48 protein-coding genes, 1 tRNA gene and 1 riboswitch (2 of these 50 cut by a window edge) are annotated in these 57671 nt (G+C 63.8%); of the genes, 20 read left to right on the top strand and 29 right to left on the bottom strand.

What is annotated here, in order from left to right; genetic code table 11:
• Positions 1 to 4419, bottom strand: the start of a protein-coding gene (locus AC3G7M_RS08450; RefSeq protein WP_489215596.1) for a beta strand repeat-containing protein. The gene continues 7779 nt to the left of window position 1, outside the view; 4419 of the gene's 12198 nt are visible here — the first part of the coding sequence; the start codon lies at positions 4417 to 4419; its stop codon lies beyond the left edge, outside the window.
• 589 nt (positions 4420 to 5008) lie between these two features.
• Here AC3G7M_RS08450 and AC3G7M_RS08445 point away from each other — a divergent pair.
• The 3 genes from AC3G7M_RS08445 (at position 5009) to AC3G7M_RS08435 (ending at position 7682) form a co-directional block, all read left to right on the top strand.
• On the top strand, positions 5009 to 5362 hold the full coding sequence (locus AC3G7M_RS08445) for an MGMT family protein (RefSeq protein WP_489215594.1): 354 nt from the start codon (positions 5009 to 5011) through the stop codon (positions 5360 to 5362).
• 308 nt (positions 5363 to 5670) lie between these two features.
• Positions 5671 to 6519, top strand: coding sequence for a hypothetical protein (locus tag AC3G7M_RS08440; RefSeq protein ID WP_489215592.1), 849 nt, complete (start codon positions 5671 to 5673; stop codon positions 6517 to 6519).
• A 134-nt stretch (positions 6520 to 6653) separates the two neighbouring features.
• Positions 6654 to 7682 carry a LacI family DNA-binding transcriptional regulator gene (locus tag AC3G7M_RS08435; RefSeq protein WP_489215590.1) on the top strand — a complete coding sequence of 343 codons (1029 nt, stop codon included), beginning with the start codon at positions 6654 to 6656 and terminating at the stop codon, positions 7680 to 7682.
• 13 nt (positions 7683 to 7695) lie between these two features.
• Here the strand turns inward: AC3G7M_RS08435 and AC3G7M_RS08430 are convergent, their stop codons facing one another.
• On the bottom strand, positions 7696 to 8166 hold the full coding sequence (locus tag AC3G7M_RS08430; RefSeq protein ID WP_489215588.1) for a hypothetical protein: 471 nt from the start codon (positions 8164 to 8166) through the stop codon (positions 7696 to 7698).
• A gap of 5 nt (positions 8167 to 8171) precedes the next feature.
• The gene (locus AC3G7M_RS08425; RefSeq protein ID WP_489215586.1) at positions 8172 to 9893 is read right to left on the bottom strand and encodes a SulP family inorganic anion transporter; all 1722 of its coding nucleotides are present in this window, start codon (positions 9891 to 9893) and stop codon (positions 8172 to 8174) included.
• Between the two features lie 175 nt (positions 9894 to 10068).
• Between AC3G7M_RS08425 and AC3G7M_RS08420 the strand changes: the two genes are divergently transcribed.
• Both AC3G7M_RS08420 and AC3G7M_RS08415 read left to right on the top strand, forming a co-directional pair.
• Entirely contained in the window at positions 10069 to 10899 is an 831-nt protein-coding gene (locus tag AC3G7M_RS08420) for a universal stress protein (protein WP_489215584.1), read from the top strand.
• Between the two features lie 19 nt (positions 10900 to 10918).
• On the top strand, positions 10919 to 12646 hold the full coding sequence (locus tag AC3G7M_RS08415; RefSeq protein WP_489215582.1) for an HAD-IIB family hydrolase: 1728 nt from the start codon (positions 10919 to 10921) through the stop codon (positions 12644 to 12646).
• A gap of 46 nt (positions 12647 to 12692) precedes the next feature.
• Here AC3G7M_RS08415 and AC3G7M_RS08410 read toward each other — a convergent pair whose 3' ends face one another.
• Positions 12693 to 13163, bottom strand: a complete 471-nt coding sequence (locus tag AC3G7M_RS08410; RefSeq protein ID WP_489215580.1) for a CBS domain-containing protein — start codon at positions 13161 to 13163, stop codon at positions 12693 to 12695.
• An 88-nt stretch (positions 13164 to 13251) separates the two neighbouring features.
• Positions 13252 to 15018, bottom strand: a complete 1767-nt coding sequence (locus AC3G7M_RS08405; protein WP_489215578.1) for a bifunctional aminoglycoside phosphotransferase/ATP-binding protein — start codon at positions 15016 to 15018, stop codon at positions 13252 to 13254.
• Here AC3G7M_RS08405 and AC3G7M_RS08400 point away from each other — a divergent pair.
• Positions 15017 to 15814, top strand: a complete 798-nt coding sequence (locus tag AC3G7M_RS08400) for a sulfite exporter TauE/SafE family protein (protein ID WP_489215576.1) — start codon at positions 15017 to 15019, stop codon at positions 15812 to 15814. The two genes, AC3G7M_RS08405 and AC3G7M_RS08400, sit on opposite strands and share 2 nt — an antisense overlap.
• A gap of 170 nt (positions 15815 to 15984) precedes the next feature.
• A complete protein-coding gene (locus AC3G7M_RS08395; RefSeq protein WP_489216015.1) occupies positions 15985 to 17304 on the top strand; it encodes an autotransporter strand-loop-strand O-heptosyltransferase in 1320 nt (439 codons plus the stop codon).
• A 5-nt stretch (positions 17305 to 17309) separates the two neighbouring features.
• Here AC3G7M_RS08395 and serS read toward each other — a convergent pair whose 3' ends face one another.
• From serS to scpB, 4 genes are read right to left on the bottom strand one after another with little or no spacing between them, the layout of a single operon-like run.
• Positions 17310 to 18584, bottom strand: coding sequence for a serine--tRNA ligase (gene serS / locus AC3G7M_RS08390; RefSeq protein WP_489215574.1), 1275 nt, complete (start codon positions 18582 to 18584; stop codon positions 17310 to 17312).
• Positions 18585 to 18629: 45 nt separating this feature from the next.
• Complete coding sequence (tatC, locus tag AC3G7M_RS08385) at positions 18630 to 19433, bottom strand: twin-arginine translocase subunit TatC (RefSeq protein WP_489215572.1); 804 nt, start codon at positions 19431 to 19433, stop codon at positions 18630 to 18632.
• 21 nt (positions 19434 to 19454) lie between these two features.
• The gene (locus AC3G7M_RS08380) at positions 19455 to 19970 is read right to left on the bottom strand and encodes a twin-arginine translocase TatA/TatE family subunit (RefSeq protein WP_489215570.1); all 516 of its coding nucleotides are present in this window, start codon (positions 19968 to 19970) and stop codon (positions 19455 to 19457) included.
• A gap of 59 nt (positions 19971 to 20029) precedes the next feature.
• Positions 20030 to 20731, bottom strand: a complete 702-nt coding sequence (gene scpB / locus AC3G7M_RS08375; protein WP_489215568.1) for an SMC-Scp complex subunit ScpB — start codon at positions 20729 to 20731, stop codon at positions 20030 to 20032.
• Between the two features lie 200 nt (positions 20732 to 20931).
• Here scpB and AC3G7M_RS08370 point away from each other — a divergent pair, with 200 nt between their 5' ends.
• The 5 genes from AC3G7M_RS08370 (at position 20932) to rodA (ending at position 26639) form a co-directional block, all read left to right on the top strand.
• Entirely contained in the window at positions 20932 to 21975 is a 1044-nt protein-coding gene (locus AC3G7M_RS08370; RefSeq protein WP_489215566.1) for a rod shape-determining protein, read from the top strand.
• Between the two features lie 138 nt (positions 21976 to 22113).
• On the top strand, positions 22114 to 23016 hold the full coding sequence (gene mreC / locus AC3G7M_RS08365; RefSeq protein WP_489215564.1) for a rod shape-determining protein MreC: 903 nt from the start codon (positions 22114 to 22116) through the stop codon (positions 23014 to 23016).
• 3 nt (positions 23017 to 23019) lie between these two features.
• Positions 23020 to 23565, top strand: a complete 546-nt coding sequence (locus AC3G7M_RS08360; RefSeq protein WP_489215562.1) for a rod shape-determining protein MreD — start codon at positions 23020 to 23022, stop codon at positions 23563 to 23565.
• A 55-nt stretch (positions 23566 to 23620) separates the two neighbouring features.
• Positions 23621 to 25489 (top strand): penicillin-binding protein 2, encoded by a 1869-nt coding sequence (mrdA, locus tag AC3G7M_RS08355; RefSeq protein ID WP_489215560.1) that lies wholly within the window; start codon positions 23621 to 23623, stop codon positions 25487 to 25489.
• A 10-nt stretch (positions 25490 to 25499) separates the two neighbouring features.
• Entirely contained in the window at positions 25500 to 26639 is a 1140-nt protein-coding gene (gene rodA / locus AC3G7M_RS08350) for a rod shape-determining protein RodA (protein ID WP_489215558.1), read from the top strand.
• 16 nt (positions 26640 to 26655) lie between these two features.
• On the opposite strand, the gene AC3G7M_RS08345 is transcribed toward rodA, so the two are convergent.
• On the bottom strand, positions 26656 to 27366 hold the full coding sequence (locus AC3G7M_RS08345) for a Stf0 family sulfotransferase (protein WP_489215556.1): 711 nt from the start codon (positions 27364 to 27366) through the stop codon (positions 26656 to 26658).
• Positions 27367 to 27579: 213 nt separating this feature from the next.
• Here AC3G7M_RS08345 and AC3G7M_RS08340 point away from each other — a divergent pair, with 213 nt between their 5' ends.
• Positions 27580 to 28218, top strand: coding sequence for an HD domain-containing protein (locus tag AC3G7M_RS08340; RefSeq protein WP_489215554.1), 639 nt, complete (start codon positions 27580 to 27582; stop codon positions 28216 to 28218).
• Here AC3G7M_RS08340 and AC3G7M_RS08335 read toward each other — a convergent pair.
• On the bottom strand, positions 28215 to 28709 hold the full coding sequence (locus AC3G7M_RS08335; RefSeq protein WP_489215552.1) for a GNAT family N-acetyltransferase: 495 nt from the start codon (positions 28707 to 28709) through the stop codon (positions 28215 to 28217). The two genes, AC3G7M_RS08340 and AC3G7M_RS08335, sit on opposite strands and share 4 nt — an antisense overlap.
• Positions 28710 to 29900, bottom strand: coding sequence for an O-succinylhomoserine sulfhydrylase (metZ, locus tag AC3G7M_RS08330; protein WP_489215550.1), 1191 nt, complete (start codon positions 29898 to 29900; stop codon positions 28710 to 28712).
• 47 nt (positions 29901 to 29947) lie between these two features.
• Positions 29948 to 30027: riboswitch (SAM riboswitch) on the bottom strand.
• Positions 30028 to 30140: 113 nt separating this feature from the next.
• On the opposite strand from metZ, the gene AC3G7M_RS08325 reads away from it, so the two are divergent.
• Positions 30141 to 30214: transfer RNA gene (locus AC3G7M_RS08325), tRNA-Gly, on the top strand.
• 5 nt (positions 30215 to 30219) lie between these two features.
• On the opposite strand, the gene AC3G7M_RS08320 is transcribed toward AC3G7M_RS08325, so the two are convergent.
• From AC3G7M_RS08320 to AC3G7M_RS08310, 3 genes are all read right to left on the bottom strand, one after another.
• Positions 30220 to 31398, bottom strand: a complete 1179-nt coding sequence (locus tag AC3G7M_RS08320; RefSeq protein WP_489215548.1) for an autotransporter strand-loop-strand O-heptosyltransferase — start codon at positions 31396 to 31398, stop codon at positions 30220 to 30222.
• Positions 31399 to 31417: 19 nt separating this feature from the next.
• Positions 31418 to 32779 (bottom strand): autotransporter strand-loop-strand O-heptosyltransferase, encoded by a 1362-nt coding sequence (locus AC3G7M_RS08315; RefSeq protein WP_489215546.1) that lies wholly within the window; start codon positions 32777 to 32779, stop codon positions 31418 to 31420.
• Positions 32780 to 32980: 201 nt separating this feature from the next.
• Complete coding sequence (locus tag AC3G7M_RS08310; protein ID WP_489215544.1) at positions 32981 to 34567, bottom strand: glycosyltransferase family 39 protein; 1587 nt, start codon at positions 34565 to 34567, stop codon at positions 32981 to 32983.
• 224 nt (positions 34568 to 34791) lie between these two features.
• On the opposite strand from AC3G7M_RS08310, the gene AC3G7M_RS08305 reads away from it, so the two are divergent.
• The 3 genes from AC3G7M_RS08305 (at position 34792) to AC3G7M_RS08295 (ending at position 38012) form a co-directional block, all read left to right on the top strand.
• Complete coding sequence (locus tag AC3G7M_RS08305; protein WP_489215542.1) at positions 34792 to 35694, top strand: hypothetical protein; 903 nt, start codon at positions 34792 to 34794, stop codon at positions 35692 to 35694.
• Between the two features lie 216 nt (positions 35695 to 35910).
• Positions 35911 to 37455 carry a glycerol-3-phosphate dehydrogenase gene (gene glpD / locus AC3G7M_RS08300; protein ID WP_489215540.1) on the top strand — a complete coding sequence of 515 codons (1545 nt, stop codon included), beginning with the start codon at positions 35911 to 35913 and terminating at the stop codon, positions 37453 to 37455.
• A gap of 92 nt (positions 37456 to 37547) precedes the next feature.
• Positions 37548 to 38012, top strand: coding sequence for a DUF2147 domain-containing protein (locus AC3G7M_RS08295; RefSeq protein WP_489215538.1), 465 nt, complete (start codon positions 37548 to 37550; stop codon positions 38010 to 38012).
• A gap of 11 nt (positions 38013 to 38023) precedes the next feature.
• Here AC3G7M_RS08295 and AC3G7M_RS08290 read toward each other — a convergent pair whose 3' ends face one another.
• Complete coding sequence (locus AC3G7M_RS08290) at positions 38024 to 40153, bottom strand: protein-disulfide reductase DsbD family protein (RefSeq protein WP_489215536.1); 2130 nt, start codon at positions 40151 to 40153, stop codon at positions 38024 to 38026.
• Between the two features lie 19 nt (positions 40154 to 40172).
• Here AC3G7M_RS08290 and hrpB point away from each other — a divergent pair, with 19 nt between their 5' ends.
• Both hrpB and AC3G7M_RS08280 read left to right on the top strand, forming a co-directional pair.
• Positions 40173 to 42677 (top strand): ATP-dependent helicase HrpB, encoded by a 2505-nt coding sequence (gene hrpB, locus AC3G7M_RS08285; protein WP_489216013.1) that lies wholly within the window; start codon positions 40173 to 40175, stop codon positions 42675 to 42677.
• 36 nt (positions 42678 to 42713) lie between these two features.
• On the top strand, positions 42714 to 43103 hold the full coding sequence (locus AC3G7M_RS08280; protein WP_489215534.1) for a RidA family protein: 390 nt from the start codon (positions 42714 to 42716) through the stop codon (positions 43101 to 43103).
• A gap of 4 nt (positions 43104 to 43107) precedes the next feature.
• Here the strand turns inward: AC3G7M_RS08280 and AC3G7M_RS08275 are convergent, their stop codons facing one another.
• The 7 genes from AC3G7M_RS08275 to lepB form a co-directional block, all read right to left on the bottom strand.
• Positions 43108 to 43542: a DUF1810 domain-containing protein gene (locus tag AC3G7M_RS08275; protein WP_489215532.1), complete on the bottom strand. Its 435-nt coding sequence runs from the start codon at positions 43540 to 43542 to the stop codon at positions 43108 to 43110.
• 76 nt (positions 43543 to 43618) lie between these two features.
• Positions 43619 to 44335, bottom strand: coding sequence for a ribose-5-phosphate isomerase RpiA (gene rpiA / locus AC3G7M_RS08270; protein ID WP_489215530.1), 717 nt, complete (start codon positions 44333 to 44335; stop codon positions 43619 to 43621).
• Positions 44336 to 44338: 3 nt separating this feature from the next.
• Complete coding sequence (locus tag AC3G7M_RS08265; RefSeq protein ID WP_489215528.1) at positions 44339 to 45361, bottom strand: NADP-dependent oxidoreductase; 1023 nt, start codon at positions 45359 to 45361, stop codon at positions 44339 to 44341.
• Between the two features lie 88 nt (positions 45362 to 45449).
• Complete coding sequence (locus AC3G7M_RS08260) at positions 45450 to 46322, bottom strand: D-amino-acid transaminase (RefSeq protein WP_489215527.1); 873 nt, start codon at positions 46320 to 46322, stop codon at positions 45450 to 45452.
• 43 nt (positions 46323 to 46365) lie between these two features.
• Positions 46366 to 47271 (bottom strand): GTPase Era, encoded by a 906-nt coding sequence (era, locus tag AC3G7M_RS08255; protein WP_489215525.1) that lies wholly within the window; start codon positions 47269 to 47271, stop codon positions 46366 to 46368.
• Positions 47268 to 47948 (bottom strand): ribonuclease III, encoded by a 681-nt coding sequence (gene rnc, locus AC3G7M_RS08250; RefSeq protein WP_489216011.1) that lies wholly within the window; start codon positions 47946 to 47948, stop codon positions 47268 to 47270. The genes era and rnc overlap by 4 nt, the downstream gene beginning before the upstream one ends.
• A gap of 80 nt (positions 47949 to 48028) precedes the next feature.
• On the bottom strand, positions 48029 to 48772 hold the full coding sequence (gene lepB / locus AC3G7M_RS08245; protein WP_489215523.1) for a signal peptidase I: 744 nt from the start codon (positions 48770 to 48772) through the stop codon (positions 48029 to 48031).
• Positions 48773 to 48955: 183 nt separating this feature from the next.
• On the opposite strand from lepB, the gene AC3G7M_RS08240 reads away from it, so the two are divergent.
• Complete coding sequence (locus AC3G7M_RS08240; RefSeq protein ID WP_489216009.1) at positions 48956 to 50761, top strand: ATP-binding cassette domain-containing protein; 1806 nt, start codon at positions 48956 to 48958, stop codon at positions 50759 to 50761.
• On the opposite strand, the gene AC3G7M_RS08235 is transcribed toward AC3G7M_RS08240, so the two are convergent.
• From AC3G7M_RS08235 to radA, 6 genes are all read right to left on the bottom strand, one after another.
• Positions 50758 to 52764, bottom strand: a complete 2007-nt coding sequence (locus tag AC3G7M_RS08235) for an FUSC family protein (RefSeq protein ID WP_489215521.1) — start codon at positions 52762 to 52764, stop codon at positions 50758 to 50760. The genes AC3G7M_RS08240 and AC3G7M_RS08235 overlap by 4 nt on opposite strands.
• 201 nt (positions 52765 to 52965) lie before the next feature.
• Positions 52966 to 53493, bottom strand: a complete 528-nt coding sequence (locus AC3G7M_RS08230; protein ID WP_489215519.1) for a CHAP domain-containing protein — start codon at positions 53491 to 53493, stop codon at positions 52966 to 52968.
• Between the two features lie 513 nt (positions 53494 to 54006).
• The gene (locus tag AC3G7M_RS08225) at positions 54007 to 54936 is read right to left on the bottom strand and encodes a GGDEF domain-containing protein (RefSeq protein WP_489215517.1); all 930 of its coding nucleotides are present in this window, start codon (positions 54934 to 54936) and stop codon (positions 54007 to 54009) included.
• 197 nt (positions 54937 to 55133) lie between these two features.
• A complete protein-coding gene (purF, locus tag AC3G7M_RS08220) occupies positions 55134 to 56609 on the bottom strand; it encodes an amidophosphoribosyltransferase (RefSeq protein WP_489215515.1) in 1476 nt (491 codons plus the stop codon).
• Between the two features lie 46 nt (positions 56610 to 56655).
• The gene (locus AC3G7M_RS08215) at positions 56656 to 57249 is read right to left on the bottom strand and encodes a CvpA family protein (RefSeq protein WP_489215513.1); all 594 of its coding nucleotides are present in this window, start codon (positions 57247 to 57249) and stop codon (positions 56656 to 56658) included.
• Positions 57246 to 57671, bottom strand: partial view of a DNA repair protein RadA gene (radA, locus tag AC3G7M_RS08210; protein WP_489215511.1) — the end only. The gene runs 1035 nt beyond the window's last position; only the last 426 of its 1461 coding nucleotides appear in the window; its start codon lies off the right edge, out of view — the gene reads right to left on this strand; it ends in the stop codon at positions 57246 to 57248. Before radA ends, AC3G7M_RS08215 begins: the two co-directional genes overlap by 4 nt.

Here is a 57671-nt window from a genome sequence, read left to right as displayed (position 1 = left end):
CCTGCCGTTGGCATTGACATGATCATACAAAGCTGTTCCGGCATAAGAGACAAGGATCGTGCCGCCGCTGCTGACATGGTCGAGATAGCCCGTGCCGCTGGCAGAGACGATTTCGGTGCCGCCGGTGCTGATAACGGTGCCGCTTGTGAGGCCACTCATGCGGATATCGACGACACCGCCGCTGCTGACGGTCGTGCTGATCGCAGTTCCGCCGGCAACGTCTTCGGTACCGCCACTGAGCACAGTGGTACTGACCGTGGTGCCGGAATAGGCTTGCTGCAGGCCGCCGCTGCTGACGACCGTGCCACTGGCAATGCCGCCGATATCGACATATTGAGCGCCCCCGGCGCTCGTCACCGTGCCGCTGGCCACGGCGCCTGAGAAGACATATTCGGCGCCGCCTGAACCCGTCACCACCGTACTGATTGCGCTCGCGCCAGAAAAAAGGGACTGATCACCGCCAGCGCTAATCGTGGTGCCGATCGCAGTGCCGGCGGAGACGGACTCGTAGCCACCCGTGCTGATGATCGTGCCGCTGGTCAGACCGCCAGAATACACCGTCTCATAGCCGCTGCTGAGAGTTGTAAGGCTGGCCGCACCACCGGCGAAAATATAGGCATTCCCGCCGCCGAGTACAGTTGTGCTGACCGCAGTGCCCAAAACGACCTCGAAACCCGCGCTGCTGATCACCGCACCGCTGTCGATACCGCCAGAATAAATTGATTCGTTGCCACCCACATTGATCGTGCCGCGTGCCACGCCACCAGCGGAGACACTTTCCACCCCGCCGATATTGGTCGTGCCGCTTGCCACACCGCCGGACAGGATGACTTCGCTACCGCCACTGAGAACGGTGGCGCTGGCAAGGCCATTGGATAGAATCTGAGTGCCGCCGCTGTTGACCACCGTGCCGCTAGCCTGGGCAAAGGTGTAATAGACGCCGCTCACGAGCTGCGTTCCGCCACTCTGCAACACCGTACCTGAGGCAGTGCCCTGAGAAATGACTTCCGTCCCGCCCGCACTCACCACCGTGCCGCTGGCATTGCCGATGAAGATCAGCTCGGTGCCACCATTGCTGACGACATCGCCGCGCGCTGTCCCATAGACGAGGTCGAGACCGGCGCTGAGCGTGGTGGTGCCGCTTTGCACGCCGTCGACAGTCGCGGTGCCGCCGCTGCCGATGACCGCGCCAATGATGCTGCCCTGAGGACCGACATTGAGCAGAGCACTGCCGATGGTCGTGCTAATCGCGGTGCCGGAATTGAGGACGTTTTCCAGGCCACCATTGCTGACGATGGTGCCGCTGGTCACGCCACCTGCCGACACAAGCTCCAGAGCCCCCCTGCTGACAATGGTGCCGCTCGCCGTGCCGCCCGAAAAGACGGTCTGCTGACCGCCGCTGTTGACGAAACTACCGCTCGCGGTGCCGCTCGCGGCGACGATTTCGATGCCGCCGCTTGAGATGAGTGTGCCGGACGCCGTGCCCCCGGAGAGCAGTTCGATGCCGCCTGAGGAGAGGGTCGAGGCGCTTGTCAGACCGCCGGAGGAGACAAGAAGCGTGCCGCCGCTATCGACATAGTCACTAGCTGTACCGCCTGCGGAGACAATGATTGTGCCGCCGGGGCCGGCATAGTCGTTGTGGCTGGTGCCACCAGACGACACGATCACAATTCCACCCTGCAAGGCGAAGTCGTAACTGTCTGACCCGGCGGCGGAGAGGATCAGCGTGCCACCGCTGTCGATCGGCTCCTCCATCACAAAGCCGCCAGAGGACACCAGAACCGTGCCACCGCTGAGGACCGTGTCGCCAAAGCCCGTACCGCCGGAGAAGACGATCTCGGTTCCACCGCTGCCGACGGTGGTGTAGCTGGCAACGCCATCAACGACCAAAGTCACGCCATTGCTCGCCGCCAGGCCGCTGGAGGTGATACCCCGGGCAATCACCTCCGTTCCGCCGGATAGGATCGTCAATCCGCTGGCTACACCACCCGCGAGAACGATAGTGCCGCCGCTGCCGACGATGGTACCGCTTGCGCTGCCGGTCGACGAAACGATTTCAGTGCCGCCGCTGCTGACCACGGCCCCACTGGTAACGCCGCCCATGCGGATATCGACGATACCGCCGCGGCTGATGGTCGTCCCGATCGCGGTGCCGCCAGCCACATCTTCGGTGCCGCCACTGAGGACAATCGTACTGATCGTGGTGCCAGAAAAAGCTTCCTGCACGCCGTTGCTGACGACCGTGCCACTGGCAGTGCCAGCAGAATCGACATACTGGCCGCCGCGGGAAACAATCACGGTGCTGCTGGCAATGGCGCCCGAAAAGACATACTCCGCTGCGGCAGAACCCGCCACCACCGTATTGATGGCGGTAGCACCAGAGAAGAGAGACTGCTCGCTGGCGAGGATCGTCGTGCCGATGGCCGTGCCGGCGGAGACGGCCTCGTAACCGCCGCTGATGATTGTGCCGCTGGTCAGACCGGCCGAAAAGACGGACTCATCACCGCCGCTGCCAAGGGTTGCAAAACTCGCCACACCAGCGGACTCGATAGAGAGACTCCCGCCACTGAGCACAGTCGTGCTGATTGCGTTACCGGAGACATCCTCAAAGCCCGCGCTGCTGATGACCGCGCCGCTATCCACAGCGCCTGATTCGACAGTCTCGTTACCACCACTATTGATTGTGTCGCGGGCCACAGCACCGGATGTGACGTTCTCGATTCCCCCGATGTTAGTGGTGCCGCTGGCCACGCCGCCCGAGAGTACGATTTCGATTCCACCGATATTAATCGTGCCGCTCGCCACGCCGCCGGAGGAGATAATCTGAATGCCGTTCCTACTCACCACCGCACTGATGGCGGTGCCACCGGGATCGATAATTTCAGAGCCGCCCGAATTGACCACCGTGCCGCTGGTGATGCCAAAATCAACGAACTCGCCACCGCCGGCATTGACCGTGGTGCTGACCGCGGTGCCGGCCAAAACTTCGCCACCGCCGGCATTGACCACGGTGCCGAAAGTGGTGCCACCGGAGAACATCAGCTCGAAGCCGGAATTGATCACCGTGCCGCTGGCGATGGAGCCCGACTCGACGTCGAGGTAGCTACCGGAAAGGAGCGTGGTGCTGATGGCGGTGCCGCCCGAGACATATTCCGAACCGGCGCTGAGCACCGTGCTGATCGTCTCACCACCGGCATAGACATATTCTGAACCGCCGGAATAGGCGATGGTATGGACCGCCGTGCCGCCGGAGGAGACGATTTCGCTGCCGCCATGCAGCAGCGTGCCGCTGGCCGTGCCACCCGCATAAACGATATCGCTGCCGGCGGATGAGGTGTTGGCGACGCCGCTCAGGATGGCGCCCTGCAGCAGGCCGCCGGAGGAGACGATGGCCGAGCCAAAATTGCTCAAGACCGTGGCGCTGGCCACGCCGCCCGCGAGAATGTCCAGCTGACCGCCGGAACTGACCACGGTGCTGTTGTCCGCACCGCCGGCGACAAGTTCCGTGCCGCCGCTATAGACGATATTGGCTGCACCAGTGCCGCCGGAGGAGATGATCAGGCTGCCGCCACTGACCCAGATGGTAGTGCCAGTGCCGCCCGAAAGGACGAGGATCGTGCCGCCGCTGCTGACATTGTCCTCGCTTGTGCCACCAGAGGAGACAATGACGGTGCCGCCGCTGACAGCGAAACCGCCGCCCTGGCCAAAGCCGCCAGCGGAGATGATTTCGACGCCGCCGGAACTGAAGGTCGCACTGCCTTGCGTGCCCGCGGAGGAGAGGATGAGCGTGGCGCCGCTGCCGACGAGGGCACCCCAGCTGTAGCCTCGGGCGGAGACGATGACGGTGCCGCCACTGAGTACCCTGTCATAGTAATCCGTGCCGCCGGATGACGCGATAATAGTGCCGCCGCTGCTGACGGTGGCGGTGTAATCGAGACCGCCTGAGGAGATCACCTCCGTCCCGCCGCTGAGCAAGGTAGTGCTGACGATACCACCCTTCGAGACCGTGATGAGGCCATCGCTGGTGACGCGGTCGCCGGTTGCAGTGCCGGCCGAAGAAACGATCACCCCGCCACCATTGCTGATGATCGTGCCGCGATCGCTACCACCGGAGGAGATGACCTCCGTGCCGCCTGCGCTGACCACGGCACCGCTCACCACGCCTAAACTGGAGACAGTGATCAGCCCCCCGCTAAGGATGGTATCGCCCGATGCGCTGCCCGCAGCGGAAACGATCAGGTGTCCGCCATTGCTGATGGTGGCGCTGTAATCCTTGCCGCCGGCGGAGACGATTTCCGTGCTGCCGCTGAGCAGCATGGTGCTGACCGCACTGCCACCGGACAAGACGATCAATGCATCGCCGGAATTGATCGTTAGACCGCTACTGGTGACGCCACCGGAGACAAAGACATTAGTCATGAGACAGGTCCATCGCTTCTAGCCGCCGGTTCGACGCATCGTCCCACGAAGCGATGGAATCAGCCGATACACGGGCGCCTGCTCGCCGCGGCTGCGAGCAGCAGCGCGGAGGCTAAGATAACCCATTGTGCCGGCTGCCTGACCCTTCGATCTCGGACGTTCTTACTTTGCCGTAATAACTAGGACCATTCATTGTTTCAAGTCAGTTAAGGTGTCTAGAACCGCCCACGATGTCAGATTTTTCAGCTGATGACGGATCATAGAAAGGCGGAAGGATCAGCCAGTATCGTTTTTTGTGCGTCGCAAAAAACAATCCTGGCGCAAACGTCATGTGCCACCTGTTAAGAAATCTATAAATGATCGTTGATGGAGAAAATTAGCGTCATAGCGAACCGCAGCGGCCCATGTGGCCGCGCCAAGCTGACACACCTGGGAGAATAGCGCACACCCGGCGGATCAAGGCAGCCGCCCGTCATTGACCCTGTTCCTTGCCCGCGGTCAGGCCGCCGCCTGTGCGGGAGGGTCGTCGCGCCAAGAGCTGGGATACGGTGTGAAGCGCTCCATATCCGCCATCCCATGAAAGACAACGATGCCGCTCAAACGCAAACAGGTACCGCTAGCCCTTCTGCAAAGCGATGACGCCGTCACCGCCATTTGCGCTGTCATACGCCGGATTCCCGCAGGCTGGGTCGCCACCTACGGCCAGGTGGCTGCAATGGCCGGACTGCCACGACGCGCGCGTCTTGTCGGCCACGTGCTGCAGAATATGGAGACCGGCGCAGACCTTCCGTGGCACCGTGTCGTCAATGCAAAGGGAGAAGTATCCTACAGCTCATCACGCAGTGGCAGCGATGCAGATCAACGACGGCTGCTGGAACAGGAAGGCGTGGCATTCGACAAGAACGGCCGCTTCAATTTGGAGCGATTTCGGTGGCGGGAGTGAGCGTCTGCTTCATTCGTCATGAAAGGATCACCGATGTCCCTGCAGTCTGTCCTCGCTAGTTCTGCTCTGCCAAGAGTGATAGGCTGGACAGGGATTGATGATTTGAGGTGACTTTGTCCGTGCCGTCCCGTTCGCTGTCTGATACGCCACCGCCTGACTTGTCCGCCGCACCTTTGCCGCATGGTGCAAACGCGCAGCACCCGTCAGTGAGCTGGCTTTTGGCGGGCGGAGGTGAGAACGCGCCGTGGCGTGAGTCCCTGACGGATCGGGAACCCATAGGCTCTGAGCGCCGGGCCGATGGGCCGCGTTTGTATCGGGTGGCTCTGGCCGGGTTTCTGGTGGTCGCCCTGGGTGGGATTGCCCTCCTGACACTGCCTTCCCTGCGGATGAGCCTGTTTTCCGCGCCACCCCAGAAGCACCATGCCGCCGACAAGACCTTGGCGGCCTCCACTGCGCCGGCCGTGAGGAGCACGGCACCGCCCTTCCCTGCCCCTGGACCGAAGGTCATTCTCGTCGGCCCGGCCGAGAAGGCGATTTCTTCGACGCCGCCCGTGATTGCAAGCTTACCGCCACCAGAGCAGACGCCGCGCTCACCTGCGCCACAGACCATGCGGACGCAAACACCCCAGGGCGGGGCGCCCAAAGCCGCCACCATCCCGATACGCACGATGCCGGAGCCCGCGCTCGCGCGGCCGGCAGCCACAATCAGCCCCGTCCGCGTGCCCGCGCCGGCCACCCCAACAGTCGCAGCCGCCGCGGGCGCGCCAATTGCTTCAGCCCAGCCCGTTGCCGGCAATACAAGCACGGTCGTGGCGGCCGCGGCGGAACCGTTCAAAGTGCGACTGACCTATACCGCGGACGAGACGCAGAAGGCCGAAGCCTTGGCGCATCAGCTCCAGCGGCAAGGGCTGGAGATCACCAGCATCCTCATACCCCCAACCACCGGCCGCTGGCCCGGTGTCGCCTTTTTCTTCCCAAGTGACCGGGACGAAGCCACGGCAATCGCGCGGCAACTGACAGACATCACCGGGCGGCACGAGCATGCGCGCCTCAGCGACCGCCATCCTTATCCGAAAGCGGGGACCATCGAAGTCTCTCTGCTCAAATCCGAAAAGCCCAAGACCCGGGCGGAGCGAAAACGGATTCATGCCGATTGAGCGGCATGCTGAGGTCTTGTTAAGCCGCTGCCGAGACAGAGCCCTGCTTGCGCAGTGCCGGGTGGCGCTGCTTTAAGGGTTTGCGTGCCCCTGGCTGCTAGGTTCAGGGACGCGGGGTGGACAGGAATAAGACCATGGCACGGAAGGCAACGATCCGAGATGTTGCCGTAGCGGCAGAGGTTTCCGTCACCACCGTGTCGCGCTACCTGAACGGCGCGATGCGCCTGCCCGCCGAGACGATGCGCCGCATCGACGATGCCGTCGCAGTGCTGCGCTATACGCCCAATCCGCTTGCCCGCTCGCTCAGCCGCGGCAAATCTGAAACGATCGGGCTGGTTATTCCAGACATCGCCAATCCCTTCTTTGCCCGGCTGGCGGCGGCCGTCGAAGCGACCGCCGCGGCGCGCGGCTATGGCGTGCTGCTGTGCGTGACGCTGAACGATATCGACCGTGAAATCGACTATATCCGCCGGATCGAAAGCAAATATGTCGATGGCATTCTGTTCTGTACCAACCATCCTGACGATGGCCGGCTGCTGAAGGCGTTGCAGGACGTGCCATGTTTCGTCCTGGTCGACGAAGACATCACAGGCGCCGATGTTCCAGGCGTCTTCGCTGAAAATCGGCAAGGCGCACGGGAAGCGACCACGCATCTGATCGCGGCGGGCCATCGGAAGATCGCCATGCTCTCTGGCCCGAAGAATTTGCTGAGTGCCGAGGAGCGCAGGCTTGGCTTCCTGGACGCCATCCGGGAGGCGGGGCCAGGTCATGATGCGGTCGCCGTCTTCGACTGCGCCTATACCGTGGAAGCGGGCGAGGCGGCGGCCGAGGAACTGCTGCGGCGGCACCCGGAGACGACCGCTGTCTTCACCGGCAGCGATGAACTTTTCCTTGGTCTGCTCAAGATATTTCGCCGTCAAGGCATCCGCATCGGAGACGAAATCTCCGTCGTCACCTGCGACGACGTCGAGCCCTTGGCGCTGTTCCAACCGGCGATCACCGCCTTGCGTCAGGACGTGACGCTGATGGGCCAGCACGCCTTGGACCTACTGATTGCAGCGATCATGCGGATGCCGATGCCCGCCCGGCAGATCCGGGTTCCCATGGAGCTGGTCCGCCGCGATTCAGTGCGCCCACCTCGGCAACAGGCACTGCTGCGATAGGCTGGGTTTGGCGTCAGGACACGACGCTGGCGCAGGCCGAGGGCTGCGCCGGCGTCGTTTGACGCACCAGGGCGAAGGTGGAGCACCCAGGTCCGTCAATTGTGCCGATGAGGCGATTGGCGTCGATCTCCTGCCCCGTCAGGCCGACCGTCACATAGCCTGCAGGCTGGCGTCGCCAAAGACCGGCCGTAAGCGTCACGCGATGCTCTGGATCGATCACGCCCGCCATCTCGAAGCAGCCTTGCGATACCGCGGGATTGGCGGCGACGGGGTAAAATTCAAACAGGCCCTGAAGCCTGCCGCCTGGCTGCACGAGCAGCGTCAGCGTGACACCCGTCATCCCCTGCGCGCAGCGATAGGCGCCGCGCCAGACTTCCGTACGGGTCAAGGCAGCCTTGGCGGCCGGAGCAACGCTGATCAGGGCGAAAAGGGCGAGACAGCCCAACCGCAATGCCAGAGACGATAGCTTTCGTTGTGTTACCATATTCACTAACTCATTCCTCGCTCATCAGCCACTTGCGGGGCATGGCGCACGGCATCATCGACGGTGTGAAACACGTTTGCCGCGCCGATGCGGGCGATCAGGCCGGTGCGCTGGGCTGCATCCTGCGCCTTGCCCGCGGCGAGCCGGGCCAGGGTCACGGTGATCCCTCTCCGCTGCAGGCTTTGGACCGTCGTGGCCAGAATTTGCGCGCCGGTATAGTCAATCTCAACCACGCCGCTCGCCTCCAGCACCACAAGCCGGAGCGGCTGCGGGGCTTTCCCAATCATGGCGTCGAGCTGCCGGCAGATATAGAGCGCATTGGTGAAATTGACCGGGGCGCCGATGGCGAAGACCAGAACGCCGGGAATGGTCTCCGCCTGTTCCCCCGGGCTTGGCGGCCACCAGACCGTGGTGCCCGGCAGATGCGCGAGCTGGACAGATCGCGGACGTGCGACGCCATAAATGCTTTGGAGGAGCGACAGCGCGATGCTGGCCAGCATGCCGATTTCGATCGGCAAAAGGATGACGAGCACGGCGCTGAAGCCGACAAGATAGATCTCAGCGCCACCCTGGCGCGCGATGGCCAGGATCTGCCGCAACCGGAACAGGCGGATCGCAATGGCGATCAGAATGCCGGCCAGGGCCGATTGCGGCACCAGCCGGAAGAGCGTGCCGCCCGCGAACAGCAGCATGAGGACCAGTGCCGCGGAGGTGAGCGAGGCCGCCTGAGAGCGGCCACCACCCGCGACAATAGCTGCTGTTCGCGGCGGGCTGGCATTGACCGGGAAGGCACCCGCGAGACCGGCCAGGATGGAGCCGAGACCGATACCCACGAAATTCGGCGCAACCGACGAGAGCGGGTCCTCGTCCTGGGTAAAGCTGCGCAGTACGGTGGCCGTCTGCATCATACAAATAACCGCGATGATCAGCGCCAAAGGCAGGAGACGCAGAATATTGGCGGGGGACAGAGCGGCGAAAGCGGGTGCCTTCAGCACCAGACCGGGCAGCGCCTCCATCATCACGACGCCGCTGGCCTGCAGATGGAACAGATGGACGGCCGCGACACAGAGCAGGACCGCCAAAAGCGCCCCCGGCAGACGGGGTGCCAGCCGCTCGGTCAAAAGCGTCGCGGCACAGGAGCCAAGTCCCAGCGCCACAGTATAAGGATTGATGGCGCCGAACTGGTGCAGCAGCGCGCCGAGATTGTGCGGGGTGGCGCTGCCCAGGTCCGTCACACCCAGAAGCGGCGGTAACTCAGCGATGACGATATGGACGGCAATGCCGGCCAGGAATCCGGTGGTGACGGGGATGGAGAGAAGATCCGCAATCCAGCCTGCGCGAAACAAAGCGGCAAGCAGAAGGATGACGCCGACCATGACGGCAAGGGCTGCAGCCAGCGCCTGATAATTCACCGAGCCCACAGCCGCCAAAGCCACCAGACTACCCGCGATGATCGGCGCGATGGTGGAATCGGCGCCTACCGACAAAAAGCGGTTCGCGCCGACGACCGCGAAAGCGACCGTCGCTGCGATAAAGGCGATCAGCCCGGTTTCCGGCGGCATCCCGGCCAGGCGGGCTGTCGCGATCTGCTCCGGCACGGCAATCGCGGTGAGCAAGATGCCGGCCGCGAGGTCATGCGGCAGCCAGGACAGACGGATGCCGCGCAGACCTGCAAAAGCCCAAGGATAGCGGGGCTTTCCAGGCCCCTCGGCGACATCCACAGTCACGCCTACCTCCCGCCCGTCACGTCCGCCGCTGATACAGGATGTGACCGCGGGACGAGCGCGATGCGTGACAGACTCCCCCGCCATGAGCAATCGCCCCTGGCTGTTTGACCCCGGTCAATGCAGGGCGCAGCGTCAAGGTCGAGAAGCAGGATCGCCGCGACAGGGGACAAGATCCATGACCATCACCTCCATGCTTGTCAGTCTTCAGCTGGGCCGGAGCAACGACGCCCCGCTGAGGGTGGCCGCCGGGCTGGCCGCCCGCTTTGGCGCCCATGCCGAGGGCATCGCACTGTGCCAGCCGATCCATATCTCCGCGAGCGACGCCTATCTCGTCTCCGACCTCGCGGTGGAAGATCGGGAAGAACGGCTGCAGCAAATGGCGGTGGCGGAAGCCGCTTTCCGACAGGCACTGACGGGGCGAGCCCGATCAACCGCTTGGCATGCCGAGATCATCCTCTCCAACCTATCCGCCGCAGTCGCGACGGAGGCGCGCGGCCATGACCTGATCGTCGTTGGCGCCGAGATATCGCATCCCTTTTCCGACCCGGTGCCACCGGTGCATCTCGGCGATCTTGTTCTGCAAGCCGGACGTCCGATTCTGGTTGTGCCGGCGGCGGTTGAAACCCTCGCGCTGGACCATGTCCTGCTCGCCTGGAAGGACGGCTGCCCCGCTCGCCGGGCCGCGGCGGATAGTCTGCCCCTGCTCAGGAGTGCCAAGCGTGTCACGGTCGCCGAGGTGGTGCCGGCCGCCGACACAGCCGAGGCAGAGAAGCGCCTGCGCGCCATCGCGGTCTGGCTGTCCCGGCACGGCATTCATGCCGAAACAAAAGTGCTGGTCGAGACCGGCGAGGATGCCGGACGGCTTGCCGCCCTGGCCCAGGATCTGGGCATCGATCTCATCATCGCCGGCGCCTATGCCCATAACCGGCTCCAGGAGCAGATTTTCGGCGGCGTGACGCGCAGTCTGATGGCGCAGAAAGAGCGCTGCATCCTCCTCTCTCACTGAGGCGGCGGACCCAAGGGCGATGTATTTCCTGGCACTCGCGACCGATTATGATGGCACGCTGGCCCATGACGGCATCGTGGCGCCGCAAACCCTGGCCGCACTACGCCGGCTCCGGGCCGGGGGACGACGCATCATTCTGGTGACGGGACGGGAAATCACCCACCTGAAAGCGGTGATGCCCGACCTGTCGGTCTTTCACCACATCGTCGCGGAAAACGGAGCCTTGCTCTACGATCCGGCGACGGGGCGGGAACGCCTTCTGGGCCCTCCCCCGCCCGCCGCCTTCGTGGACCGGCTGCATGCGCTGGGGGTTGCCCCGCTGTCGGTCGGGCGCTGCGTCGTCGCAACCTGGGAACCACAGGAAGCGAAGGTGCTGACGGCCATACGCGAGCATGGGCTGGAGATGCAGATCATCTTCAACAAGGGCGCGGTGATGGTGCTGCCGCCCGGTGTCTCGAAAGCGTCTGGGCTGGAAGCGGCCCTTGGCGCGCTTGGCATTTCGGCCAAGAACACGATGGGCGTGGGCGACGCCGAGAACGACCATTCCTTCCTCGCCATCTGCGGTTGCGCGGCCGCGGTCGCCAACGCCTTGCAGCCTCTCAAGGATGGCGTGGAGATCAAACTCGCTCGCGATCACGGCGCCGGCGTGGTGGAATTGATCGAGCGTATCGAGGGGGAGGACGCGCAGCTTGCGCCGCTGGAGAAGCACGGGATCGCCATCGGCCAGGATAGCGCCGGCCGCACCGTCTTTTTAAGCCCGACCGCCGGGCATGTTCTCCTCGTCGGCCCCTCAGGGAGCGGAAAATCGACTCTCGCGACCAGCATCACCGAACAGATGGTGGCGCAGGGGCTGAGCTTTTGCGTGATGGACCCGGAAGGGGATTATTACGAGTTGGAACACGCGGTGTGTGTCGGGAGTGCTGCGGGCCCACCCAATATTCACGACGCGCTGACGCTGGCGCAGGAAGCCCAGGTTAATCTGGTGATCAATTCACAGGCTTTGAAGCTCAGCGAACGACGGCAGCTCTTTGACCGGCTCATCCACGAAACCGCGCTTTTGCGGGAGGCCAGCGGTCGGCCGCACTGGCTGGTATTGGATGAAGCCCATGAGGTGGTGCCGGCCATCAGCACCCAAGGCCGGCCCGACCTGCCGCGCAACGCGCCCAATACGGTGTTCGTCACCATGTATCCCGAATCGCTGGATGCCGAGGTCCTGCGGGCGACGGATACCCTGCTTGCCTTCGGTAACAATCCGGCCCAGTTCCTGGAGGGCTTTGCCGAGACGACCGGTCACGCCTTGCCGGCGGACCTGCCGCGCCCCGAAAACGGCGATCTGTTGATGTGGCATCCCAAGCGGGCCGAGCCGCCGTTCATCGTTCATCCCAGGCCGCCACTTCAGCAGCATCAGCGCCATATCGGCAAATACGCGACCGGCGATGTCGGCGCCTGGCATAGTTTTTATTTCCGCGGCAGCAACGGGGGCATCAACCGCGCCGCCCGGAATGTCTATGAATTCATCGAAGAGGCTGACGCGATCGACGACGCTGCGTGGTTGTATCATCTGCGCGCAGGCCACTATGCCGCGTGGTTTCGCGATGTGATTCACGACGTGGCCCTGGCGACCGAGGTCCAGCAGATCGGCCAGGATGCGGCGATCACCGCGCGGGACAGCCGGCGCCTGATCAAGCGGGCGATCTGGCGGCGCTATGCCGCCCCTTGCGAGCGCGTCTATCCCGAGGGGACGTGACACAGCCGAGCGAGCGGGCGTTAATCTCCCCACTCGCTCGCCTACGTCAGGACTCGGCGTCAGGGTTATTGGCCAAAGCTTTGACGATGTCCGCGCGCGACACAATGCCGACCAGATGACCGTCATGAAGGATCGGAATACGCTTGATCTTGCGGTCGACCATCAGCTCCGCCAGCTCGGAAAGGCTGGTCTCTTCCGTCGCCGAAATGACGTCTTTTGTCATCAACTCATCCGCATGACGGCCGGTTTCCTTCAAATAGTCGATGAAGTCTTGAGACAGGCTGTCTCCTTCGGCCAGGAGATCCAGCCACCGTGTGCGCCGTTGAACCGCGGAACGGCGCAGCGGCAGCAGAATGTCGCCTTCGCTGATGATGCCAAGAACGTGATCTTTATCGTCGCAGATGGGAACGGCGCTGATCGCGTGTTCCACAAAGATCTTTGCGATCTGACGGATGGTATCATCCGGCGCGGCCGTTATGACGTTGCGGGACATGATATCCGAAGCCTTGATCGCCATGATTTCCTCCCAGGGGGGTTTAGCACGCGTATTCCTACCACATCCCCGCAGCACGCCCTTGATTTGCCGCAAGGGCTGCGGGATCACGTCAGGGAGAGACGCGGCCATGGCGGGTGGTGACGAGACTCATGGCCTGGTGCAGCAGGCGGGTTCGGTCTTGCCCTGAATCAAGGCGTGGCCACCCGATCCGCCCGGTATCGGCCTGCAGCTGGGAGGCCACGACCGCTGCGGTCGCGTCCGATGCGTCCCCCTTGCGGGCAGAGACCCGCGAGATCAGCACCGCCGCAGGCGCTTGCAACCACAGGCCGGCAAAGGGCACGCCAAGACTGGCCGCCAGGTCTGCCGTCGCCTGCCGCTCGGCGGGGTTGCGATGGGTCGCATCGATGATGACCGCTTGCCCGGCGCGCAGAGCCATCTGCGCATATCGCCGTAGGCGATCATACAGGGCGGCTGTGACCTCCGGCCGATAGGCATCCGCACCCAATGGCGCGGTCTCATCGGCGCCCAAAAAACGCTTGCGTTCGACATCGCTGCGGAGGTGGACTGCCCCTGGCGGCCGGCCGATTGCGGGCGCCAGGGCCTGAGAGAGCGCGGTCTTGCCCGTCCCCGAAAGACCGCCCACCGCGATCAGCCGCGGCTGGCTTTCGACAAGACAGGCGGCTGCCGTTTCGGCATAGGTTCGGATTGCGGAGAGGATTGCGGTGTTTGCCGCGCCGAGCGCGCTCTGTGCCAGCAAAACCTTGGCGCGGATCGCAGCGCGAAGCGACATGAACAGGGGCAGCGCCGCCAGCCCCTCCAGTTGCAGATCATACTCTTCCCCCGGCGCATGGACGAGGTAGCGATTGAGCAGGAGATTTGCCTCTGATCGCAAGCCGCGCTCCCACAGATCCATGAGTAGATAGGAAAGATCGTAGAGCACATCGCAGGTGGCGATGGCGTCATCGAATTCGATCGCGTCGAACAGGACCGGTGTGCCGGCAATGCTGACGATATTGCCGAGATGCAGATCGCCGTGGCATCGCCGCACGAAGCCGGCGGCGGCTCTTCGCCGGAGGAGCCCCTGGATTGCCGCAAAGCGGCGGTGCAGCCCTGACGCCAAGGCGGCGGCCAGATCGGGCGCGATCACGTTCGGGGCGGCGGCGAGAGCGGCTGCGGTTTCCGCGATCACGCCTGCGAGCTGGCTCACCGCATCGAGATTGTTCCGCACCGGGGCCAAATGGTGGGACCGCACAACCGCTTTGGCGAGGAGATCGATCATGGCGGCAGGAAGATTACCCTTCTCTGACAGGCGATCGAGCGTTGCCTGTTCATCGAAACGGCGGAGATGCACCGCCCATTCTACGATATCGCCGTCACCACCCAAGGCAAGGCAGCCATCCTTCAACGTCACCGGAACGACACCAAGATAGAGATCAGGCGCATTCGTGGCGTTCACATCAAGCTCGGCCAGGCAAGCAGCTTTCCGCTTAGCCAGGGTTGAAAAGTCAAGATAGGGGTAATGCACCGCGCGCTTGACTTTGTAGACATCTGCGCCTGCGAGGAAGACAGACGCGCAATGCGTGTCCATCCGCGTCACCGCAGCACCATGATGCGTCGATGGATTTTGCAGAAAGGCGAAGACTGTCTCCTGGCTGATAGCGGTCGTTTCTGCCATGCGCCTCATCTTACACAGGAAGTTGGGTTTGATACCCAACCAATCGCATCCCTCGATTACGAGGCTGCGCGGCAGAAAGCCTTGATCCTTATCAAGAGCGTCTGCCAGAAGACGACCGCCCTGTCCTATTCCCCGAAGCCGCGTCTTCAGGTAACGGCAGATATGGCACCTGTGACGTCGCTTGGGAGACTTCCGCATCATGGCTTTCGTGCATACCGGCCTATTCTCCCCGGCCTATATCGTCTCAGGTCTGCTGGTCGGCGTGCTTGTTGGCCTGACCGGCGTCGGCGGCGGGTCGCTGATGACGCCGCTGCTGGTGCTGCTGTTCGGATTTCACCCTTCGACTGCCGTCGGCACCGATCTTCTGTTCGCGGCCGCCACCAAAACCGTCGGCACATCCGTACATAGCGCCGGCCGTTCGATCGATTGGGAGATCGTCGGCCTGCTGGCCATGGGCTCGATGCCCGCGACCGTGCTGACACTACTCGCCATCGCCCATTTCGGCACGACCAGCCACACCGTGACCTCCGCGATTTCTCTGGTCCTGGGGGTTGCGCTGCTGCTGAGCGCGATCTCGCTGATCGCCAAGGACTGGGTGCTGGGGCTCGCCCTCAGACGCAATCCTGATTTTGGACTCCACACGTCGCGCGGCCTGACCGTTCTGGTCGGCTTCGTGGTCGGCATCGTGGTCTCGATCTCCTCGGTCGGTGCCGGTGCGCTCGGAACGATCGCCCTGCTTTTCCTATATCCGCGGCTGCCCGTCGTCCGCATCGTCGGCTCGGACATCGCCCATGCCGTGCCGCTGACCTTGATCGCGGGAATCGGCCACTGGTATCTGGGCGCCGTGAATTTTCCGCTGCTCGGGTCGCTGCTGATCGGCTCCATTCCGGGGATCGTCGTCGGCAGTCTTTGCGCCCGGCATGCGCCGGAAGCCTATCTCAAGCCTGCGCTCAGCCTGGTACTTGTCCTGGTTGGCATCAAGATGCTGACCAGCTGAGACCGCGCTAGAGTTTGTCAGAGCACAAACTCTAGCTATTTGAAGCAGGATCTGATTCATGGCTTGGTTGGATCGCTCACGCGGTTCGATCCAAACCGCTCAGATCCTAGGCTTGATGGGTCCTTTCATCTCTTCTACGAAAAGAATTATTCTTGAGCTGGGACAGTGCTATGGACGCCAATCTGCGCAGCGCCGACGAGCTGGACGCCGCCGAGCCGGCTGCGGAACCGCCGATTACGGAGAGAGAGGCCCAGAGCGCTGCGCCACCCAAGGTCGATGCTCCGAAAGGCAGTTTTCCGCCGCCACCTACGACGCTCACGCAATCAGCGCCGCGTGGCATCAGGTTTGACTTCAACCACGGGGCTCGGGTTGTTCTGCCAACGCGAACGGAGGGCAAGTGGCGGGTGCGGTTACGCGATCTCGATACAGGCAATATCCTGTTCCAGAGCGATAACCAGGGCGCCTCGGTCCGTTCGTCCAAGCTGTTCTACGTCCGCTTCGGCATCGATGTCTGGGATGTTGACGATGCCGGCAAGGTGACGCCCGTCTTCACCCATGACTATGACGTGCGCGGGCGCGACGTGCTGATCCATTTCCCGGTCGGCACGCTGGGCGATACCATGGGCTGGTTCCCCTATGCCGCCCGCTTCGCCGCGGTCACCGGCGCCCGCGTCACCTGCGCTATGTCAGGCCTCATCATCCCGCTGTTTAAGGAGGCCTATCCCCATATCCGCCTCGTCACCCATGAAGAGGTCGTGGAGCAGAAGCTGGCCGACCAGGCCTATGCCACCTACTGCCTCGGCCTCTTCTTCGACGACGCGGCCTTCGAGTGGCAGCCGACGGATTTCCGCCATGTCGGCCTGCATCGCACTGCGGGCTATATTCTGGGCGTCGATCCCACCGAAGAGGCGCCGCGCATCATCCTGCCCGACGACAGCCGGCCCATTGCCGAGCCTTACGTCTGTATCGCGGTCCAGGCCTCGACCCAGAGCAAGCTCTGGAACAACCCGCATGGCTGGCGCGAGGTCATCGCCTTCCTCAAGGCCCGGGGGTTCCGCGTCATCTGCATCGACCAGAAGCCGGTGACCGGCGCGGGCATCGTCTGGAACCATATTCCCCATGGCGCCGAGGATGAGACCGGGGACCGGCCGCTGGCCGAACGCGCCCGCTGGCTGCGCCACGCTGCGGCCTTCGTCGGCCTGTCATCCGGCCTCTCCTGGCTTGCCTGGGCGGCCGGCTGCCCCGTGGTGATGATCAGCGGCTTCACCCATCCGAACAACGAATTCGACACGCCCTATCGCGTCATCAACTGGCATACCTGCAACAGCTGCTGGAACGACGTCCGCCATCGCTTCGATCACAAGGACTATCTCTACTGCCCCCGCCACAAGGGCACCGACCGCCAGTTTGAATGCACCAGGCTGATCACCGGAACACAGGTCATCAATACCCTCAAGCGCGTGCCCGCGGTCGCCGCACAGGCGGCCTGAGGGCTTCAGGGCTTGGAGATGATTTCCAGCCCGCCGAGATAGGGGCGCAGCGCCTCCGGCAGGCGGATGGAGCCATCAGCCTGCTGGTAGGTTTCCATCACCGCGATCAGCGCGCGGCCGACCGCGAGGCCGGAGCCGTTCAGCGTGTGGACGAAGGCAAGCGTCTTGCCGTCCGCTGCGCGGAGGCGGGCATTCATGCGTCGCGCCTGGAAGTCCCGCATATTCGAGCAGGAGCTGATCTCCCGCCAGGCCTGCTGGCCGGGTAGCCAGACCTCAAGATCGAAGGTCCGGGCCGCACCGAAGCCGGTATCGCCTGTGCAGAGCAGCATGCGGCGGTAGGTCAGGCCCAGGCGTTCCAACACGGTCTCGGCACAGCGCGTCATGCGCTCATGCTCGGCGTCGCTCTGCGCGGGATCGGTGATGGAGACCATCTCCACCTTGCGGAACTGGTGCTGGCGCAGCATGCCGCGGGTGTCGCGCCCGGCCGAGCCCGCTTCGCTGCGGAAGCAATCGGTTAAAGCGGTCATGCGCCAGGGCAGCCGCGCTGCCGGGGTGATTTCACCGGCTGCCATATTGGTCAGAGGCACTTCGGCGGTCGGGATCAGCCAGCGCCCGTCCGTCGTGCGGAACAGGTCTTCCGAAAATTTCGGCAGCTGGGAGGTGCCATAGACCGCTGCGTCATTGACGAGTGAGGGTACTGCCATCTCTTCGTAGCCATGCTCGGCCGTGTGCAGGTCGATCATGAACTGGCCGAGGGCACGTTCCAGCCGGGCGAGCGCGCCGCGCAGCACGGTGAAGCGGGCGCCGGCGAGCTTGGCCGCACCGGCGAAATCCATCAGCCCCAGCGCTTCGCCCAGCTCAAAATGCTGGCGCGGTGCGAAATCGAATTCTGCGGGCTGCCCCCAGGTCTTGAGCACGACATTGGCGCTCTCGTCGCGGCCATCAGGCACATCAGCGTCGAGGATATTGGGCAGTGCCTCCAGCACCGACTTGATATCCCGGTCGGCATCATCGGCCTGGGCTTGCAGCAGTTCCATCTCTGCCCGCAGAGAAATGGCGGTCTGCTCCAGTTCGGCCGTATCCGTCCCTTCCCGCTTGCCGCGGCCGATATCGCGCGAGAGTTCGTTGCGCTGCGCCTGCTTTTCCTGAAGCAGCGCGAGGGCGGCGCGGCGGCTTGCGTCCAGCGCCAGAATGGCCTCGCTCTGGGAGGTGAGGCCGCGGCGCGCCATGGCAGCGTCGAAGGAATCGGGTTCGGCGCGAATGGCGCGAATATCATGCATGGCTCAGGCTTTCAGTCTTGCAAGTCTATGCGGGGACCGCCGCGCTTATTCCTCGTCGAGCTTCGGCTCGACCAGCCGGACGCAGAGGATGGAAATTTCGTAGAGGACGATCAGCGGTACCGCGAGACCGGTCTGGGTCAGCACATCCGGCGGCGTCAGCACGGCGGCAACCACGAAACAGCCCACATAGGCATAGCGCCGGAACCGCTTGAGCGTTTTCGAGCGCAGGATGCCGACCTTGCCCATCAGCGTCAGCGCGACGGGCAGCTCGAAGGCAACACCGAAGGCGAAGACCAGCTTCATGACCAGGCCGAGATAGTCGGAGACGCGCGCCATCAGCTCGATCTGCATGCCGTCGGCGGCAGGATGGGCGGTGGGGGTCTGGAAGCTCAGAAAAAAGCGGAAGGCGGTCGGGAAGATAAAATAATAGGCGAGCGCGGCACCGGCCAGAAACAGGACAGGGGTCGCGACGATGAAGGGCAGCAGCGCCTTCTTCTCGCTCCGGTAGAGGCCGGGCGCGATGAACATCCAGATCTGCGTGGAAATGATGGGGAAGGAGACGAACAGGGCCGCGTAGAGCGAGACCTTGATATAGGTGAAAAAGGCTTCGTAGAGCTGCGTATAGATCAGGCGCGGCTCTTCGCCCCGGCTTTTGAGAATGGCGACCAGCGGATGGGCGATGAAGGCGTAGATCTGAAACGAAAAGTGGTAGCAGACCAGAAAGGCAATCAGCAGGCCGGCCGCCGACCACAGCAGGCGGCGGCGAAGCTCAGCCAGATGCTCCAGCAGCGGCATCGGCTTGTCGTCGATCACGTCGTTGTCTTCGCGCGCCACGTCAGACTGCCTCAATCTCTCTACAGGTTGATGCCGCTAACGGCGGATGCCAGGCGGAATGAAGGCCGGCCGCTGATCCGTCAAGGTAATGGTCGGCGGCACGAAAGACGGCCGCATCGGCCCCGCTTCCGCCAGCGCGACCGCCGGCTCCAGATCTTCCGGCCGATCGATCCGGTATTCCGGGAATTCGCCGACAGCCACCGCCTCGACACCCGTCCGATCCACACCCGCCATCACGCCGCCCGAGGCCGCGGTCGTCATAGGGTCCTCGAAAGCCGAGCGAATGGTACGATCGGGATCGATGATCCTGCCGATCTGCTTGCGGACATCGAGACCACCGCGCAGTTCGGCAATGCTATCCCGAACCTCATGCAGGTTCGCTTCCTTCACCAGATCGTCCATCTGGCCCTGGAATTCGCCCGCCATCTTGCGGGCTTTCTTGATCATGCCCGTGATCGAACGGATGGCCACCGGCATGTCTTTGGGGCCGATGAAAATCAGCGCAGCCGCAGCGATGACAGCAATATGGGCCCAGGACAGAAAATCGAACATGGTCGCGAATGTCTCCCGCGCGACTGCTAGCAGGAAGTGGGCCTATGGGGAACTCCGCCTCAGGCTTCCTTGGGCAGGTCTTCGCCGGAACCAGGGGAAATGCAGACCGCTGTGTCTTCGGCCTCGTCCTCAGTGTCAGCCTCATCACCATCGGACGCCTGCAGCCCGGCAGGATCGGGCAATTCCGGCTCCTCGCTCGCCGATGGGCGGGCGTCGGGCGGCACGCCCGGCGAGCCACCGAACATCGCGGAATCATTGATGAGGTCTTCGCGCCGCGGCAGATCCGATAGGGCCTTGAGGCCGAATTTGGTCAGGAAGGCCGGCGTCGTGCCCCAGAGAGTCGGACGGCCTGGGGAATCCTTGCGTCCGCGCGGCGCGATCAATTCGGCCTCCAGCAAGGCATCGAGGGTGTTCTGCGACAGAGCCGTGCCACGCACCTCTTCGATTTCGCCGCGCGTGACCGGCTGGCGATAGGCGATGATCGCGAGCGTCTCCATCGCCACGCGCGGCAGCCGGCGGGGCACCTCGATGACCCTGGTGAGGCGTGGCGCCAGATCGGGCGCTGTGCGGAATTGCAGTCCGCCCGCGACCTCGACCAATTCGACGCCACGGCCGGCATAGCGGTCGCGGAGGGCCGCCACGACATCGGTGACGGCCTCATCCTCAGGCAAAAGCGGCCTGAGCGCCTGAGGCGCAATAGGCGTGGCCGAGGCAAAAATCAGTGCTTCCGCGAGGCGGAGGCTGTCGTCAGATACCGTCATCGTGTTCCGAACTTGGTCGCAGATCCGGCGAGGGGACACCAGGCCGGGGGGTTAGCTAGCCGATGCGCCTCCCCCGACACCAGCCTCACTGCACCCGAAAATCCATCGCAGGAGCAAGAGATGCTTTTCTACCCCTTGTGAAGGCCTGGGCACGCAGGTAAGCCCGCGCGCGTTGCTGCCGCGTGGAAGGTTCTCTCTTTATGTTTTCTCGCATCCTCGGAATGATGTCCGCCGATATGGCGATCGACCTCGGCACGGCGAATACCCTCGTCTATGTCAAAGGCCGCGGGATCGTGCTGAACGAGCCCTCGGTGGTCGCAATCGCTGATGTGCGCGGTAAAAAGCAGGTCCTCGCCGTCGGCGAAGAGGCGAAGAACATGCTGGGCCGCACCCCTGGCAACATCTCTGCCATCCGCCCCATGCGTGACGGCGTGATCGCCGACTTTGAAATCGCCGAGGAGATGATCAAACACTTCATCCGCAAAGTGCATCATCGCCGCAGCTTCGCGAGCCCCCTGATCATCGTCTGCGTGCCGTCCGGCTCGACCGCCGTTGAGCGCCGCGCCATTCAGGAAAGCGCCGAGAGCGCCGGCGCCCGCAAGGTGCTGCTGATCGAAGAGCCAATGGCGGCCGCCATCGGCGCCGGCCTGCCGGTGACCGAGCCTTCGGGCAGCATGGTGGTCGATATCGGCGGCGGCACGACGGAAGTGGCCGTGATTTCGCTGGGCGGCATCGTCTACGCCCGCAGCGTGCGCACGGGCGGCGACAAGCTGGACGAGGCGATCATCAGCTATATCCGCCGTCACCATAATCTGCTGATCGGCGAGAGCACGGCCGAGCGCATCAAGATGGATATCGGTGCGGCGATGACGGATGCCCCCGGCATCGACGGCCCGTGGCGCGAAGTGAAGGGCCGCGACCTGATGCATGGCGTGCCGCGCGAGGTCATGGTCAGCCAGCGCCAGATTGCCGAAAGCCTGACCGAGCCGGTGAGCGCCATCGTGGAAGCGGTCAAGGTTGCCCTGGAAAACACGCCGCCGGAACTCGCTGCCGATATCGTGGACAAGGGCATCGTGCTGACCGGCGGTGGCGCCCTGCTGCATCGTCTGGACCAGGTGCTGCGGGACGAGACCGGCCTGCCGGTCGTGGTGGCGGAAGAGCCGCTGCAATGCGTGGCACTTGGCACCGGCCGCGCTCTCGAAGAGATGAAGCGTCTCCAGAACGTCCTGACCTCGATGTACTGAGCAGAGCCGGGGTGGCCCCCTATCCCGGGCGCCATTCCGTTCGCGCAGGTGGCAAACGCAGGTTTGAGTCGATTCTCGGGGCAGCGGCGCGTATAGCCCCTCTTTGGCTTTCGTCTCAGTCTTGGAGATCCAGACGCGGTGATACGGCTGTCTATTCCTGTCCGCCAGGCTCTGGAAAAACTGTCCCTCCCGGTTCTGATCGCGGCGGCATTTGGCCTGATGCTGATCGGCAAGGCCGATGCGGTGCTGGCCGTAGAAGTGCGGGTCGCCCTGGCTGACCTGCTTTCTCCCATCTATGCCGTCATGGCCGAACCTCTGGCTGACCTGCGCAGCGCGGGTGCCGATCTGGTTGGCATCTGGGATATTCGTGCCGAAAATGCGCGGCTGCGCATCGAGAACGAGAAGCTACGCCGGTGGCAGGCGGCGGCGCTTGCCCTTGAAGCACAGAACCAGGAATTCAAGGCTGAGCTAAACTGGATGCCGCCTGCGGCACCGGCCTTCACCACGGCCCCGGTTGTCGCCGATACCGGCGGCGTTTATGCCCGCTCGGTGCTGCTGGCGGTGACGCCGTCACGAAAGGTCGTATTGGGCGAAATTGCGCTTGATGACCGCGGTGTCGTGGGACGGGTGACCGAGGTGGGCAATCGTAGCGCCCGCGTGCTGCTGATCACCGATATCAACAGCCGCGTGCCGGTGACGATGGAAAGCGGGGGCGCCCACGCCATCATGGAAGGCACCAATGGCGCATTTCCGGTGCTGCGCTATTGGCCCGAAGGATCGGCGCCTGTCGAAGGCGAGCGGGTCATGACCAGCGCGGCCGTGGGCGCCTTCCCGCCCGGCCTGCCGCTGGGCACCGTGCATTACAATGCGGATCACGTGGCGCAGGTCTACCCCGTGGCCGATCTCGACCATCTGTCGATGGTGCGCCTGTTCGACTATGGCGATACCGGGGTGGAAGCGCCTGATGCGCCGCCCGGGCGTAAACTGATGCAGCAGCCGCCTCCGGCACCCGCCAAAGGCACGCCTGTAAAGGCGCGCTAGTTCGTGGAAAAGACGCCGGGTATCCGGCCACGGCGGAGCTGGGGCCAGCGCCTGGATCGCGCCGCCCGCCATGGCTTTCCGGCCGCCACAACGATCGCCGGGATGATTCTGTTGGCCGCGCCCTTCGGGCTTCCCGGACAGGCACAGCTCATGCCTGCCTTCACCCTGGCGGCTGTCTTCTTCTGGTCGCTGTTCCGCCCGACATCCTTGCCCCCACCCCTGACCTTTCTGCTGGGGCTGCTCGCGGATCTGCTTGGGGACATGCCTCTGGGCACGAATGTGGTGGTGCTTCTCCTGACCCAGCTGCTGGTCGTGCGCAGCCGCCGCTATCTGCCGCATAAGGGCTTTCTGTTCGTTTGGCTGGTGTTCGTCGCAGTGGCGGCCGTCGCCGCGCTGCTGCAATGGGGCTTCGCCTGCCTGATGAGCTGGGTGATCTACCCACCGATTGCCGGGCTGGCGCAGTTTCTGCTGACGGCCGGGCTATATCCGCTGCTCGCCACGGTCTTCACACAAGCGCATCGTAGCATTGCCGCACCGGAGCGCGTCTGATGTGCCTTACGAAAGAGACACGCCATCTCCGTTCGCGTCCTGATAAGAGGCGCTGATGAAGAAGGAAATCATGCGGAGCGGGATCTTCACCCGCCGGGCACTGCTTGTCGCCGGCGGAGAAATTGCCGTCTTCGGATTGCTGGGCGCCAAGCTGTACAAAATGCAGGTGGTGGATGGTGAGAAATACACCGCCATGGCCCGTGGCAATTCCGTTAGCATCCGCCTGCTGCCGGCGTCTCGTGGGCGTATCTTCGACCGTTTCGGCGTGGCTTTGGCCACCAACCGGCAGAACTGGCGCGCTTTGCTGATGGTCGAACAGACCAATGATACTGGCTCGGTTCTCGACGCCTTTTCCAAACTTGTGCCCTTGTCCGATAGCGAGCGCGCCCGCATTACGCGCGAGTTGCATACCCACCAGCGCTACGTACCCGTGATGCTGCAGGACTTTCTGACCTGGGAGCAAATGGCGCTGATCGAAGTGAATGCGCCCAACCTGCCGGGAGTGCTGATCGACGTTGGCTCGACCCGCATCTATCCGCAATCGGAACTCCTGTCCCATGTCGTAGGCTATGTGGCGCCGCCGCATGACGCCGATCTAAAATCCGACCCGACGCTCGCCATGCCCGGCATGCGTGTCGGCCGCACGGGCGTCGAAGGCTTCAACGACGTCGCTCTGCGCGGCCATGCCGGCGCCCAGCAGCTTGAGGTCAATGCCGTCGGCCGCGTGATCCGGGAACTTGACCGGCAAGAAGGCACGCCTGGCACCGATATCGGGCTCAGCATCGACACTGCCTTGCAGCAAGCGACCGCAAACCATCTCGTCGGGCTCAGCGCGAGCGCCGTGGTGATGGACCCGCGCAATGGCGAGGTGCTGGCCATGGTCAGCCAGCCGAGCTTCGATCCCAGCCTCTTCGATAGCGGCGTCAGTAATACGCAGTGGCAGAGCTGGATGAACGATCCCCGCAAGCCGCTGATCAACAAAGCCGCCGCCGGCCTTTATCCGCCGGGATCGACCTTCAAGCCGGCGGTCGCCATGGCGGGACTGAGTTCAGGCGCCATCGGCCCGGACGAGCTTTTGAACTGTCCAGGGCATTTCGACCTTGGCAATGCCCGCTTCTATTGCTGGCGCTCATGGGGCCACGGCATGCAGGACGTGAAGACCGCGCTGAAAAACAGCTGCGACGTCTTCTTCTATCAGGTGGCGCTGCGCACTGGCATTGATTCGTTGGCGTCCTATGCCAAGCGTTTCGGCATCGGTGCCGATACTGGCATGGACATCACCAATGTCTCCAATGGCTTCATGCCGACCAAGGCCTGGCGCGCCCGGCAGCATAAGGGCTGGCCGCTCGGCGATACGGTGGTGAGCGGCATCGGCCAGGGCTATATCCTGGCGACGCCGCTATCGCTGGCGACACTCTGCTCCCGCGTCGCCACAGGCCGCGCCATACAGCCGCATGTCGCGCGCCACCGCGATGGCGTGTTGCAGACCGGCACCGCTGCCGAGGACTGGCCCGAGATGGGCATGCCCAACCATTATTTCTCTCTCGTTCGGCAGGGCATGTGGGAGGTCATCAATGCCCCCGATGGCACCGGCAAGATCGCCAAGCTGCAAGTCCCTGGCGTACAGATGGCGGGCAAGACCGGGAGCGCCCAGGTTGTCCGCGTCAGCCGGGCCGCCCGTGAGCGCGGCTTCAACTCCATGAGCCTGCCCTGGGCGCTGCGGCCGCATGCTTTGTTTATCGGTTTCGCGCCGTTCGATGCGCCGCGCTATGCGGTGGCCGTCGTCGTGGAACACGGCAATGCCGGCGCGGATGCCGCCGCACCCGTCGCCCGCGATATCATGACGGATGCGCTGACGCTGGACCCGGCTGGCCGCGACAAGCCGCTGAACCCACCACCCGCACCCCCCCTGCAAAGCTCGTGAGAACCGGCGCATGATGGAACGGCGCCTGTGGCGGGAAGGCTCGCTCGGTATTGCTGGCAAGGTCTGGCAGACGAACTGGTTCTTCGTCCTCCTCATCTGCTGTCTGGCGGCTGTCGGCTATGTGGCACTGTATTCGGCGGCGGGCGGCTCGCCCGAGCCCTATGCCCAGAAGCAACTCATCCGTTTCTGCATCGGCCTCGTGATCATGGTGGCGATCGCGATGACCGATATCCGCGTCATCGCGCGCTATTCCTGGTGGCTCTATGCACTGGGCATCATCCTGCTACTGGTCGTCGCCAAATACGGCCATGTCGGCAAGGGTGCGCAGCGCTGGATTGCTATCGGCGGCTTTCAGTTGCAGCCGAGCGAGTTGATGAAGATCTTTCTCGCCCTAGCCCTCGCCCGATGGTTCCAAAGCGCGAGTTACGAGCAGGTGGGGCGCATCCGCTTCCTGGTTGTGCCGGTGCTGGCCATCCTGCTGCCTGTCGGTCTTATCCTGAAGGAGCCCAACCTGGGCACGGCGGTCATTACCGGCACGATCGGGGCGACCGTCCTGCTGGCGGCGGGCGTCCGCTGGTGGAAATTCGCGATCGTCATTGCCGGCCTGGCCGCTGCCGTGCCGCTGGCTTACGAGCATCTGCACGACTACCAGCGCCAGCGCATCCTGACCTTCATGCACCCGGAACGCGATCCCTTGGGGACCGGATATAACATCCTGCAATCCAAGATCGCGCTGGGTTCCGGCGGCATGTGGGGGCGCGGCTTCCTGAACGGCAGCCAGGGCAATCTGGACTTCCTGCCCGAGAAGCAGACCGACTTCATCTTCGATCTGATCGCCGAGCAGTTCGGCCTGGTCGGCAGTCTTTGCGTGCTCGGGCTGCTGCTGCTGATCGTTCTCGGCAGCATGCTCATCGCCTTGCGATGTCGCCATCAATTCGGCCGGTTGGTCGCCCTTGGCATCAGCGTCGATCTATTTTTGTATGTCTTCGTCAATATCGCCATGGTCATGGGCGCGATCCCGGTGGGTGGCGTGCCCTTGCCGCTGATCTCCTACGGCGGATCTGTGCTGATTACGGCGATGATCGCCTTCGGAATCCTGATGTCGGTCCATGTCCATCGGGACGTGGAGTTTGAGGGCAAGGACCTCTGACCGCCCGACGCCCGGTTTAAAGCCCGGCGTCATAGCGCGCCCGCCATGCCTGCTTGACGGTACTCGTCTGGCGCTGGATCGGTAACGCGCCGAGATTGCCGATGAAAGGGTCGAAACCGAGCCAGGCGCCGATCTCTGCCAGATGCTCCTGCGGGCGCTGCATTACCGCCTCATAGGCAAGATGCTTGGGCACCAGACCGTTAGAGGCGAAGAAGCGATAGAAGCCAAAGATCTGTTCCGCGATCTGGGCTTCCTGGCGCTGAATGATCGCCCGGTCATAGATCAGCGCCTCCTCCGGCATCACGGCCCTCTGCTCTGAGGTCCATTGCTGGTTTTGGATGGCGACCAGTCTTGAAATCGCCTGCGCCAGACGATCCTGCCGCTCGATCAGAATGAAATGGGACCGGTCGATGATCTGATCCAGAACATCAGCCTCGGTCAGCATAATGAGCTGCTCAATACCGATTTTGGCCGTCAGCCAGCCACTCATATTCAAGCGGCGGCACAGGAAGTTCACATAGCCGGAGAGGGAGTGCAGGTCGTGCGCAGCGACGTGCATCTCCATGCTTGGCGCATTGAAGACCTCCTCCGCCGTATTGAGCACGCCTGTGGAGGCAATGAGATGCGCCAGAAAATTGGACCCGGACCGATTGGTGAAGCACAGAAACAGGAAGCGCATGTCGGGGTCGATTTGCTCCCGCGGGGGCCTCGGCCCGAAGAGCGGCACCAGGGAATTCCTGTGATAGCGCTCAATCCTTGCCAATGCGGTGGGCAAGATCAGACGGGACTTACGGCCCATGCTTGACCTGTCCGGGCGGCTGCAAGGCCAACCCGCCGAAACGCATCTGGCCCCCGTCAGCGCCGATGCCTAAAACAAAGCGGGGACAGCACATCCGCTGATGGATTGTCATAAAACCATCATGCTTAAAGGAATGGGATTTTGAAATCATCCGCGTGGCTCGATCAGATCGGCGGCCGCCTTGCCAATCAGCTGCGCTTCCTGCTGGAAGCGGATCGTCTGAAGGGTGTCATTCGCCTCAACCAGATCGCCGACGGATCACGGCGGGAGAATACGGCCGAACATTCCTGGCATCTGACCTTGTTCGCCCTGGTGCTGCAGGATTATGCGGTCGATCCGGTGGATATCTCGCGGGTAGTGCAGATGCTGATCCTGCATGATCTGGTCGAAATCGAAGCCGGCGACACGCCGCTGCACCTGACCCTGAACAATACCGACCAGGCAGTGCGCGAGCAGGCCGCTGCTGATCTTCTCTTCGGCATGCTGCCGGGGGATCAAGGGACGGCGTTCAGAGCGCTGTGGGATGAGTTTGAAGCGGCAGAAAGTGCCGATGCCCGCTTCGCCAAAGCCTGCGACCGGCTGCAGCCGATTCTGCTCAACCATGTCGTTGGCGGGGGCACCTGGTCGGTGCGCCCCGACTTCAATATCGACATGGAAAAGCAGCTGACCCATCGCATCGAGCATGGCTCCCCGACACTCTGGGCGGCGGCGGAAGTCGTTTTCGCCGATGCGGTGGCCTGCGGCTGGCTGAAGCCCGCACCGGTGACTGATCCCGTCTAAAGCGTCTGAAACATCACCAGAGCATCGACGAGGCCGAGATGCGGATGGTCGAAGGCCTGTGGCAGGCGGCAGAGTGTTTCAAAGCCAAGGCTGGTCCAGAGATGGACGGCAGGCTGATTGCTGCTGATGACGAAGTTGAACTGCATGGCCCGGAAGCCCCTTGCCTTTGCATGCATAAGGGCGAAGCGGCCCATGGCGCGCGCGATGCCGCGGCCGGTGGCCTGAGCCGCCGTCGCGAAGCCGGCATTGGCGACATGCGCGCCGCCGCCCTGCTGGTTCGGCTGCAGGTAGAAGGTGCCGAGCACTTCCCCGTCTGCTTCGGCTACAAAAACCTCATGCGCAGGCATGAACCAATAAGCAAGCGCCTGGTCCGCCGACCAGTCGGGGGGGAGCGCATATGTCTCCCCTGCCGCGATGATCGGCCCGATGATGGCCCAGACCGCCGGCCTGTCGGACGCGGCGGCCGGCCGGATAGCAAGACCCTCCGTCATTCAGGCAGCTGCCGCGGCCAGTGCCTGGGTGAGGTCGTCGATGATATCTGCCGGATCTTCGAGACCGATCGAGAGCCGCACGACGCCGGCAGTGATGCCGAGCTTGGCGCGCTCCTCAGCACCCACACGCATATGCGTCGTCGTCGCGGGGTGGGTGATGAGGGATTTGGAATCACCGAGATTGTTGGAAATCGCGATCAGCTCAAGCGCATTGAGGAAGCGGAAGGCGGCCTCCTTGCTGCCGAGATCGAAGGTAACGAGCGTGCCGCCCGCGGTCATCTGGCGAAGAGCCAAGTCGCGCTGCGGATGGCTCTCCAGCGTCGGATAGAAGACGCGGGCGACCTTGGCATGGGCCTCCAGGAAGCGGGCGACCTGTTCCGCCGACCGGCACGAGGCATCGACCCGCAGCGTCAGCGTTTCCAGCCCCTTCAGCAGCAGCCAGGCATTGAAGGGCGAAAGCGCCGGGCCGGTATTGCGGGTGAAGGGCTGCAAGACCTCTTCGATCCATGTCTTGGACCCCAGCACGGCGCCGCCGAGAACGCGTCCCTGACCATCGATATGCTTGGTGCAGGAATAGACGACGACATCGGCGCCCAGTTCGAGCGGCTTCTGCAGCAGGGGTGTGGCGAAGACGTTGTCGACCACGACAATGGCACCGGACGCATGGGCGAGATCGGCGACGGCCTGAAGATCCACGATCTCAAGCATCGGGTTGGAGGGCGTCTCCAGCAGCACGAGCTGGGTCGGCGTCGCCAGCGCTTGCGCCCAGCCGGCGAGATCGGCCCCATCGACGAAGACCGTCTCGATACCGTAGCGCGGCAGCAGGTTGGCGACGATCCAGTAGCAGGAGCCGAACAGCGCACGGGAGGCGACGACGCGATCCCCGGTCTTCAGATGGCTGAGGAGGGCCGAAGAAACCGCCGCCATGCCAGTGGCGGTCGCACGACAGGCTTCGGCACCCTCCAGCAGAGCGAGGCGCCCTTCCAGCATCTGCACGGTAGGATTGCCGAACCGGGAATATTGAAAATGCTCGACCTCCCCCAGGAAGGTCTGCTCGGCCTGTTCCGCGCTGTCATAGACGAAGCCGGAGGTCAGGAAGAGAGCCTCGGTCGTTTCCCCGAAATTGCTGCGCATGGTGCCGCCATGCACCAGAAGGCTGGCGGGGCGGAGGGTCTTGGGCAGTGTAATCATGGCGATGGGCCTCTCTTCGAGAAACCCGGCCGTGGATGCAGTAAGGGCACGAGCCCCCACTGGCCTCTTTAGCGCGCTTCTTTAACCTCGCCGCAATCCGGCCGGACAAATCACGAGGGGGCAAACCCTGCCCTGGCACCATGCATAGGACCGGCTTCGCGCCTACGTCAACGCCGCCTGGCATGGGGGAGCTTTTCAAACGCCGCAGGGAAAGCTATGAATCAGTCCACCGAGCGCTACGCGGGTATGGTGTAATGGTAGCTCGTCAGCTTCCCAAGCTGAATGCGCGGGTTCGATTCCCGCTACCCGCTCCAGCGTTTCACGCCGTGACGAGACCACGATCCACCAGTGCGGCGATGGCCGGCACGCGCTGGATGGTGGCGATGACTTGCTGCGCCGTGATCGCCCGGCTGCATTCAAACATGCGCGGCGTATCCTTATGCCGCGGGCACCACAGAAAATCGGCGCGGTCCTGATTATTGAAATTGGTCGTGTCGTCGTTCCAGCAGGAATTGCACACATGCCAGTTGATGACGCGATAGGGCGTCTCAAACTCATTGATCGGATGCGTGAAGCCGGAAATCATTACGACAGGCGCGCCCGCCGCCCAGGCCAGCCAGGACAGGCCTGAGGAAAGCCCCACGAAGACCGATGCATGGCGCAGCCAGCGCGCCCGCTCGGTCAGCGGCCGGTCTCCGGTCTGATCCTCGGCCGCGCGGGGAATAGTGTTGCGCATCATGCCCCGGGTTTCGGTCTGGCGCTGGTCGATGCAGATGACGCGCAGGCCAAGCGATTGCAGAAAGGCAACCGTCTTGTCCCAGCCGTCAGGGTTGTTCCAGTATTTGGCCTGGCCCGTCGCCTGGGTCGCGATGCAGGCATAGGGTTCCGGGATCGGCCGGCTTTCATCCGGCAGGGCCAGAATGGGGCGGAGTTCCTTCTGCTCAATACCCAGGAGATGCGCGGCATTGCCTTGCAGGCTGAGCCAGCGGCCCTCGCATGGATTCCAATCACGGTTAACGTCGCCGAAGAACATCATCATCTTATAGGTCGCGTAATAGGCGTAACCGTCCACCGTTTCGGGCGTGATGAAACGGATATGGGGATAGGCATCGCGAAAGAGCGGGATGAGATGTTCGGACATGCAGCAGGTGAGTTTGCATTGATGCCTGGCCGCGAATTCGGCCGCATAGGGAAACCAGGCGAGGATGTCGCCGAGCGTGCCGATATGGAAGCGGATCAGGACATTACGGCCATGGGCATCGTAGCTGTGGTCCAGCACCGATGTTTCGCCGTCAAAGACTTCGATGCGCCCGCGGAAGAACCATTTCTTGGTGCTGGAGACCGTGCCGCCGGCGAAGGTGGCGTCATACAGCGCGTTGCCGGTGTCGATATCGGATAGTCGTATCCGCCACTGGCCGTCTTCGCGCCGTGGCACGGCGACGCGGATGCCTTCATTGAAATCATAGCGAATACCCTGTGCGGCTTCGATCACAGGCACGGTCGCGGGAGCATCCGGCCTACGCACCGGCTGCCTCGCTTGCCGCCTGTGCGGCGACCGCGGGCACGCGCTTGAGGGTATTGATGACCTGTGTTCCGGTGATCAGCCTGGTGCATTCAAACTGGCGGTCGGTGCCCTTGTGGCGGGGGCAGTAGAGATAGTCCTTGTGATCGAAGCGATGGCGGACGTCGTTCCAGCAGCTGTTGCAGGTATGCCAGTTGATGACGCGATAGGGCGTGTCGAATTCGTTGTTCGGATGGGTGAAGCCGCTGATCATCACCACAGGGCAGCCGGCCGCCCAGGCAAGCCAGGAGAGGCCGGATGACAGGCCGACGAAGGCCGCAGCGTGGCGCAGCCAGCGGGCGCGTTCGGCCAGCGGCCGGTCCCCGGTCTCATCCTCGGCGCCATGGGGAATATGGTTCCAGACGATGCCCGCGCCGGTCACCGGCTTCTGGTCGATGCAGATGACGCGGAACCCCCGGGCCTTGAGGAAGGCGATGACCTCGCGCCAGCCATGCGGGTTGTTCCAGAGCTTGCTCTGGGTCGAGGCCTGGACCGCGATACAGACGTAAGGCTCGGCAATGGGCCGGCTGTCGTCGGGCAGGGTGATGCGCGGCGCGTCCTCGGTGGGATCGACGCCCAGAATATAGCCCGCAGTGCGATGCAGGCCGACATGGCGGAAATCCGTCGGCTGCCACTCGAAGGCCGCGTCGTCGAAGAAGAGGCCGAGGCAGTAGGTGGCATAGGCCTGGTCGGCCAGCTTCTGCTCCACGACCTCTTCATGGGTGACGAGGCGGATATGGGGATAGGCCTCCTTAAACAGCGGGATGATGAGGCCTGACATGGCGCAGGTGACGCGGGCGCCGGTGACCGCGGCGAAGCGGGCGGCATAGGGGAACCAGCCCATGGTATCGCCCAGCGTGCCGACCGGGAAATGGATCAGCACGTCGCGCCCGCGCACGTCATAGTCATGGGTGAAGACGGGCGTCACCTTGCCGGCATCGTCAACATCCCAGACATCGATGCCGAAGCGGACGTAGAACCGCTTAGACGAACGAATAAAGGCACCCTTGTTGTCGTTTTGAAACAGAATATTGCCCGTATCGAGATCCCGAAGGCGAATGCGCCAGGACCCCGTGCTGCGCTGCGGCAAAACGACCCGCGCACCATGATTGATATCAAAGCGGATGCTATGAGGACCGGCTTGCGTTGGCACCTCAGACGTCGGCGGGAAGCTCGATTGTGACGGAGCGCTCGGGGGCGGCGTTGGTGTGCCCTCACCCGAAACCGTTGCGGAATCGGAGGAGGCTTTTGCGTCATCGCCTGCGGTGGTCTGCAGAGTCCCGCCGTCAGGTCTAATGTTCGGATCGTCGTATGGCATGGATGATCATCTCACTCAGCGCAGCCGCAGAACATGAACGAATAATGAAGCCGGCTGTGGTGCAGCAGGGACGGGGTATGACCCCCCTGCTGATGTCCTGTCCGTGAGCTGGCCTTTTTAGGACGCATCGTGCCTCCATGTCATGGAAGCACCCGTTTCGGCAACAGACCGTCCTTGATTTTTAAGCCGCTGTCACGCGCCCTACAGGCGAGGCGCTGTCTCGCCTTGTGCGATCAGGCTGGAGTCCGGCGACTGATCGTAAAGCTTGAAGGTGATAAGATCGCCTTCCGGCAGGACGGCGATGGGCGAGCCAAGGGGCGCGGTAATGGCGTTGAAACTTTTGGCCGGTGTGTGATCAGCCTGGCCAACCTTGCCCTCCACCACCCACACACGGCCGCCGTCATGCACATAGGCCGCTGCCTTGAAGATGTCGCGCGTCCAAAGACCGTCCGGGATGGACTGGCCGTCGCGGGCCAAAAAGAAATCCATGATGGCGATCGGCCCACGATCGGGCACCAGGATCATGTCCCCGGGCTGAAGGATATTGACGAGGTCGCGGGCGGCGATGTCCCAGCGCGGCTTGGTCTCGGACTGGTAATACGGTGCAAGATTGATCGACGCGACAAGAGCTATCGCCGCGACGGCGGCCAATTGCAGGCGCCGGCCGGGCAGGATCGCCACGCCGAGCCCCACGAAAAGGAAAAACGGCACCGCGCTCCACAGTAGGTAGCGCGGCATCCAGAGCGGCTTGCCGATCGAGATCAACAGGATGAGCAGCGGCGGCACGATCGCGACCGTCAGCAATGTATGCAGCATCGTCGCGGCGACGGGCGGAAGGGCAAGACCGCCTGAAACAGGATCGTGCCTGCGACGCCGCAGATAGGCGACGCCGAGGAGGCCAAAGAGCAGCAGCAGGGCGCCGAAACCAGGCACCACCACCGGAAAAAGGTGAAAGCTGATGAGCCGGGAGATACGCATGAAATAGAGCGACCCCAAGGTGGAGGCGAAGCTATGCAGCGTCATCGCCGGTACCCAATCCGTGGCGTTACCCATCTTTCCGCGGGTGACGATCGTCATGGCCAGGAACCAGGGCAGGGTGCAGCCAAGGATGATCGCCTGCGATACCATCCAGCGGCGCCAGAACCGGCGCCTGTCGATCGTCCGGTCCCGCGCTATGGCGAAAGCCGCGCAATTGGCCGATATCAACCAGAAGAAAGCCGTACTGAGCACCTGCAGGGCGCCCAGCGTGCCGAGCGTATAGAGGACCCAAGGGTAGAGATGGCCCCCTGGCGTCGCGAATGGGCGTGTCGCCGCACCCGGGGCACGGGCGATTTCGACCAATCCCAGAAGGCCGATCGCCATCATCAGCATGACGAAGGTGTAGGATCGCGCTTCCTGACCGTACTGGACTTGAAGCGGCGACAGCGCGAGCAGGAGGCCCGCGACCAGCCCCGCTTTCCACCCGCCGGCGCGGGCACCGATCAGATACAGGACGGCAGCCGAGGCACCCCCAAACACCGCCGAAGGCAGCCGCAGCATCGTCTCGCCCGAGCCGTAATGGCCCAGGAGTGAGGCAATCCAAAAATAGGACGGCAGGTGATGGGCGACCAGCGAGTCATGCACCATCGCCGCAAAGGACATGCTTGAGCGGTTGACCGTCGTGACCTCATCCAGCCAAAAGGGCATGCTGCCGATGTGATAAAGTCGCGTCCCGCAGCCCAGCGCCAGGATGGCCGCACATAACAGGACGTGACGGTGGGACGAGACGATATGAGCCCATGACCGCATGAGGCTGATCCAGGGGGCGCTTTGTGATCGATTGTCTGGGACAGGCAAGGCATAATCTCCGTCGACCGTTTGCCGTTCCCGGTCTTCATTCACATTGGACGGAGACTAAGGCATGTTTGCAGCGGTACTATGCCGAAGCTGGGCACAACCATCCGATTGCCAAAATATGACCTCATATTTAAGAATTTGCGCTTACACCGCCATAAGAGAAAACCCCTTGATCGATGGACGCTGAGATAACCCCCGTTCTTTCCGTCTATGCCAAGGGGACAGCAACCGATTGGAGCAGCCCGGGACACCCTGACGCCCACCTGTTCGGACATCCGCGCTTCGACGAGGCCATGATTATGGCAGCACGGTCTTTCGTAAATTTCTATCGCGGAAACTGGTTGCTCAATCGTATTGCGAATGATCGCGGACGCGTTATCGCAACCTTCATCATGCTCGAACTGCATTTCAGCGGTGGGATGACCGGCTTCACCGTCGCCCAACTGCGCGAGGAAGCCCGGCATCATGCGATGGCCAGTCCCAATCGCATGACGGCACTGGCCGCCCTGCTGCGGGTCGGCGGCTTCCTGAAAACCATGCCATCCCAGGACTCCCGCATGCGCCGGCTGGCACCGACCGACACTCTGCTCACACTGCACCGTGACCGGCTGGCGGGCATCATCGCGGCCAATGTCATGATCAATCCCGACCTTACGGCTATCGTGCCGCTCCTCGGCGAAGGCGAGGTTTTGGGCGATATCGCGCGGAGCTATCTCGCCTACTGGCGGGCCGGGCTGCGCGCCACCGGCAACGACCCGGCTTTGGAGGCCCTGGTGGAACGGGATGCCGGCTTCACCATTCTGTGTCTGATGCTGGCCGGCATCGCCGAGGGTCGCGCCTATCGCATCTCCGACCTTGCCCGCCATTTCGCGATATCGCGCACTCATGCCTTGGGTATCATGCGCACCGCCGACACCTTTGGCCTGATTGCGCAGAATGGCGTGGGCGGCCCGTATATGGGCACGCGGACCTTGCTCGAAACGATGCGCCCTTTCTTCCTGGCTGTGTTCCAGATCCAAGCGGAGGCCGTTCGCCACGCATTGCAGCGGCATGCGGCCCGCAGCGGTCCTGCTCGCTAAAGATTGCGTCTCAAGGCGCAAAACGAAAAAATCGCATATTTTTCGCGCGCCTGTTCTACCTTCCTCCCTCGGGAGCAAGCGAACTTGTCGCTTGTAACCCTCTACCAAGCTTGAGTATCGCAATCGTCACCAGATGCGCGCTTTGCTCACTTGTGTATTCGAATAGTTCGGTTCTATGAGCGCCTAGGGCCGCTTCGCGCTCATAAGGACAGAGCCATGGATATGACGGCGCCTTCTGAGGTTTATGACCTTGCTGTGATTGGTGGGGGCATCAATGGCTGCGGCATTGCGCGGGACGCGGTGGGGCGTGGCTGGCGGGTGTTTCTGTGCGAGAAGCAGGATCTGGCCTCCGGCACCTCCTCGGCCTCGACCAAGCTGATCCATGGCGGCTTGCGCTATCTCGAATATTACGAATTCCGCCTGGTGCGCGAAGCGCTGATGGAGCGCGAGGTGCTGTGGGGCATCGCGCCCCATATCGTCTGGCCGCTGCGCTTCGTATTGCCCTATCACAAGAAGCTGCGGCCGCGCTGGCTGCTGCGCCTCGGCCTGTTCCTGTATGATCATATCGGCGGCCGCCGCAAGCTGCCGGCGACGCGCTCGGTCCATCTGCGCCGCGACGTCACCGGCACGCCGCTGAAGCCCGACTATGTCCATGGCTTTGAATATTCCGATTGCTGGGTCGAGGATTCCCGCCTCGTCGTGCTCAATGCCATGGCGGCCGCCGAAGGGGGGGCGACCATCCGCCCGCGCACGCGCTGTATCGCCGCCCAGCGCGAGGCCGGGCTTTGGCATGTCACCCTGGTCGATGAGGCCAGCGGCGAGACCTATGCCATCCGCGCCCGCGCGCTGGTCAATGCCGCCGGACCCTGGGTCGGCGATGTCGGCCAGGCCGTGCTGCACAACAATACCCGCGCCCCCGTCCGCCTCGTCCAGGGCAGCCATATCGTGGTGCCCAAGCTGTATGATCATCCGGGCTGCTACATCTTTCAGAATGACGACCGCCGCATTTTCTTCGTCATTCCCTATGAGCAGGATTTCACGCTCATCGGCACGACCGACCAGGATTATGCCGGCGACCCTGCCGATGTGCGGGCCAGCGCAGAGGAGATCGCCTATCTCTGCCGCTCGGCGAGCGACTATCTGGCGCAGGCGGTCACGCCCGAGATGGTGGTCTGGACCTATTCCGGCGTCCGCCCGCTGTATGACGAGGCGGGTGACACGGCGGCCCAGGCCGCGACGCGCGATTACGTGCTGAAGCTGGACGCGCCTGAGGGTGCGCCCGCTTTGCTCTCGGTCTATGGCGGCAAGATCACCACCTACCGGCGGCTGGCGGAATCGGCGCTGGCGCAATTGGCGCCGCATCTGCCGGCCCCTCAGGGCAAGCCCGCCGGCTGGACCGGCACGGCAGCCCTGCCGGGCGGGGATTTCCCGATGCAGGGCTTCGAGACGCTGCGGGCCGAGATGGCGGCGCGCTATCCCTTCCTGCCCGATCGCCACCTGCGCCGCCTGCTGCGCGCCTATGGCACGCGGGCGCGCGTGCTGCTGGGGGATGCCGCATCGCTCGCCGATCTCGGCGAGCCTTTCGGCGCGGATCTCACCGCGGCCGAACTCCGCTACCTCGTCCAATACGAATGGGTCCGCTCGGCCCAGGACCTGCTCTGGCGCCGCTCCAAACTCGGCCTCCGCATCAATGCCAAAGACGCCCAAAAAATCGAGGCGGTGATCGCAGAATTAACGGCAAGGCCCCTCGCCTATGCCTGACATATCGGTGACGTGACGGGCGTCTGCGGAAAGCCAGCTTGGTCGCAAGCGCTCTGGACGGATAGCGCCGCAAAGATGATAGAGTCGCGCCCATGCGCATAGCACTCACCGTCTTCTTTGGTCTGTCACTGATGGTCGCCGGACTTCGCCCGGCCGCCGCCGCACCACCCGACCCCAGCGGCTATTGGGTGACCGGCAAGGGCCAAGGGGTCGTGCAGATCTACCATTGCGGGGCGAATACGCTGTGCGGCGCGCTGGTCGGCTTCCAGATCGACCATCCGACGGACCCGACACCCCAGACCTGGGACCATCTCTCCCAGTGCCGCTTCGTCTTCATCCGCGGTCTGCATCCGCGCACGCGCGCCTGGATGGGCTCCATCATCAACCCGCAGAGCGGCCACGGCTATAGCGCCAAGGTGCGGCTGCTCTCGGCCGATCAGCTCAGGCTGCGCGGCTATTTCCTGCTGCCGATGCTGGGTGCGACGCGCTTCTGGTCGCGCTATACCGGACCGACACCGCCGGCCGACTGCCGGATGCCCCCGCATTCCCTGGAATAGAGACAGCGGCGTCAGCCAGAGGCTGCGCCGATCACCGTCAGCACCAGTCCCGGCGTCAAAATCTGCGGCAAGACAATCGGCTGACCGTCACCCCTTGGATAATAGACGTATAGCGGCACGCCGCTGCGTCCATGCTCTTTGAGATAGGCGGTGATGTCCGGGTCGGCCCTGGTCCAGTCTCCCACCAGATAGGTCACTCCCGCCTCTGTGAAGCCGCGCTGCACGGCAGGGCGGTCAAGCGCCAGCCGGTCATTGACGAGGCAGGTGACGCACCAGGCCGCGGTCAGATTGACGAAAACCGGCTTGCCGGCCGCGCGTAGCGCATTAAGCCTGGCAGTCGTGAAGACTTCCGCGACCGAGGTGGACGGCAAGGCCTCAGGCACCGCCGCCAGCCGCGCCTGCCACAACACCGGCAGCAGGATCAAAGCGGCGATGATAGCGAGCGCAGGCCCGACGCGACCGCCCAGACGCCACAGCCAGGCGGCAAAGGCGATGAGCAGCAGGCCGATCCCCGAATACAGCAGCAGCGACGGCCCGCCCGCCCGACTGGCGACCCAGACCAGCCACAGCACGCTGGCATAGATCGGAAAGGCAAGCGCCTGATGCAGGATGATCATCCAGCGTCCCGGGCGCGGGAAAAGCTTTCCGATGCCCGGGATGCAGCTCAGCACGACCATCGGCAAAGCGAGACCGATACCAAGCGATGCAAATATCAGTAAACCGGGCAGCGGGGGCCCCGCGAGTGCAGCCGCCACGGCCGCCCCCATGAAGGGCGCCGTGCAGGGCGTCGCGACCACAGCTGCCAGCACGCCGCTGCAGAAGCTGCCGAGGCTACCACCCGTTTCGGTCAGACTCTGGCCAAAGCCCATCCAGCGGCTGCCAACCGTGAGGACGCCGGAAAAACTGAGCCCGACCGTGAAAAGCAGCCAGGTGATAACAAGGACGAAATCCGGCGACTGGAACTGAAAGCCCCAGCCAACAATGCTGCCGCCTTCCCGCAGGCCAAAGAGGAGCCCGGCCAGGACCAGAAAGCTCACCAGGATGCCCAGGCCATAAACCAGACCATCCCGCCGCGCCCGGCCGCGGGTGCTGTCGCCCAGATGCGCGAGATGGGCCGCCTTCATCGCAAGCACCGGAAAGACGCAGGGCATGAGATTGAGGATCAGACCGCCGAGCAGCGCCGCACCGATCAGACTGAGGTAGCGGCCCGAGGCAAGCATGGCGAAAGGCACAAGCCAGATGGACCTGCCCGGCACTTCGACCGGTGGCAGGCCGGGTGCGGCAGTGATCATACCCGCCTGCTCGCTGCCATCCGGCGCCGTCAGCACCAGCAGGCCGTCAAGCGGCTTGTCCGCCTTATAGTCAGGCGTGAGTTTCAGACCCAATATGAGGCGGCCGCGGCGCATCTTCACGGGCTGGAAGTAGTCCTGATTGATGGTGTCCTGGCTTGCTGGAAAAAAGTATGCGCTGGCGACGCGGTCATGCGACGCGTCCGTACCGTCGACGGTCAGCCTGCCGTCCGGCTCGATCCAGCTGCGCCATCCCTTCGCCTTTGGCATGTCACGGTCTGCGCCTGCGAAAAGGGCAGCCTCCGGCGCTGGACGAGGCTTCGCCTCTACCGGCAGGGCCAGCGCGAAATCGGCGTGGCCGGGCACGCAGATATCGTTGCAGACGAGCCAGTTCGCCGAGACCTTCACCCTGTAATGCGAGTCCGAGATCGCCTTCGGCGGCGTGATCGTGAGCGGCAGCAGAACCGGTGCCAGCTTCCGGCTGTAGCCGTAGCTCGTCACCGGTCCGTCATAGATGACCTTGGGGATGGGCCATTGGAGCGACCCAGCCTCACCGCCCTGCGGCAGGGCCACATCGACGCTGGGCGGTGCGCCCGCGTCCCCCGGATTGGTCCAGTAGATATGCCAATGCTTGCCGAGACCGAACAGAAGGCCGACACGGAAGGGCGCACCCGCCGCGACGCTGTCGACGTCAGAGATAAGGCTGACCTCGTTGTTCAGGGTCGAGGCAAAGACGCTTTGGGCCGCACGGGCCGGCAGGCATGTCGCGAGCCACAGACCGGCCGTGAGCCACAGCATGGCCAGGGCCGCGATGCGCGGGGAAAGCTTCAGCCTGCGGGCACAATGTGTCATGGCACCCTTCTACAGACCGATGCGGTGCGGCTCCATAGACCCGTCGTGTCACCGCGCGCGGCCGGAACCAGGATCTTTGCCTGTGCTTGAAGACTTTCTGAATGACCTGCCTGTCGCCGAAGCCTTGCCGCTGCTGCTGGCGGCTTTGGCCGACCAGCCCAATGCGGTGCTGGTCGCCCCGCCCGGCGCGGGCAAGACGACGACGGTGCCCCTGGCGCTTCTGCGCGGGGCGGACTGGGCCCGTGGCCGGATCATCATGCTGGAGCCGCGGCGCCTGGCCGCCCGCGCGGCCGCCACCCGCATGGCGAGCCTGATCGGCGAAAGTGTGGGCCAGACGGTCGGCTTTCGTACGCGCATCGACAGCGCCGTCTCTGCCGCGACACGAATAGAAGTGGTGACGACCGGCATTCTGGTGCGCCGGCTGCTGGCCGACCCTGGCCTTGATGGCGTCTCTGCCGTCATCCTCGACGAAATCCACGAACGCTCGCTGGAAGCGGATCTGGCTTTGGCCCTGTGCCTGGATGCGCAACGGCTGCTGCGCCCGGACCTGCGGCTGCTTGCGATGTCTGCGACGCTGGATGGCGCGCGGCTTTCCGCCCTGATGCAGGCGCCCGTGATTGAAAGTGCCGGTCGTCTGTTCCCGGTCGAAATCCGTCATAGCGCGCGCGACGTGACGGAGACGCGCGATCTGCCCGAGGCCATGGCCCGCGCCATCCGCGGCGCACTGGCCGATGCCGAGGGCGATATCCTCGCCTTTCTGCCCGGCATGGGCGAAATCCGCCGCACGGAGTCGGCGCTGGACGGGGTGAATGCCCTGGTCCTGCCCCTGCACGGCGACCTGCCGCCGGCCGCCCAGGATCTGGCCCTGCGCCCGGCAGCAGGGCGACGGGTCGTGCTGGCGACCTCCATCGCCGAAACCTCCCTGACGGTGCCGGGCGTGCGCATTGTCATCGACGGTGGCTTCCGCCGCACCCCGCGGCTTGACGGCAATAGCGGGCTGACCCGGCTGATGACCGAGCGCGTCAGCCGGGCGGCCGCCGACCAGCGCGCCGGGCGCGCGGGACGTGAAGCGCCCGGAATTGCCATCAGGCTTTGGACCAGCGCCATGCAGCGCGGCCTGCGACCCTACGACCGGCCCGAGATTTTGGAAGCCGAACTCTCTGGCCTGCTGCTGGATTGCGCGAGCTGGGGAACCTTGCCCAAGGCCTTGCCCTTCCCGGACGCGCCGCCCGAAGGTGCGCTGGCCGAGGCGCTCGCTTTGCTCGTGGATCTGGATGCGATGACGCCGGAGGGTGCCATCACCCCGATCGGCCAGCGCATGAGCCAGCTTGGCGCGCATCCACGCCTGGCCGCCATGATGCTGGCGGCCGAGACGCTGGGGCAGAAGGCGCTGGCCGCCGACCTCGCCGCCCTGCTGGAGGAGCGCGACCCGCTGCGCGTAGGGCCCGACGGTCCGGCCGATATCAGCCTGCGGCTGGACGCGCTTGCAGGGCATGGCGGAGGCCAGGCGGACCGGGGCGCGCTATCCCGCATCCGTCAGGCGGCCAAGAGCTATCGCGGGCGGCTTGGCCTGCGCGGCGACGTGACGGCAGCCGGAGACGCGGCCCCCCTGATCGCCGCCGCCTTTCCTGACCGCCTGGCGCAGCGCCGCACCGAGCCAGGCAGTTTCCGGCTTTCGGGCGGCGGCGGTGCCAAGCTGCCCGTCAACGATCCCCTGGCCCGCGCCTCTCTCCTCGCCGTCGCGGTTCTGGAAATGAAGACCTCGGCCCGTATCCGTATGGCCGCCCCACTCGACCCTGCGGCCCTGCCGCCCAGCTTGGCCAGGCGCGTGACGGAAACGGTGGAGACCAGCCTGGACCCGGTCACGGGCAGCATCCTGGCGCGCCGCCGCAAGCGGCTGGGGGCGCTGATTCTGGAAGACCGCTCCGGTCCCCCCGACGCGGCCGAAGCCGCTACCGCCTTGCTGGACGCCGTGAAGCGCGACCCCGCCCGCCTGCCCTGGACAGAGGCCGCACGCGGCATTCAGGCGCGCCTGATCCTCATGCATGGCGTGGAGCCGGAGCTTTGGCCGGCGAGCGACGACGCAAGCCTGGCCGCCACGCTGGATGAGTGGCTGGCGCCCCACCTGCATGGCCTGACCCGACTGGGGGACCTTGCCCGTCTCGACCTCGGCACCCTGCTGCTCGACCGGCTGGACTGGTCGTTGCGCAGCCGCCTGGACCGCGATCTTCCAACGCATCTGCCGCTGCCCGGCGGGCGGGCCGCGGTGGATTACAGCGAACCGGTGCCGATGGCCGCGGCGCGTGCCCAGCATTTCTACGGATTGGCGGAGACGCCGAAGCTTGCCGGTGGGCGCATCCCGCTGCGTCTCGCCCTGCTCTCCCCCGCAGGCCGGCCGATCGCCATTACCGCCGATATCGCCAGCTTCTGGCGCGGGGCTTGGGCGGATGCGCGGCGCGACATGCGCGGGCGCTATCCGAAACATAATTGGCCGGAAAACCCGCTGGATAGAGAGGCGCCCTGAGTCTAAGTTTCGCCTGCCATTACGTCAGGAAAAACAATGCGCCGCCTCATCTCCTCCGGGTCGCAGTTTGAAACCGATATCGGCTATTCACGCGCCGTGGTCGACGACGAATGGGTCTTCGTCTCTGGCACAACTGGATTCGACTACGCCGCAAAGACGATTTCGCAAGACGTCGCCGAGCAGACGGAGCAAACGCTGACGAATATCGGCTGGGCGCTGGCCGAGGCCGGCGCGAGCTTCGCCGATGTCGTGCGCGCGAACTATGTCCTGCCGAACGGCGATGACTTTCCGGCCTGCTGGCCGGTGCTGCGCAAATATTTTGGCGAGGTGCGCCCGGCTTCGATGATGATCGTGGCGGGGCTCGCCGATCCGCGCATGAAGATTGAAATCGAAGTCACGGCGCGCAAGCGCCCTGACGCCACCTGAGCTGTCAGGACCACCGGTCCTTGTTCATGATGTCGAGGGTCCGTGCAGAACCTTTGCCGTAAAAGAACACGTCCAACGCCTCGCGGAAGCAGGTGCCGGGATGAACGCGGTCAAAGAGGGTCATGGAGGAATGAAACTTCAGGTCGTCTGGACTGCCGAAGACAGCCAGGGCTGAACGCTCATCGACACGATTGACGAGACGGGTGCATTCCACAAGGCGCTTACCGAGGAGCGGATGCGTCAGATAGTCGCGCGCCGCGACGAGGGACGGAATGCTATATTGCCGCGCCATCAGGCTATCCCCCAAGCCAACCGGCTGGGGAAAGACGAACCACATCCAATGGCTCTGCTTGCGGCCTGCCCGCAGTTCCTGCAGGACCTGGTCGTAGACCGGTTCCTGGGCTTTGATGAATTGCTCCAGACTAAAACTGTTCGGCACGCTTGGTATCTCCCCATCCCTTATCTGCAGCAGACGCGGGCAGAGGTGGACAAAAGCTTAAGCGCCGACAGCCCGGTCAAGAATAGTCGATCGTCCTCACGGAGCCATCCGGCTGCCCGATGATGGCGGAACGGGCAATGTTGATGAACAGCCCATTCTCGACCACGCCAGGTATCCGGTTGAGCGCCACCGCCAATGCCTCAGCATGCGTGATCCGACCCAAGGCACAGTCCAGGATGTAATGCCCAGAGTCGGTAACAAAGGGTGAATCGAGACCACCCCGCAGCGTAATTTCCGGCTCCAGATAGCCGCTCTCAACGAAAAGCTCACGGATGAGACGTTCGGTCGCGCGCCAGCCGAAGCGGATCACCTCGACCGGCAGGGGGAAGGCGCCAAGATGATCCTTGGTCTTCGACGCGTCGATGACGGCGACGAAGCGGCGGCCGGCGGTCGCCACGATCTTCTCCCATAGCAGATTGCCGCCGCCGCCCTTGATCATCTGACCTTTGGGGTCGATTTCATCGGCCCCGTCAAAGACGATGTCGAGCGGCCCGACATCGTTGAGATCAGCAACCGGCACGCCGACTTCGAGCGCCAGCGCCCGTGTCGATTCGGAGGTGGGCACGCCGGTGATCGTCAGGCCCGCCTGGCAACGAAGGCCAAGGCTGCGGACAAAGCGGCGAAGCGTGGTGCCTGAACCCAAGCCCACCAGCATGCCATCCGTGATCATGGCAGCCGCCGCATCAGCCGCCGCCTGCTTGCCGGCGTCTTGCGGACTCAGTTGCTCGGCCATGGATCAGGCTCCTTTGGACGGTTCAGCCACGCGGATCACCAGCTTGCCGAAGTTGTGGCCCCGCAGAAGCTCAATGAAGGCCTCCGGCGCGTTCTCCAGCCCATCGACGACATGTTCGCGGTAATGCAGGCTGCCATCGGCGACGAGGGGCGCGGCCAGCGCGCGCCATTCCGCGAAGCGTTCCGGCTTGTCGGACACGATAAAGCCTTGGATATGCAGTCGCTTGCGCACGACATCCATCAGGTTGGGACCCGGACGACGCTTGGTGTCGTTGTATTCGGCAACCATGCCGCACATGATGACACGGCCGAAATTGTTGAGCAGCGGGAAGACGGCTTCCTGCAGATCGCCGCCGACATTCTCGAAATAGACGTCGATGCCGTTCGGGCAGGCATCGCGCAGCGCGGCGCCGAGATCCATGACGGCACGATGGTCAATGCAGTCATCAAAGCCAAGCGTGTCCTGGATATAGAGGCATTTGTCGGCATTGCCGGCGATGCCCACGACGCGGGCACCGGCACGCTTGGCAATCTGCCCCGCGACCGCACCGACCGCACCGGACGCGGCAGAGATGACCACTGTTTCGCCGGCCTTGGGGCGGCCGATATCCGTGAGGCCGGAATAAGCCGTGGTCCCAGGCATGCCGAGCACGCCGAGATAGGTGGAGTAGGGCGCGGCGCCCTTCGGGATGGCGACCAGCCGGTCAGCCGGCGACACGATATGGGATTGCCAGCCATAGGCGCCGACAACGACATCGCCCGGCGCGAAGCGCGGATCGCGCGATTCCAATACTTCCCCCACGGTCTCGCCGGTCATCGCCGCGCCGATGGCCACCGGGGTCGCATAGGATGGGCCATCGCTCATGCGGCCGCGCATATAGGGATCAAGCGACAGCCAGAGCGTGCGGGTCAGAACCTCGCCCTCCCCCGGCTTCGGAATGACATCTTCCTGGAGCGCGAAATTCTCGGCCGTCGGCGCGCCTTTGGGGCGGCTGGTGAGAATTATGGAGCGGCGAAGGTTGCTCATGCGGGGTCGTCCTTATCTTTGGCCACCGCTACCGCCGCTCACGGCTAGAGCAGGGAGCCGGCCAGCCCGTTGCCCTATCCTTCGCGCCTCAGACGGCGTTCGGCAAGCCACCCCGCACATGGCTGGCAAAGTCCGCGAAAAGGCGCCGCGTCACCGGTCCGACCTTGCCGTCCTGCACCGCGGCACCATCGACGCAGGTGATCGGCCGCACGAAGCTGGTGGCGCTGGTGATGAAAACTTCCTGGGCGCGGCGCAGCTCATCCAGGCTGAACGCGGTCTCAGACAAGGTCACCCCCTCGCCCGCCAGAAGCTCGGACAGCGCCGCGCGGGTGCAACCGGGCAGGATTTCATGCCCCAGCGCGCGGGTACGCAACTGGCCGCCTTCGTCCACGATCCAGAGATTGGAGGACGCGCATTCAGTGATCATGCCCTCCGCATCGACCATCGCCATCTCGAAGGCACCGGCCGCTTTCGCAGCCTGCTTGGCGAGCACGTTGGGCAGAAGGTTGACCGTCTTGATGTCGCAGCGGTCCCAGCGCTGATCGGGGCCGGTGATAATGCTGGTCGCCCAGGCATCGATATCGGTGGGGAAAGCAGGAAGCGCGCGCGCCGTCACGACCAGAGTAGGTCGGGTGCCGGCCTTGGGAAAGACATGCTCCCGCTTCGCCGCCCCGCGGGTAATTTGGATATAGACGAGCGCATTCTCATGCAGGCGGTTGCGGGACACGACCTCGCGCAGGATGCCTTCCAGCGCACGGCGACCGACCGGCCAGGCGAGCTGCAGTTCGCCGAGCGACCGGCCCAGCCGGTTGAGATGCTTGTCTTCGTCGATGAAGCGGCCGCGATAGGCCTGCACTACCTCATAGACACCGTCACCGAAGAGAAAACCGCGATCCTCGACCCGGACCTGAGCAGCTGCCACGGGAAGGTAGCGGCCATTCACATAGGCAATACGGCTCATCGGTCTCAGCCTCTTCCGGCAGTCTCGTCAGTTGCAGATCGCGTCAGTCGTCGAGGCCGAGCGCACGCAGATGCTGGGTCTTCTCATCCCAGCCGGCGCGCTCCTTGACGGTCAGGAAGAGATGAACCTTGCGGTCGAAGAGCTTGGTCAGCTCGATGCGGGCGCGGGCGCCGATTTCCTTGATGCGGGCGCCGCCGGCGCCGATCAGAATGGCCTTATGGCCCGGCCGCGATACGGTGATATTGGCGTCGATCCGCACCGAACCGTCCCGCCGCTCCTTGAAGCTTTCGGTCTCGACCGTCGTCTCATGCGGGACTTCCTGATGCGTCTGGAGCAGGATCTGTTCACGCACGATTTCGGCCGCCAGCAGCCGGTCCGGCAAGTCGGTGAGGTCTTCGTCGGGATAGAGATGGGGGCCTTCCGGCACGGCGGCGGCCAGGCCCGCGCGCAATTCGGCGACGCCCTCACCGGTGACGGCGCTGACCATGAAGGTCTCTTTGCAGGTGATGCGGGCGTTGATCTCAGCGATCAGCGGCAGCAGCCTTTGCGGTTCGACAAGATCAACCTTGTTGAGAACGAGCCAGATCTCACGGTCGGTCTGTTCCAGCCGCTTGATGATGCCGTCGGTGAGATCGGAGATGCCGGCCTTGGCATCCACCAGAAGCACCGTCAGATCGGCATCCTGCATGCCCGTCCAGGCGGCATTGACCATGGCGCGGTCCAGCCGGCGGCGCGGCTGGAAGATGCCGGGCGTGTCGATCAGCAGGATCTGAGCGGCGCCCTGCATGAGGATGCCCATGATCCGAAAGCGCGTGGTCTGCGCCTTGGGGCTGACGATGGAAAGCTTCGTGCCGGCGATCCGGTTGAGCAAGGTCGACTTGCCCGCATTCGGTGCGCCGATGATGGCGACGAAGCCGCAGCGCGTCGGCGCGGTTCGCTGATCGGTCATTTACTTTTTGGTCCTGGCTTGGCTTGCCGTTCCGTAGCGCGCTTGAGCTGGTCCAGCAATGCTTGAGCGGCTGCCTGCTCGGCAGCCCTGCGTGAACCGGCCTCTCCGCGGGCCTCGGTCTCTCCCAGCGTGACGCTGATGACGAAATGCGGTTCGTGGGAGGGTCCGTCGCGGGAGACGATCGCATAGACCGGCAGGCCAAGGCCGCGCGCCTGCCCCCATTCCTGCAGGCCGGTCTTGGCATCCTTAGGTGGCTCGGTCTCCGCGAACATGGCGGCCGCAAAATTGGCGCGGACAAAATGCTGCACGGGCTCGAAACCACCGTCGAGAAAGACGGCCCCCAAAAGAGCCTCGACAGCATCGGCCAGAACGGAGGCGCGATGGCGGACTCCGGCCCGGGCCTCACCGGGCGCGACAGAGAGAAGTGCAGGCAGGCCCGAGGCCTCAGCCACGCCGGCCAGCACCGGCTGCGAGACGAGATGAGCCAGGCGGCGGCCGAGTGCGCCTTCCTGCTCCCGCGGATATTGTTCGGTGAGCCAGACGGCCATGGCGAGGCCCAGCACGCGATCGCCGAGGAATTCCAGCCGCTCGTTCGACCCCTGGCCGGCCCCGGCGGCCGAGCGGTGGGTCAGCGCTTCCTGCAGCAGCCTTGGGTTGCCGAAGCGATAGCCGAGCAGCCGTTCGACAGCCGCCCGGGCTTCTTCAGCGAGGGCATCAGGAGAAAGAGCGGTTTTGGCCTGAGGCGGACGAATTTCGGTCAATGAATGGTATTGAGGATGCGGTTCCAGCGGATCTCGAAGGGCCACTGCCAGATTTCCCACCAGGGATAGCGCGCGTCGATCGAGAAGAAGATGATATCGGCTTTTCCGACCAGATTAGCGACCGGAATGTAGCCGACGGCGTCGAGCACGCGGCTGTCCAGACTGTCATCGCGGTTGTCGCCCATGCCGAACACATAGCCCGGCGGCACGTGATAGACGTCGGTATTGTCGAGCGGGCCGTCATCGGAGGCCTTCAGAATAGGGTGCTTCAACCCGTCCGGCATGGTCTCGATATATTTCTTGAGCGCCATCGGCGGACCGTCGCTGTCGCCTTCGGTCGTATAGCCACCATCGGCATCGCGCGGCAGTTCCTGGCCGCTGATATAGAGGTGGCCCTGCTTCATCTGGATGGTATCGCCCGGCAGACCGACGATGCGCTTGATGTAATCAATGCTCGGGTCACGCGGCAGGCGGAAGACCGCGACATCGCCACGCTTGGGCAGGCTGCCAAAGATGCGACCCTGGAAGAGGTTCGGAGACAGCGGGAAAGAATAGTTGGAATACCCGTAGCTGAACTTGGAGACGAACAGATAGTCGCCCACCAGCAGGGTCGGGATCATGCTGCCCGAGGGAATATTGAACGGCTCATAGAGGAACGTTCGGATAAAGATGGCGATCAGAGCGGCATAGATGATCGTCTTGAGGCTGTCGCCCCAGCCGCCTGGTTTACGCTGAGCCATAGGAGTCATTGACCTCTGAACACGCTCAGCGCATGTCGCGGAAAGGCGTAGGCCTGTCAAGCAAGCGGCTGCCGATCTTGCGGGCATCTCGCCGCTCGCCGCCCAAGCGGCCGAGACGTGGTCTTGGCAGCGGTGCCTTGCCTGCGCTTGCGCGAAGGCGGGCTGATCGGCGACAAGCCGCTCATGGCCCCTCCTCTGCTCATGCTTCAGGATATTCACGTCAACCTCGGCTCGACGTCGCTATTGCGGGGAGCGGAGCTGTCGGTTGGCGCCGGCGACCGCATCTGCCTCATCGGCCGCAACGGTTCCGGCAAATCCACCCTGCTGAAGATTGCCGCAGGTCTGCTGCCCGTGGACCAGGGCACGCGCTTCATCCAGCCGGGGGCGACCATCCGCTACCTGCCGCAGGAGCCGGACCTGTCGGGATTCGCGACCACCCTGGCCTATGTCGAGGCCGGGATGGGACCGGGCGACGATCCCTACCGCGCCGTCAGCCTGCTCTATTCGCTCGGCATGACGGGGGAAGAGAACCCAGCCCATCTTTCCGGCGGTGAAGCGCGCCGCGCTGCCCTGGCGCGTGCGCTCGCCCCCGAGCCCGATCTGCTGCTGCTGGACGAGCCCACCAACCATCTCGACCTGCCGGCCATCGAATGGCTGGAAAGCGAACTGAGCCGGCTGCGCACCGGGCTTGTCCTGATCAGCCATGACCGACGCCTGCTGACCAACCTGTCCCGCTCTCTCATCTGGCTTGACCGTGGCACGACCCGCCGGGTGGATCGCGGCTTCGCAGGCTACGACGATTGGCGGGAGGAGCTGCTGGCGCAGGAAGAGGCCGAGCACCACAAGCTGTCGCGCCAGATTGCGCGCGAAGAGGACTGGATGCGCTACGGTGTCACCGCCCGACGCAAGCGCAACGTGCGACGCGTGGGTGAACTCGCCGATCTGCGGGCGAAATATCGTGACCGCACCGCCGTCGCGACCGGGGCCAAAATGGCCGCAAGCGAGGCCGAAGGCTCCGGCAAGCTCGTCTTCGTGGCCGAGGGTGTTGCCAAAGCCTATGAACGGCCGATCGTGAAAAATCTCGACCTGCGGGTGATCCGCGGCGACCGGCTTGGCATCGTGGGGCCCAATGGCGCCGGCAAGTCGACGCTGCTGAAACTGCTCACCGGTCAGGTGGAGCCCGATCAGGGCCGTATCCGCATCGGCACGAACCTGGAAACGGTGACGCTGGACCAGCAGCGCGCGGCGCTCGACCCCACGCGCACGCTGGCCGACACGCTGACCGGGGGCCTCGGCGATATGGTGCAGGTGGGCGCCGAGAAGCGGCATGTCATCGGCTATATGAAGGACTTCATGTTCAAGCCCGAGCAGGCGCGGACCCCCGTCGGCACGCTCTCGGGTGGCGAACGCGGACGGGTACTGCTGGCCTGCGCGCTGGCGCGGCCGTCCAATCTGCTGATCCTGGATGAACCCACGAACGACCTGGATTTCGAGACGCTGGACCTGCTGCAGGACATGCTGGCGGATTACGCGGGCACGGTTCTGCTTGTCAGCCATGACCGCGATTTTCTCGACCGCGTTGTAACCTCAACGCTTGCCGCGGAAGGCGACGGACACTGGACCGAATATGCCGGGGGCTATTCGGATATGATCGTGCAGCGAAAGTCCGATCTGCCAAGCCGCGCGGCAGCGCAAGCCATGACTGCCAGGACGTCATCCGTCGATAAAGGCACGACCGCGCCGCTATCGTCGCGAAAGATGAGCTTCAAGGATGTCGATGCGCTGAAGAAGCTGCCGGGGCAAATTGCGGGCCTGCAGGCGGATATCGTCACGCTGCAGGCGCTGATGGCCGATCCTGAGCTTTATGCGAAGGACCCGAAGAAGTTCGCCGCCGCCACCGATAAGCTGGCCAAGGTCGAAGCGGATCTCGCCGCGGCCGAGGAGCGCTGGCTGGAGCTTGAGATGATGCGGGAGCAGATATCCGGCTAGGCTTTTCCGGCTTCGGCCAGGAAGGCCTGCGTGGCCTGGGCGACCGCCGCGATCTCGCGCGCAATGTCCGCGTTGCCCAGGACGGTCGGTCGCGGTCGCACCGCCCCGCTTGCCGTCTGGCCTATTGCCTGCACGAGCCTTGCGGCCAGTTCCCTTATAGCGACGGCCTCCGCTTCATTGCCTGTCTCCGAAGACAAAGCGCGCGCCGTGGCCGCACCCGCCACACCGCGCAGCGCATACAGGACCGCTTCCATCTCCGCCAGATGCGCGCGGCGCCGCTGTCCTTCCAAAACCATCCGATGCTGGAGCGTTTCAGCCGCATTGCTCGCGAGGCCTGCGGCACGGCGGCTGGATTCCAGCGCCGGCGAAATGCCGGTCGAGGCCACCGCTTCTGCTGCAAAGGCCAGATTGGCTTGGACGGCTGCGGCCAGAAGGGCGCGCGGTGTCGCGGCCTGGCGCGGCCATAACAGCATGGTGGCGAAAAGACCGATCAGGCTGCCCATTATATTGTTGACGATTCGCGCCGAGGCAATCGCATGGGCCGGCTGCAACAAGGCGGTGACCAGCACGAAAAGCGCCGTCAGAAACAGCACGAAAATCGTGTAGTTGACGAGGCGGAAGGCGATCGCCGCCGCCGCGATCGGCAGGATGGCAATGACCAAGGCGAGTTTCATCGGCAGGACGAGCAGGATGAGGGCTGCCAGAACCCCGCCCGCGACACTGCCGAGCACGCGTTCCAGCGTTCTGGGCCACGTGGTCGCGGCCATTGGCTGCAGCACGACGACAGTCGCCATGGTTGCCCAGTAGGAAAAGGTCAGGTTCAGCCAGCTGGCCAGGGCATAGGCCAGGATAACCCCGAGCGCGAGGCGGACGGCATGATGGAACACCAGCCGCGGCACCGGCCGCGCCAGTCCGAACCTGCCGATCCCTGCTGAGGCGGGCCCAACATTCCCCTCCTCCATGCCCTGCTTCCAGAGCGTCGCGATATCGGCCAGGGCCTGCACCATGGCCCCAATCGCCCGCGCCATCGGGCTGTCAACCGCCCGGCAATCACCGAGCAAGGCGGAGGCCGCCGCGGCCAAGGGACCAGGCGCCGGATCACGCCGCGCCACCTGATGGTGCGCCTCCGACAGCAGGAGGAGCAGGCGGGAGAGAAGGTTGCGCTCGGCCCCTTCATCCAGCGAGGCGCCATGGTCTGCGATGTGATAGCCGCCGGCGATAAGGCCTGCGAAGATACGATCGGCGGCGTCTATTTCCACCGCATGGAAGGCCGCCCCGGTTTCCATGCCCAGAATCAGGCTGCGTGCCCGTTCGATCGCCCCACGCACCGCGCGACGATGCTCGGCATTCACCGCATCCCAGGCCGCGCGGTTCCGCCGGTGATGCCGCTCGTCACTCAGCATGTCCGCCGCCATGTCGCTGAGGCGTGCGAAAACCGAAGCAATGGCCCGCCGCGCTGGCGCATGGCGGTGAATGCGCCAGACACCGATGCAAAGAACCATCGCCCAGAGGCAACCGCAGAGGAAAATGCCGGCAAGCGCCAGGGCGTCGGCCGGCGGGCGCGGAAAATCCACGGCGACGACGGCCACCACCGCGACCAAGGTGCCGACCTGCGCCATGGCCGCGCCATATGTGCCACCCAAACCCGGCAGAAAGACCAGCGGCAATAACGCGACGCCCGCCAGGAGCGGGCCGAATGCAGCAGCGGTCGAGGCACAGAACGCGGTGATGGTACCCGCCAAAGCAAAGACGCCCATCACGCGCAAGCGCAGGCCGTCCCGGCCGCCGGGATCAGCGAGGCAAGCCCAGAAAGCCCCGAAGGCCGCCCAGGAGAGGTCAGGCCGGCCGAGCCAGACGGCGAGCGCCACAAGGCTCGCGACCGCCGCCGCCGCCCGCAGCCCTTCCAGCAGGCCGATCTGCTCTGGTGCCGCAGCAAAGGAATAGGATTCCAGTTTTCGAGCCAGCCGATAGGTCAGGCTTCCACGACGAACATCATTCGTCACCGGCTTTGACCAACGTGGCGCTGCGGTTGGCCAGCGAGGTGATGCTCGTCATATGTTTGGATTGGCCGGTCATTAAGGCTTGCCAGCCGGCGGTCCCGATACTGCGCGTCCTGCGTCATCACCCATCGCCTGTTCACGCTCACAGGCAAAGCTTACCGCATCATCGGAGGCCGCAGAAAGCCGCCTCAAGCGCCGCCCCGTTCAGCGCAGATTGCGGTCCGGTGCGGAATCCGCGATGGCCGGTCCGCCATAGTTGGGCGCCGAGGCCAGTTGCACCGTCTGCGCCCAGCCTGCTGAAATGCCGGCAGGAGCGGTTTGCGATTTCGTCGGCATTTCCGCTGCCATCAAAGTGTCGGCCGTTGAACGGCCGTAGATGAAGCCGTTGGTCGGGTAGACCGCACCATAGCTGCCGGAATGGCCGCGTTCGACGCGCACGGCCGTCCAGTCATTATCCGGCGAGACGTCAATGACTGAGACCGATTTCGAGATATTGCCGAAACGCTGTCCGGGCGTTGGCCAATTGGCCTGGGTAATCAGAATCTCGCGTGGGCTGACGGTTTTACTGACGACCGCGACATGGCCTAGCTCCATGTGGCGATTGGACTGAAAACTCAGGACCGCGCCTTCCTGAGGGGCCTGGCCGCGGTCATAGCGGCCATTTGCCTGTTCCCACCACGTATCCGCATTGCCACGCAACTCAATGCCCGACACCCGCCGGGCATAGGGCACGCATTGCAACCAGGTACCGCTGCGACGCCCACGCCACACCACATGGTGCACGGACGCACGCGGACTGACATGATGGCGGTTGTGAGAGATGTGGTGATGCGCGCTGCGGCTGCGGCTTTCGTTGCTTCCATGCCGCGCCGCCGCATCAGCATGCGCACTCAATCCTAACAAACCCGCCAAAACCGCCGATGCCGCAACGAGGTTGATCTGCAATCTGCCTGTTAATCGAATCATGAAGCCTGCAGTCTTTATCTATAAATTACCATACAGACCACAAAGTAATGACATAACAACAAATCAAATGCCGTTCTGTTCGACGTCATACTTGATAGTGACATGCCCATCGCTTTGCCGTGAGAGCATCGGTAAAGCAAGCGAGCCCGCCAAGGCAACACCGCTTGGCGACATCATCCTGTCAATAGGGATAATCGTTTGAAATCAGGGAGTAGGCATGAGGCTTTTAGGAACAGGGTCCTAAAACCTGCCTTTCCTGCGCCAGGCTGGTGCCCGCCGTCAGTGTTCCGCGACATGCACCATATTGCGACCGGCGCGCTTGGCCGCATAGAGGGCATGGTCCGCTCGCAACAGCAAACCATCAAGATCCGCGCGGCGCACGTGATCACAGGCCCCGCCGATGCTGATCGTGACCCGTACCGGCTCAGGCGCCAATTGCACCACCCGTTCCTCGACCGCGCGTCGCAGGCGTTCGGCGATGGTGCGGGCCTCAGGCACGGCACATCCCGGCAGCAGAACACCGAACTCCTCCCCGCCCAGGCGGGCGAGGGTCTGCTCCTCCTCCAGCACGGCCGCGCAGCAGGCGGCGATATCCACCAAGACATGGTCGCCGGCCGCGTGGCCGCGGCCGTCATTCACCGCCTTGAAGTAATCGATATCGAAGGTGAGTACCGACAGCGGCAAACGATCCGCCAGGATAAGCTCGGACCCGATTTCAAAAAAGCGCCGACGGTTGGCAAGACCTGTCAGGGTATCCGTATTGGCCAACCGCCTGAGTTCGGCTGCCATCTCATGGCGGGAGGAGACATCGATATGCAGATAGACAAAATAGTCGCCAACCCGGCGGATATGGAATTCGACAACCTTGTCACTGCCGTCCTTGCAGCGGACCACACGTTCATAACAGTCCAGGATTGCATCAGACTGGGTCGCTAATCCGATGCGCGTTTCCCAGGCAGACCGGGCCGAGAGCCGATAGGCAGGGTTCGGATACACAGTCTCGAACCACGTATCGTTCTGCGCGATATCGCGGAGTTCATAGCCGAACAGCGCAGTGAAGCTCTGATTAACGTAAAGCGTCTGATGGTCGAGATTATCGATCTGCAGACCGATCGGGAGCAGGTCGAGGACTTTGGGTGCGACTTCGGTGAGGTTCCAGAGAAGTCCAAGCTGCGTCAGGCTGCTGATCGCATCGCGTGTCAAAGGCATGAGACCATCCACAATCACCAAAGCGCGTGGCACTGGGACAGCTTATGAACTCAGTCCCTTATCGATATGATGCAGAGAAAACCCCGATCACGTCTATAAGCGGCATCCCAGAATCGTCGTTTTGCCGATCGCTCGGACAGCTCTTTTTGCAACACTCACGGCCGAAAGCGGCCTGCCCCAGATGACCGGATTGCGGCTCACCCTGCCTTTACAAGCGTCAACGGCGGGTCCGCCAAATCGTGCAGGGCAATCGGGTAATCCCCGGTGAAGCAGGCGTCGCAGAAATGCGGATTGGCGGCATTCCGGCTGGCGACACCCAGCGCCTGATAGAGACCGTCAATCGAGACGAAGGCCAGGCTATCGGCCCCGATCAGTTCAGCCATTTCAGCCACGTCGTGCCGGGCCGCGAGCAGCTTGCCGCGCTCCGGCGTATCGATACCGTAGAAGCAGGAATGGGTGGTCGGCGGCGAGGAGATGCGCATATGCACTTCCGTGGCGCCGGCCGCGCGCACCATTTCCACGATCTTGCGGCTGGTTGTGCCCCGCACGATCGAATCATCCACCAGAATGACCCGCTTGCCTTGGAGCACCGCACGGTTGCCGGAATGCTTGAGCCGAACTCCGAGATTGCGGATCTGGTCGGTCGGCTCGATGAAGGTACGGCCGACATAATGGTTGCGGATGATGCCGAGTTCATAAGGAATGCCGCTCTCGGCAGCATAGCCCATGGCCGAGGGCACGCCGGAATCCGGCACCGGCACGATGACGTCGGCTTCGACGCCGGATTCGCGGGCCAGCATGGCGCCGATTTCTTTGCGCGCCTCATAAACCGGCTTGCCTTCCATGACGGAATCCGGCCGCGCGAAATAGACATATTCAAAGATGCAGAACCGCGAAGTGGTGCGCGAGAAGGGTTTCACGCTCCGCACGCCCTGGTCATTGATGACCACGATTTCGCCCGGTTCGATATCGCGCACGAATTCGGCGCCGACGATCTCGAGCGCGCATGTCTCGCTCGCGAGAACCCAGCCGTCCGAGCCATCCACATGCGGCAGACGACCCAGGATGAGCGGACGGACGCCTTGCGGGTCTCGCACGCCGATCAAACCGTCCTGGCTCAGGGCAACCAGGGAATAGGCGCCCACAACCTGTTTCAGCGCATCGATCAGGCGGTCAAGCACCGTGGAGTAAAGGCTGATGGCGATGAGATGGATGAAGACTTCCGAATCCATGGTGGACTGAAAGAGACAGCCCCGGCGCACCAGTTCACGGCGGATAGCGGCGGCATTGGTGAGATTGCCGTTATGGCCGACGGCGAAACCACCAAAGGCGAAGTCGGCATAAAGCGGCTGGACGTTGCGCAAAACCGTCTCACCGGTCGTCGCGTAGCGGTTATGGCCGATCGCATAACCGCCCGGCAGACCGGCCATGATCTTGGCGTCGCTGTAATTGTCACCAACAAGGCCGAGGCCTTTATGGATGTGGAAGCGGTCGCCGTCATAACTTGCGATACCGGTGGCTTCCTGACCGCGATGCTGAAGGGCGTGCAACCCGAGCGCGGTGATGGCGGCCGCATCCTGGACGTTCCAGACGCCGAAGACGCCGCATTCCTCATGCATCTTGTCGTCATCGCCGGGCTCTTCAGGCCGCTCAGCACCGTATACGTCCATCATCGACTCATGTTCCCTTCAAGCCGCGATTCCGCGCCATCCTGCGGTCTCATTGGGCCTGCCCGGTCTGCCCCTGGGCCGGAGACAATGCCGAACCCTTGGGCGCAGGCTGCAGCAAGTCGTTCAAAGTGGGCGGTTGCGTGACCGGAGGTGCCATCAGATGAGGATGGAAACTATCCGGCAGAAGTGCCACCGCCTGCTGCGCCCCCTCATACACATAGGGAAGGAGTCGCGCATCACGTATCGGCTGGGGCCAGTCCTGCGGTGTTGTCACCAATCCCGCCAGCACATAGCAAATGACCAGGAGTGCCGCGCCACGGGCGAGGCCGAAAACGATGCCGAGCGTGCGGTCCACCCCGCCCAGCGCCGAACCGCGGACAAGGGCGCCGATCCAGCCGCTGACGACCGAGAACACGATCAGCGCGACGATGAAGACCGCCGCGATCGCGGCCGGGTCGGCGAATTCCTTTGCCTTGATCCACCCCTCAAACCTTGGTTCCACAAAGGGCGCGAACCAGAAGGCGACGACGATCGCGCCGACCCAGGCGCCAACGCCCATCACTTCCCGGACGAAGCCGCGGTAGAAGGCAAGCAAGGCCGAAACGGCCAGCACCGCCAGCATGGCGAGGTCGAACCACGTCATTCAGAATCTTCCAAGGCAGGCTCCGGGAGGGGAGTCTTAGTAGCATCAGGCATGGACGGCGCGGTCGGCGGCTTATCACGAAAACGGGCCAGAAGATCACTGACATGGCCGATTTCGATCAGGCTGAGGCCAGGTGGAGAGGCGATCGGCCGGCGCGTGCCACCACCCAGACGTCGCGGCATGGCGGCGGAGGTAAAGCCAAGCTTGGCCATTTCCTTCAATCTGGATTCGGCCTGGGCCACCTGGCGCACCTCGCCCGAGAGACCGATCTCGCCGAAGAAGGCCAGGCTTGGGTCCGTCGGCTGTCCGGCAGCGGCCGAGGCAATCGCCGCGGCGACGGCGAGATCGGCCGCCGGCTCCGTGATCCGCAATCCACCCGCGACGTTGAGATAGACATCCTGCTGGGCCAGTCTGAGACCGCC

It is taken from the genome of Acidisoma sibiricum (assembly GCF_057837225.1).
The sequence above is the reverse complement of the archived record's forward strand: the minus strand, read 5'-3'. Positions and strand labels throughout refer to the sequence as shown.

Bases quoted from the DNA above. Each gene is read 5' to 3' on its own strand.
- AC3G7M_RS08445 (WP_489215594.1), top strand. From the start codon at position 5,009: ATGCCGCTCAAACGCAAACAGGTACCGCTAGCCCTTCTGCAAAGCGAT.
- AC3G7M_RS08435 (WP_489215590.1), top strand. From the start codon at position 6,654: ATGGCACGGAAGGCAACGATCCGAGATGTTGCCGTAGCGGCAGAGGTT.
- AC3G7M_RS08430 (WP_489215588.1), bottom strand. From the start codon at position 8,166: ATGGTAACACAACGAAAGCTATCGTCTCTGGCATTGCGGTTGGGCTGT.
- AC3G7M_RS08420 (WP_489215584.1), top strand. From the start codon at position 10,069: ATGACCATCACCTCCATGCTTGTCAGTCTTCAGCTGGGCCGGAGCAAC.
- AC3G7M_RS08415 (WP_489215582.1), top strand. From the start codon at position 10,919: ATGTATTTCCTGGCACTCGCGACCGATTATGATGGCACGCTGGCCCAT.
- AC3G7M_RS08410 (WP_489215580.1), bottom strand. From the start codon at position 13,163: ATGGCGATCAAGGCTTCGGATATCATGTCCCGCAACGTCATAACGGCC.
- AC3G7M_RS08400 (WP_489215576.1), top strand. From the start codon at position 15,017: ATGGCTTTCGTGCATACCGGCCTATTCTCCCCGGCCTATATCGTCTCA.
- AC3G7M_RS08405 (WP_489215578.1), bottom strand. From the start codon at position 15,018: ATGATGCGGAAGTCTCCCAAGCGACGTCACAGGTGCCATATCTGCCGT.
- AC3G7M_RS08395 (WP_489216015.1), top strand. From the start codon at position 15,985: ATGGACGCCAATCTGCGCAGCGCCGACGAGCTGGACGCCGCCGAGCCG.
- serS (WP_489215574.1), bottom strand. From the start codon at position 18,584: ATGCATGATATTCGCGCCATTCGCGCCGAACCCGATTCCTTCGACGCT.
- AC3G7M_RS08380 (WP_489215570.1), bottom strand. From the start codon at position 19,970: ATGTTCGATTTTCTGTCCTGGGCCCATATTGCTGTCATCGCTGCGGCT.
- scpB (WP_489215568.1), bottom strand. From the start codon at position 20,731: ATGACGGTATCTGACGACAGCCTCCGCCTCGCGGAAGCACTGATTTTT.
- AC3G7M_RS08370 (WP_489215566.1), top strand. From the start codon at position 20,932: ATGTTTTCTCGCATCCTCGGAATGATGTCCGCCGATATGGCGATCGAC.
- mrdA (WP_489215560.1), top strand. From the start codon at position 23,621: ATGAAGAAGGAAATCATGCGGAGCGGGATCTTCACCCGCCGGGCACTG.
- rodA (WP_489215558.1), top strand. From the start codon at position 25,500: ATGATGGAACGGCGCCTGTGGCGGGAAGGCTCGCTCGGTATTGCTGGC.
- AC3G7M_RS08335 (WP_489215552.1), bottom strand. From the start codon at position 28,709: ATGACGGAGGGTCTTGCTATCCGGCCGGCCGCCGCGTCCGACAGGCCG.
- metZ (WP_489215550.1), bottom strand. From the start codon at position 29,900: ATGATTACACTGCCCAAGACCCTCCGCCCCGCCAGCCTTCTGGTGCAT.
- AC3G7M_RS08315 (WP_489215546.1), bottom strand. From the start codon at position 32,779: ATGCCATACGACGATCCGAACATTAGACCTGACGGCGGGACTCTGCAG.
- AC3G7M_RS08310 (WP_489215544.1), bottom strand. From the start codon at position 34,567: ATGCGGTCATGGGCTCATATCGTCTCGTCCCACCGTCACGTCCTGTTA.
- AC3G7M_RS08305 (WP_489215542.1), top strand. From the start codon at position 34,792: ATGGACGCTGAGATAACCCCCGTTCTTTCCGTCTATGCCAAGGGGACA.
- glpD (WP_489215540.1), top strand. From the start codon at position 35,911: ATGGATATGACGGCGCCTTCTGAGGTTTATGACCTTGCTGTGATTGGT.
- AC3G7M_RS08295 (WP_489215538.1), top strand. From the start codon at position 37,548: ATGCGCATAGCACTCACCGTCTTCTTTGGTCTGTCACTGATGGTCGCC.
- AC3G7M_RS08290 (WP_489215536.1), bottom strand. From the start codon at position 40,153: ATGACACATTGTGCCCGCAGGCTGAAGCTTTCCCCGCGCATCGCGGCC.
- hrpB (WP_489216013.1), top strand. From the start codon at position 40,173: ATGCGGTGCGGCTCCATAGACCCGTCGTGTCACCGCGCGCGGCCGGAA.
- AC3G7M_RS08280 (WP_489215534.1), top strand. From the start codon at position 42,714: ATGCGCCGCCTCATCTCCTCCGGGTCGCAGTTTGAAACCGATATCGGC.
- rpiA (WP_489215530.1), bottom strand. From the start codon at position 44,335: ATGGCCGAGCAACTGAGTCCGCAAGACGCCGGCAAGCAGGCGGCGGCT.
- AC3G7M_RS08265 (WP_489215528.1), bottom strand. From the start codon at position 45,361: ATGAGCAACCTTCGCCGCTCCATAATTCTCACCAGCCGCCCCAAAGGC.
- AC3G7M_RS08260 (WP_489215527.1), bottom strand. From the start codon at position 46,322: ATGAGCCGTATTGCCTATGTGAATGGCCGCTACCTTCCCGTGGCAGCT.
- era (WP_489215525.1), bottom strand. From the start codon at position 47,271: ATGACCGATCAGCGAACCGCGCCGACGCGCTGCGGCTTCGTCGCCATC.
- lepB (WP_489215523.1), bottom strand. From the start codon at position 48,772: ATGGCTCAGCGTAAACCAGGCGGCTGGGGCGACAGCCTCAAGACGATC.
- AC3G7M_RS08240 (WP_489216009.1), top strand. From the start codon at position 48,956: ATGGCCCCTCCTCTGCTCATGCTTCAGGATATTCACGTCAACCTCGGC.
- AC3G7M_RS08225 (WP_489215517.1), bottom strand. From the start codon at position 54,936: ATGCCTTTGACACGCGATGCGATCAGCAGCCTGACGCAGCTTGGACTT.
- purF (WP_489215515.1), bottom strand. From the start codon at position 56,609: ATGATGGACGTATACGGTGCTGAGCGGCCTGAAGAGCCCGGCGATGAC.
- AC3G7M_RS08215 (WP_489215513.1), bottom strand. From the start codon at position 57,249: ATGACGTGGTTCGACCTCGCCATGCTGGCGGTGCTGGCCGTTTCGGCC.